The organism is Pseudomonas sp. P5_109 (assembly GCF_034009455.1).
Taxonomy (GTDB): domain Bacteria; phylum Pseudomonadota; class Gammaproteobacteria; order Pseudomonadales; family Pseudomonadaceae; genus Aquipseudomonas.
This window is the reverse complement of record NZ_CP125380.1, coordinates 5548984-5606654: the sequence shown is the minus strand read 5'-3', so window position 1 is coordinate 5606654 and position 57671 is coordinate 5548984. Positions and strand designations below refer to the sequence as shown.

51 protein-coding genes, 1 tRNA gene and 1 pseudogene (2 of these 53 only partly in view) are annotated in these 57671 nt (G+C 60.3%); 30 read left to right on the top strand and 23 right to left on the bottom strand.

All coding sequences use genetic code 11. The features are described 5' to 3' along the window. The 16 genes from aspS to nadA form a co-directional block, all read left to right on the top strand. Nucleotides 1-662, top strand: the end of a protein-coding gene (aspS, locus tag QMK54_RS24855; RefSeq protein WP_110661921.1) for an aspartate--tRNA ligase. 1114 nt of this gene lie to the left of the window's left edge; 662 of the gene's 1776 nt are visible here — the last part of the coding sequence; the start codon falls outside the window, past its left edge; the stop codon is at nucleotides 660-662. Between the two features lie 130 nt (nucleotides 663-792). Next, nucleotides 793-1539: a YebC/PmpR family DNA-binding transcriptional regulator gene (locus QMK54_RS24850; protein ID WP_046042206.1), complete on the top strand. Its 747-nt coding sequence runs from the start codon at nucleotides 793-795 to the stop codon at nucleotides 1537-1539. Between the two features lie 159 nt (nucleotides 1540-1698). Then, on the top strand, nucleotides 1699-2223 hold the full coding sequence (gene ruvC, locus QMK54_RS24845) for a crossover junction endodeoxyribonuclease RuvC (protein ID WP_008015799.1): 525 nt from the start codon (nucleotides 1699-1701) through the stop codon (nucleotides 2221-2223). 114 nt (nucleotides 2224-2337) lie between these two features. Continuing rightward, entirely contained in the window at nucleotides 2338-2946 is a 609-nt protein-coding gene (gene ruvA / locus QMK54_RS24840) for a Holliday junction branch migration protein RuvA (protein WP_110660727.1), read from the top strand. Beyond that, nucleotides 2947-4008 carry a Holliday junction branch migration DNA helicase RuvB gene (ruvB, locus tag QMK54_RS24835; RefSeq protein ID WP_110660728.1) on the top strand — a complete coding sequence of 354 codons (1062 nt, stop codon included), beginning with the start codon at nucleotides 2947-2949 and terminating at the stop codon, nucleotides 4006-4008. A gap of 127 nt (nucleotides 4009-4135) precedes the next feature. After that, nucleotides 4136-4603 carry a tol-pal system-associated acyl-CoA thioesterase gene (gene ybgC / locus QMK54_RS24830; protein WP_007990726.1) on the top strand — a complete coding sequence of 156 codons (468 nt, stop codon included), beginning with the start codon at nucleotides 4136-4138 and terminating at the stop codon, nucleotides 4601-4603. Next, the gene (tolQ, locus tag QMK54_RS24825; protein ID WP_008147369.1) at nucleotides 4593-5288 is read left to right on the top strand and encodes a protein TolQ; all 696 of its coding nucleotides are present in this window, start codon (nucleotides 4593-4595) and stop codon (nucleotides 5286-5288) included. Before ybgC ends, tolQ begins: the two co-directional genes overlap by 11 nt. 23 nt (nucleotides 5289-5311) lie before the next feature. Continuing rightward, a complete protein-coding gene (gene tolR, locus QMK54_RS24820) occupies nucleotides 5312-5764 on the top strand; it encodes a protein TolR (RefSeq protein ID WP_181432078.1) in 453 nt (150 codons plus the stop codon). After that, complete coding sequence (gene tolA, locus QMK54_RS24815) at nucleotides 5764-6843, top strand: cell envelope integrity protein TolA (protein ID WP_320401502.1); 1080 nt, start codon at nucleotides 5764-5766, stop codon at nucleotides 6841-6843. Before tolR ends, tolA begins: the two co-directional genes overlap by 1 nt. 17 nt (nucleotides 6844-6860) lie before the next feature. Continuing rightward, a complete protein-coding gene (gene tolB, locus QMK54_RS24810) occupies nucleotides 6861-8141 on the top strand; it encodes a Tol-Pal system beta propeller repeat protein TolB (protein WP_263296155.1) in 1281 nt (426 codons plus the stop codon). A gap of 52 nt (nucleotides 8142-8193) precedes the next feature. Next, nucleotides 8194-8691 carry a peptidoglycan-associated lipoprotein Pal gene (pal, locus tag QMK54_RS24805; RefSeq protein ID WP_003178634.1) on the top strand — a complete coding sequence of 166 codons (498 nt, stop codon included), beginning with the start codon at nucleotides 8194-8196 and terminating at the stop codon, nucleotides 8689-8691. A gap of 6 nt (nucleotides 8692-8697) precedes the next feature. Then, nucleotides 8698-9537: a tol-pal system protein YbgF gene (gene ybgF, locus QMK54_RS24800; protein ID WP_104449213.1), complete on the top strand. Its 840-nt coding sequence runs from the start codon at nucleotides 8698-8700 to the stop codon at nucleotides 9535-9537. Nucleotides 9538-9703: 166 nt separating this feature from the next. After that, on the top strand, nucleotides 9704-10351 hold the full coding sequence (gene queE / locus QMK54_RS24795; protein ID WP_007995628.1) for a 7-carboxy-7-deazaguanine synthase QueE: 648 nt from the start codon (nucleotides 9704-9706) through the stop codon (nucleotides 10349-10351). Between the two features lies 1 nt (nucleotide 10352). After that, the gene (gene queC / locus QMK54_RS24790; protein WP_223592651.1) at nucleotides 10353-11045 is read left to right on the top strand and encodes a 7-cyano-7-deazaguanine synthase QueC; all 693 of its coding nucleotides are present in this window, start codon (nucleotides 10353-10355) and stop codon (nucleotides 11043-11045) included. Between the two features lie 63 nt (nucleotides 11046-11108). After that, nucleotides 11109-11184: transfer RNA gene (locus QMK54_RS24785), tRNA-Lys, on the top strand. Nucleotides 11185-11454: 270 nt separating this feature from the next. Beyond that, on the top strand, nucleotides 11455-12513 hold the full coding sequence (nadA, locus tag QMK54_RS24780) for a quinolinate synthase NadA (protein ID WP_110662488.1): 1059 nt from the start codon (nucleotides 11455-11457) through the stop codon (nucleotides 12511-12513). A 135-nt stretch (nucleotides 12514-12648) separates the two neighbouring features. Here nadA and QMK54_RS24775 read toward each other — a convergent pair whose 3' ends face one another. The 12 genes from QMK54_RS24775 to arcD (QMK54_RS24720) form a co-directional block, all read right to left on the bottom strand. Next, on the bottom strand, nucleotides 12649-13137 hold the full coding sequence (locus QMK54_RS24775; protein WP_223589263.1) for an RDD family protein: 489 nt from the start codon (nucleotides 13135-13137) through the stop codon (nucleotides 12649-12651). Between the two features lie 95 nt (nucleotides 13138-13232). Further along, complete coding sequence (locus tag QMK54_RS24770; RefSeq protein ID WP_007977299.1) at nucleotides 13233-13445, bottom strand: cold-shock protein; 213 nt, start codon at nucleotides 13443-13445, stop codon at nucleotides 13233-13235. Between the two features lie 400 nt (nucleotides 13446-13845). Next, entirely contained in the window at nucleotides 13846-14970 is a 1125-nt protein-coding gene (gene gcvT / locus QMK54_RS24765; protein WP_320401501.1) for a glycine cleavage system aminomethyltransferase GcvT, read from the bottom strand. 36 nt (nucleotides 14971-15006) lie between these two features. Next, complete coding sequence (locus QMK54_RS24760; RefSeq protein WP_223589268.1) at nucleotides 15007-16383, bottom strand: L-serine ammonia-lyase; 1377 nt, start codon at nucleotides 16381-16383, stop codon at nucleotides 15007-15009. 206 nt (nucleotides 16384-16589) lie between these two features. Beyond that, nucleotides 16590-19442 (bottom strand): aminomethyl-transferring glycine dehydrogenase, encoded by a 2853-nt coding sequence (gene gcvP / locus QMK54_RS24755; protein ID WP_110661226.1) that lies wholly within the window; start codon nucleotides 19440-19442, stop codon nucleotides 16590-16592. A gap of 11 nt (nucleotides 19443-19453) precedes the next feature. Continuing rightward, the gene (gene gcvH / locus QMK54_RS24750; RefSeq protein WP_008047373.1) at nucleotides 19454-19837 is read right to left on the bottom strand and encodes a glycine cleavage system protein GcvH; all 384 of its coding nucleotides are present in this window, start codon (nucleotides 19835-19837) and stop codon (nucleotides 19454-19456) included. A gap of 416 nt (nucleotides 19838-20253) precedes the next feature. Further along, the gene (locus QMK54_RS24745) at nucleotides 20254-21762 is read right to left on the bottom strand and encodes a sigma-54-dependent transcriptional regulator (RefSeq protein WP_320401500.1); all 1509 of its coding nucleotides are present in this window, start codon (nucleotides 21760-21762) and stop codon (nucleotides 20254-20256) included. A gap of 187 nt (nucleotides 21763-21949) precedes the next feature. Further along, nucleotides 21950-22312, bottom strand: a complete 363-nt coding sequence (locus tag QMK54_RS24740; protein ID WP_320401499.1) for a DUF5064 family protein — start codon at nucleotides 22310-22312, stop codon at nucleotides 21950-21952. A gap of 12 nt (nucleotides 22313-22324) precedes the next feature. Continuing rightward, complete coding sequence (gene arcC, locus QMK54_RS24735; RefSeq protein WP_320401498.1) at nucleotides 22325-23254, bottom strand: carbamate kinase; 930 nt, start codon at nucleotides 23252-23254, stop codon at nucleotides 22325-22327. Between the two features lie 184 nt (nucleotides 23255-23438). Then, on the bottom strand, nucleotides 23439-24449 hold the full coding sequence (locus tag QMK54_RS24730; protein WP_110662651.1) for an ornithine carbamoyltransferase: 1011 nt from the start codon (nucleotides 24447-24449) through the stop codon (nucleotides 23439-23441). A 24-nt stretch (nucleotides 24450-24473) separates the two neighbouring features. After that, entirely contained in the window at nucleotides 24474-25730 is a 1257-nt protein-coding gene (gene arcA, locus QMK54_RS24725; RefSeq protein WP_110662650.1) for an arginine deiminase, read from the bottom strand. A 31-nt stretch (nucleotides 25731-25761) separates the two neighbouring features. Next, the gene (gene arcD / locus QMK54_RS24720; RefSeq protein ID WP_320401497.1) at nucleotides 25762-27189 is read right to left on the bottom strand and encodes an arginine-ornithine antiporter; all 1428 of its coding nucleotides are present in this window, start codon (nucleotides 27187-27189) and stop codon (nucleotides 25762-25764) included. Nucleotides 27190-27627: 438 nt separating this feature from the next. On the opposite strand from arcD (QMK54_RS24720), the gene arcD (QMK54_RS24715) reads away from it, so the two are divergent. Then, nucleotides 27628-29055 (top strand): arginine-ornithine antiporter, encoded by a 1428-nt coding sequence (gene arcD / locus QMK54_RS24715; protein ID WP_320402946.1) that lies wholly within the window; start codon nucleotides 27628-27630, stop codon nucleotides 29053-29055. Continuing rightward, nucleotides 29052-29915 carry a DNA-3-methyladenine glycosylase gene (locus QMK54_RS24710; protein ID WP_320401496.1) on the top strand — a complete coding sequence of 288 codons (864 nt, stop codon included), beginning with the start codon at nucleotides 29052-29054 and terminating at the stop codon, nucleotides 29913-29915. Before arcD (QMK54_RS24715) ends, QMK54_RS24710 begins: the two co-directional genes overlap by 4 nt. Before the next feature lie 112 nt (nucleotides 29916-30027). Here QMK54_RS24710 and QMK54_RS24705 read toward each other — a convergent pair whose 3' ends face one another. The 10 genes and pseudogenes from QMK54_RS24705 to gap form a co-directional block, all read right to left on the bottom strand. Next, nucleotides 30028-31377, bottom strand: a complete 1350-nt coding sequence (locus QMK54_RS24705) for a CoA transferase (protein ID WP_320401495.1) — start codon at nucleotides 31375-31377, stop codon at nucleotides 30028-30030. Nucleotides 31378-31533: 156 nt separating this feature from the next. Then, nucleotides 31534-32289: a methyl-accepting chemotaxis protein gene (locus QMK54_RS31305; RefSeq protein ID WP_411740833.1), complete on the bottom strand. Its 756-nt coding sequence runs from the start codon at nucleotides 32287-32289 to the stop codon at nucleotides 31534-31536. Between the two features lie 102 nt (nucleotides 32290-32391). After that, nucleotides 32392-33399: pseudogene (locus QMK54_RS31300) on the bottom strand (HAMP domain-containing protein); the annotation flags it as partial. Nucleotides 33400-33872: 473 nt separating this feature from the next. Then, nucleotides 33873-34262 (bottom strand): YbaN family protein, encoded by a 390-nt coding sequence (locus QMK54_RS24695; RefSeq protein ID WP_223589285.1) that lies wholly within the window; start codon nucleotides 34260-34262, stop codon nucleotides 33873-33875. A 161-nt stretch (nucleotides 34263-34423) separates the two neighbouring features. Then, nucleotides 34424-35026 carry a biliverdin-producing heme oxygenase gene (locus QMK54_RS24690; protein WP_110662007.1) on the bottom strand — a complete coding sequence of 201 codons (603 nt, stop codon included), beginning with the start codon at nucleotides 35024-35026 and terminating at the stop codon, nucleotides 34424-34426. A 114-nt stretch (nucleotides 35027-35140) separates the two neighbouring features. Continuing rightward, a complete protein-coding gene (locus QMK54_RS24685) occupies nucleotides 35141-37705 on the bottom strand; it encodes a TonB-dependent receptor (protein WP_320401493.1) in 2565 nt (854 codons plus the stop codon). A 122-nt stretch (nucleotides 37706-37827) separates the two neighbouring features. Continuing rightward, entirely contained in the window at nucleotides 37828-38793 is a 966-nt protein-coding gene (locus tag QMK54_RS24680; protein ID WP_320401492.1) for a FecR family protein, read from the bottom strand. A gap of 121 nt (nucleotides 38794-38914) precedes the next feature. Then, nucleotides 38915-39433: an RNA polymerase sigma factor gene (locus tag QMK54_RS24675; protein ID WP_223589291.1), complete on the bottom strand. Its 519-nt coding sequence runs from the start codon at nucleotides 39431-39433 to the stop codon at nucleotides 38915-38917. 77 nt (nucleotides 39434-39510) lie between these two features. Continuing rightward, complete coding sequence (locus QMK54_RS24670; RefSeq protein ID WP_223589293.1) at nucleotides 39511-39975, bottom strand: methylglyoxal synthase; 465 nt, start codon at nucleotides 39973-39975, stop codon at nucleotides 39511-39513. A 149-nt stretch (nucleotides 39976-40124) separates the two neighbouring features. After that, complete coding sequence (gap, locus tag QMK54_RS24665) at nucleotides 40125-41126, bottom strand: type I glyceraldehyde-3-phosphate dehydrogenase (protein ID WP_223589296.1); 1002 nt, start codon at nucleotides 41124-41126, stop codon at nucleotides 40125-40127. A gap of 220 nt (nucleotides 41127-41346) precedes the next feature. On the opposite strand from gap, the gene edd reads away from it, so the two are divergent. From edd to QMK54_RS24610, 11 genes are all read left to right on the top strand, one after another. Then, nucleotides 41347-43173, top strand: a complete 1827-nt coding sequence (edd, locus tag QMK54_RS24660; RefSeq protein WP_110662283.1) for a phosphogluconate dehydratase — start codon at nucleotides 41347-41349, stop codon at nucleotides 43171-43173. Further along, entirely contained in the window at nucleotides 43170-44129 is a 960-nt protein-coding gene (locus QMK54_RS24655) for a glucokinase (RefSeq protein ID WP_320401491.1), read from the top strand. The genes edd and QMK54_RS24655 overlap by 4 nt, the downstream gene beginning before the upstream one ends. Nucleotides 44130-44306: 177 nt before the next feature. After that, nucleotides 44307-45038, top strand: a complete 732-nt coding sequence (locus tag QMK54_RS24650; protein WP_110663107.1) for a response regulator — start codon at nucleotides 44307-44309, stop codon at nucleotides 45036-45038. A gap of 31 nt (nucleotides 45039-45069) precedes the next feature. Next, a complete protein-coding gene (locus QMK54_RS24645; protein ID WP_223589425.1) occupies nucleotides 45070-46497 on the top strand; it encodes an ATP-binding protein in 1428 nt (475 codons plus the stop codon). 227 nt (nucleotides 46498-46724) lie between these two features. Then, nucleotides 46725-47984, top strand: coding sequence for an AGE family epimerase/isomerase (locus QMK54_RS24640; RefSeq protein ID WP_320401490.1), 1260 nt, complete (start codon nucleotides 46725-46727; stop codon nucleotides 47982-47984). Between the two features lie 117 nt (nucleotides 47985-48101). Continuing rightward, on the top strand, nucleotides 48102-49400 hold the full coding sequence (locus QMK54_RS24635) for an ABC transporter substrate-binding protein (RefSeq protein ID WP_110661154.1): 1299 nt from the start codon (nucleotides 48102-48104) through the stop codon (nucleotides 49398-49400). A gap of 166 nt (nucleotides 49401-49566) precedes the next feature. Further along, nucleotides 49567-50475: a carbohydrate ABC transporter permease gene (locus QMK54_RS24630; RefSeq protein WP_110661155.1), complete on the top strand. Its 909-nt coding sequence runs from the start codon at nucleotides 49567-49569 to the stop codon at nucleotides 50473-50475. Then, nucleotides 50468-51313 (top strand): carbohydrate ABC transporter permease, encoded by an 846-nt coding sequence (locus tag QMK54_RS24625; RefSeq protein ID WP_320401489.1) that lies wholly within the window; start codon nucleotides 50468-50470, stop codon nucleotides 51311-51313. Before QMK54_RS24630 ends, QMK54_RS24625 begins: the two co-directional genes overlap by 8 nt. Before the next feature lie 4 nt (nucleotides 51314-51317). Further along, nucleotides 51318-52478, top strand: a complete 1161-nt coding sequence (locus tag QMK54_RS24620; protein WP_110661157.1) for an ABC transporter ATP-binding protein — start codon at nucleotides 51318-51320, stop codon at nucleotides 52476-52478. A gap of 204 nt (nucleotides 52479-52682) precedes the next feature. Continuing rightward, complete coding sequence (locus QMK54_RS24615; protein WP_223589303.1) at nucleotides 52683-54029, top strand: carbohydrate porin; 1347 nt, start codon at nucleotides 52683-52685, stop codon at nucleotides 54027-54029. 292 nt (nucleotides 54030-54321) lie between these two features. Next, the gene (locus QMK54_RS24610) at nucleotides 54322-55176 is read left to right on the top strand and encodes a D-hexose-6-phosphate mutarotase (RefSeq protein WP_110661932.1); all 855 of its coding nucleotides are present in this window, start codon (nucleotides 54322-54324) and stop codon (nucleotides 55174-55176) included. A gap of 144 nt (nucleotides 55177-55320) precedes the next feature. Here the strand turns inward: QMK54_RS24610 and QMK54_RS24605 are convergent, their stop codons facing one another. After that, the gene (locus QMK54_RS24605; RefSeq protein ID WP_172681795.1) at nucleotides 55321-56181 is read right to left on the bottom strand and encodes a MurR/RpiR family transcriptional regulator; all 861 of its coding nucleotides are present in this window, start codon (nucleotides 56179-56181) and stop codon (nucleotides 55321-55323) included. A gap of 228 nt (nucleotides 56182-56409) precedes the next feature. Between QMK54_RS24605 and zwf the strand changes: the two genes are divergently transcribed. Beyond that, nucleotides 56410-57671, top strand: the 5' portion of a protein-coding gene (zwf, locus tag QMK54_RS24600; RefSeq protein WP_320401488.1) for a glucose-6-phosphate dehydrogenase. 208 nt of this gene lie beyond the right edge of the window; the window shows 1262 of its 1470 coding nt (coding positions 1-1262); its start codon is at nucleotides 56410-56412; its stop codon lies off the right edge, out of view.

The following is a 57671-nucleotide window of genomic DNA, read 5'->3' as shown; positions in this document are numbered from 1 at the left end:
TGAAGAACATCCCTGAAGCCAACCTCAATGTGATCCTGGATCGTGTTGGTGCAGTTGACGGCGACATCGTGTTCTTCGGCGCCGACAAGGCCAAGATCGTCAGCGAAGCGTTGGGCGCATTGCGCATCAAGCTCGGTCACGACTTGAGCCTGCTGACCTGCGAATGGGCTCCGATGTGGGTCGTTGACTTCCCGATGTTCGAAGAGAACGACGACGGCAGCTTCAGCGCCTTGCACCACCCGTTCACCGCGCCGAAGTGCTCCCCGGCGGAGTTGGAAGCCAACCCGGCGGGCGCTCTGTCCCGTGCCTATGACATGGTGTTGAACGGCACCGAGCTGGGTGGCGGTTCGATCCGTATCCACCGCAAAGAGATGCAACAAGCGGTCTTCCGCCTGCTGGGCATCAACGAAGTGGAACAGGAAGAGAAATTCGGCTTCCTGCTCGACGCCCTGAAATACGGCGCACCACCGCACGGTGGCCTGGCGTTTGGCCTGGACCGTCTGGTGATGCTGATGACCGGCGCCCAGTCGATCCGTGAAGTGATCGCCTTCCCGAAAACCCAGAGTGCGGCCGATGTCATGACCCAGGCGCCGGGCCAGGTGGACGCCAAGGCATTGCGCGAGCTGCACATTCGTCTGCGTGAAACGCCGAAGGCCGAGTAAGGCTGACCAGAAGGGCGCATCCGCGGATGCGCCCTTTTCTTTACAGATAGAGCTGTTGAAGATTTTTTATTTGCCGGCCTGCGCGATTCCGCGAGGCGGGCAATGTTTCAAAGAGAATTCGGAGCGAGTTATGGCAGGTCATTCCAAGTGGGCGAACATCAAGCACCGCAAAGAACGTCAGGATGCCAAAAAAGGCAAGATTTTCACCAAGTGGATTCGTGAGCTGACTGTCGCGGCCCGTCAGGGTGGCGGTGATCCAGGCTCCAACCCACGTCTGCGCCTGGCGCTGGACAAGGCCCTCGGCGCGAACATGAGTCGCGACATCATTGATCGCGCGGTTGCCCGAGGAGCCGGCGCTGCCGATACCGACGACATGGTCGAGCTGACCTACGAGGGTTACGGTCCGGGCGGCGTGGCAGTCATGGTCGAATGCATGACCGACAACCGCAATCGCACCGCAGCCGCGGTTCGCCACGCGTTCAGCAAGTGCGGTGGCAACCTCGGCACTGATGGTTCGGTGGCCTATCTGTTCGAGCGCAAGGGGCAGATCTCCTTCGCTGCCGGCGTCGACGAAGATGCGCTGATGGAAGCGGCCATGGAAGCCGACGCTGATGACGTGGTGACCAACGAAGACGGTTCCATCGACGTGTTCACCTCGTTTGCCGGTTTCTATTCTGTGCGTAACGCACTGGAAGCGGCGGGTTTCAAGGGTGATGACGCCGAAATCGTCATGCTGCCGACCACCAGTGCCGAACTGGATCTGGAAGGCGCGGAGAAAGTCCTCAAGCTGATCGATATGCTCGAAGACCTGGACGACGTGCAGAACGTCTATTCCAACGCTGACATTCCGGAGTCTGTCGCCGCACAGCTCGGTTAAAAGGGTGGCCACGATCCATGTGGGAGCGGGCTTGCTCGCGAAAGCGGTTTAATATTCAGCAACGATGTTGTCTGATAGTCCGCATTCGCGAGCAAGCCCGCTCCCACATTTATTTTTCGCTGAGCTGAAGATCGTGTTTTTTCTTATCCCGCAGGCGTTATGACTTTAATTCTTGGTATCGACCCCGGTTCGCGCATCACCGGTTACGGTGTGGTTCGTGATACCGGCCGTGGCTGCGAGTACGTCGCCTCCGGTTGTATCCGCACCGGGGCTGGCGAGCTGCATGAGCGACTGCAGATCGTCTATCGCGGGGTGCGGGAGATCATTCAGACTTACCACCCGGTGACCATGGGGATCGAAAAGGTGTTCATGGCCCGTAACGCCGATTCCGCCCTGAAACTGGGGCAGGCCCGTGGCGCCGCGATCGTTGCAGGTGCCGAGGAAAGCCTGGAAATTGCCGAATACACCGCAACCCAGGTCAAGCAGGCGGTTGTTGGCACCGGTGCGGCCAACAAGGAGCAGGTGCAGATGATGGTCATGCACATGCTCAAGTTGACCAGCAAACCGCAGATCGATGCCTCGGACGCCCTGGCCATTGCCATTTGCCATGCTCATACCCGTTCCAGTCTGCTGCCCCATGGGTTGGGAGCGGCACGCAGTCGTGGCGGGCGCCTGCGTCTCTGATAGCATCAGCAATCAATTTTATGCAGCGGGGACGTTTCGCCCGGGTTGTCGGCGCTATCTCCTCGCTCTGTCAGTCGCTGGCCCAGAGCTGGCCAACGCTCAAGGATTTGTAATGTGATTGGACGTTTGCGCGGCACCCTGGCTGAGAAGCAGCCTCCGCATCTGATTCTGGATGTAAACGGCCTGGGCTATGAACTCGAAGTGCCCATGACGACCCTTTACCGCTTGCCGTCGGTCGGTGAGCCGCTGACCTTGCACACCCATTTGGTCGTGCGCGAAGACGCGCAACTACTCTATGGCTTTGTCGGCAAGCGTGAGCGCGACTTTTTTCGCGAGTTGATCCGCCTTAATGGTGTCGGGCCAAAACTGGCGCTGGCCTTGATGTCGAGCCTGGAAGTCGACGAACTGGTTCGCTGCGTGCAGTCCCAGGACACTTCGGCGCTGACCAAGGTGCCAGGTGTCGGCAAGAAAACCGCAGAACGTTTGCTTGTAGAACTCAAGGATCGCTTCAAGGCCTGGGAAACCGTACCGGCCATGTTCGCCCTGGTGCCGAACCAGCCAGATGGACCGGCACCGGTGAACACTGCTGAAAGCGATGCCGTCAGCGCGCTGATTTCCCTGGGCTACAAACCTCAGGAGGCGAGCAAGGCGGTGTCCGCGATCAAGGAGAAAGGTTTGAGCAGTGAAGATATGATCCGCCGCGCCTTGAAGGGAATGATCTAAGTGATTGAAGCTGATCGTCTGATCGCTGCCACGCATAGTCCGCGTGAGCGCGAAGAAGTCCAGGACCGCGCCATTCGCCCGGTCAGCCTGGCCGAATACATCGGCCAGCCGACCGTTCGCGAACAGATGGAATTGTTCATTCAAGCCGCTCGTGGTCGTAACGAGTCCCTGGATCACACGCTTATCTTCGGGCCGCCTGGCCTCGGCAAGACCACCCTCGCCAACATCATCGCCCAGGAAATGGGCGTGTCGATCAAGAGCACCTCGGGGCCGGTGCTGGAGCGCCCGGGCGACCTGGCGGCGCTGTTGACCAACCTTGAGCCTCACGATGTGCTGTTTATCGACGAAATCCATCGTCTGTCGCCCATCGTAGAAGAAGTGCTGTACCCGGCCATGGAGGATTTCCAGCTCGACATCATGATCGGCGAGGGGCCGGCCGCGCGTTCGATCAAGCTGGATCTGCCACCGTTCACCCTGGTCGGCGCAACGACGCGGGCCGGGATGCTGACCAACCCGTTGCGTGACCGTTTCGGCATCGTTCAGCGGCTTGAGTTCTATAGCACCGCCGACCTTGCGACCATCGTCGGTCGTTCGGCGAATATCCTCGGTTTGCCGCTGGACCCGGAGGGTGCCTTCGAAATCGCCCGCCGTGCCCGTGGCACGCCACGGATTGCCAACCGGCTGTTGCGCCGGGTGCGTGACTTCGCCGAAGTTCGCGCCAAAGGGCACATCACCAAGCCGATTGCCGACCTGGCGCTGAACTTGCTGGATGTCGACGAGCGCGGCTTCGATCATCAGGACCGGCGTCTGTTGCTGACCATGATCGAGAAGTTCGACGGCGGGCCGGTCGGGGTCGACAGCCTGGCCGCCGCCATCAGCGAAGAGCGTCACACCATTGAAGACGTGCTGGAGCCTTATCTGATCCAGCAGGGCTATATCATGCGCACGCCACGAGGACGGGTGGTGACGCGGCATGCCTATCTGCATTTCGGTTTAAACATTCCGTCACGATTAGGCGAAATGCCCGTGGTAGACGAGTTTCTCGATGTCGCTGACGATTAATTAACATTACGCGCTGATTTTTTCGGGCAATGTACGGTCCCAGGACCGTACTTTCACGAGAAAGCCGTAGAACTATGAAAAACAGTTGCCTGGCCGGATTGGCAACCTGAGGAGTAAGCACTAGAGTATGCGCGCGCAAAACGGGCTTGAGCCTTTCGCACATCGTTGTCGCGTTTATTACGAGGACACCGATGCGGGCGGCATCGTGTATTACGTTAATTACCTCAAGTTTATGGAACGGGCTCGAACCGAGCGGCTACGAGATCTGGGTTTTGCCCAATCGCAGCTTGCCGGGGAGGACCTGTTGTTCGTCGTGCATTCCAGCGAAGCGCGCTACCACGCGCCGGCGCGACTGGACGACGAACTGCTGGTAAGCGCCGAGGTAATCGAATTGAACCGTGCCAGCCTGCGCTTCAAGCAGCAGGTCAGGCGGGCGACGGATAATGTGCTGCTCTGCGAAGGGCAGTTCCTGGTGGCCTGTGTGCGCACCGAAAGTTTGAAACCCCGGGCCATTCCCGAAGCTCTACGAGCGGCCTTTGCCGACGTGAGCGGCGCGGGTACACACTCAAAGCAGGAGATAAAGCGTGGAAGCTAACGTCGTCGACCATTCCTCCATGTGGAGCCTGGTCAGCAATGCCAGTATCGTGGTGCAACTGGTAATGCTGATCCTGGTAGCCGCATCGGTGACCTCGTGGATCATGATCTTTCAGCGCAGCAACCTGCTGCGCGCCGGTCGACGTGCCCTGGAGAGCTTTGAAGAGCGCTTCTGGTCGGGTATCGACCTGTCCAAGCTGTACCGTCAGGCCGGCAGCAACCCGGACCCTGATTCGGGCGTCGAGCAAATCTTCCGGGCCGGTTTCAAGGAATTCTCCCGTCTGCGCCAACAGCCAGGCGTTGATCCGGAAGCGGTGATGGAAGGTGTGGCCCGCGCCATGCGCGTTGCCATTTCCCGCGAAGAAGAAAAGCTCGAGCAGAGCCTGCCTTTCCTGGCCACTGTCGGCTCCGTCAGCCCGTATATCGGCCTGTTCGGTACCGTCTGGGGGATCATGAACTCCTTCCGTGGCCTGGCGACCGCCCAGCAAGCGACCCTGGCCACTGTGGCCCCGGGTATCGCCGAAGCACTGATCGCCACGGCCATCGGTCTGTTCGCGGCCATTCCAGCCGTTATCGCTTACAACCGTTTTGCTGCTCGCAGCGAAACCCTGCTGGGCCGCTACTACACCTTCGCCGACGAGTTCCAGGCGATCCTGCACCGCAAAGTGCACACCAGCGAAGAATAAGCAGGTAATTTCCAATGGCTTTAATCGCTCGAGCTCGCAAAAAGCGCAAGCCGGTCGCCGAGATGAACGTGGTGCCCTACATCGACGTGATGTTGGTACTGCTGGTCATTTTCATGGTGACCGCGCCGATGCTCAATCAGGGCGTGAAAGTTGATCTGCCCAAGGTTTCCAGTGAAGCCTTGCCGCAGGACAACAACACCCAGGTCCTGACCATTTCCATCAAATCCGACAAGACCTACTACTGGAACCTTGGCAGCGAAGTCGACACGGACAAGCAGCAAGACCGGGCCATGACATTGCCGCAGATGACCGACGCCGTGACCAAGATCATTCGCGTCGGCAATGAAAACGGCAAGCACACCCAGGTCTTCATTCGTGGCGACAAAACCGTCGACTACGGTTCCGTCATGGGGGCCATGGGTGGGTTGCAGAAAGCCGGGGTCGGTAATGTTGGCTTGATTACCGAGGCGCCCTGATGCAGCAACAGCGAGAGCCGTCCGCCTCGGAAAGCTACTTCTGGCCTAGTGTCTGGGCGATTGGCTTGCACGTGCTGGTGTTCGGCATGCTGTTCGTCAGTTTTGCCTTTACTCCGGAACTGCCGCCGGCCAAGCCGATTGTCCAGGCGACCTTGTACCAGCTGAAATCGAAAAGTCGGGCGACCACCCAGACCAATCAGAAGATTGCCGGTGAAGCGCAGAAATCTGCTGCGCGTCAAACGGAAGTCGAGCAGATGGAACAGAAAAAGGTCGAGCAGGAAGCGGTGAAGGCTGCGGAACAAAAGAAAGAAGAGGCGGCTCAAAAGGCCGAGGAAGCCAAGAAGGCCGACGAAGCGAAGAAAGCGGACGAGGCGAAAAAGGCTGATGAAGCCAAGAAAGCCGACGACGCGAAGAAAACCGCGGAAGCCAAGAAGGCAGAAGAGAAACAATTGGCTGATATAGCCAAGAAGAAAGCTGAAGAAGAAGCCAAGAAAGCTGCTGAAGAAGAGGCCAAGAAAGCGGCCGCTGAAGAAGCCAAGAAAAAGATCGTCGAAGACGCGAAGAAGAAAGCCGCGGAAGACGCCAAGAAAAAAGCTGACGCTGAAGAGGCGAAGAAGAAAGTCGCCGAGGAAGCGAAGAAGAAAGCTGCTGCCGATGCTGCGAAGAAGAAATCGCAGGACGCGGCACGTAAATCCGCCGAAGACAAAAAGGCCCAGGCCCTGGCAGATTTGCTTTCCGACACGCCGCAGCGTCAGCAGGCCTTGGCCGATGAGCAGGGTGACGAAGTCGCCGGCAGTTTCGATGACCTGATTCGTGCGCGTGCAGCGGAAGGCTGGGCTCGTCCACCTTCGGCACGCAAAGGCATGACGGTCGTGTTGCAAATCGGCATGTTGCCGGACGGTACGGTGACTTCGGTCAGCGTGTCCAAGTCCAGTGGCGACGGTCCGTTTGACGCATCGGCTGTTGCAGCGGTGAAGAATATTGGACGTTTGACAGAAATGCAGGGAATGAAGCCGAGTGATTTCGCTCCGTATCGTTCATTCAAGATGACATTCACACCTGAGGATCTAGCCTTGTGAGAAACCTTCTTCGAGGAATGCTCGTCGCCATCTGCTGCCTGGCAGGCATGGCGATGGCAGATGAGAAAAACATTCTGGTCACCAGCGGCAGCGATCGGGCGACCCCGATCGCGGTAGTGCCGTTCGGTTTCCAGGGCGGTAGCGTGCTGCCGGACGACATGGCGGAAATCATCGGTAACGACCTGCGTAACTCGGGTTACTACTCGCCGATTCCAAAGCAGAACATGATCAGCCAGCCGAGCCAGGCCAGCGAAGTCATCTTCCGTGACTTCAAGGCACTGGGTGCCCAGTACGTCATGGTCGGTAGCATTGTTCCTGCGGGCGGTCGCCTGCAGGTGCAATACACACTGTTCAACGTCGCCACCGAACAGCAAGTGCTGACCGGCAGCGTGTCGGGCGGTGTCGACCAGTTGCGCGACATGGCGCACTACATCTCTGACCAGTCGTTCGAAAAACTCACGGGTATCAAGGGTGCCTTCTCGACTCGCCTGCTGTACGTAACGGCCGAGCGTTTCTCCGAGAACAACACTCGCTACACCCTGCAACGTTCGGACTACGACGGTGCTCGCGCCGTGACCCTGCTGCAGTCGCGCGAGCCGATCCTGTCGCCGCGTTTCGCACCGGATGGCAAGCGCATCGCTTATGTCTCCTTCGAGCAGAAGCGTCCACGCATCTTCATGCAGAACATCGACACCGGTCGCCGTGAGCAGATCACCAACTTCGAAGGCCTGAACGGTGCACCGGCCTGGTCGCCGGATGGCAATCGCCTGGCGTTCGTGCTGTCCAAAGACGGTAACCCGGACATCTACGTGATGAACCTGGGTTCGCGCCAGATCTCCCGCGTCACCAACGGTCCTGGCATCAACACCGAACCGTTCTGGGGCAAGGATGGCTCGACCATCTACTTCACCTCAGACCGTGGCGGCAAGCCGCAGATCTATAAAACCAGTGCGGGTGGTGGCGGTGCCGAGCGTGTGACTTTCGTCGGTAACTACAACGCAAACCCTAAGCTTTCGGCTGATGAAAAGACGCTTGTCATGATTCATCGTCAGGATGGCTTCACCAATTTCAAGGTGGCGGCCCAGGATTTGCAGCGCGGTAGTGTAAAAATCCTCACTGATAGCACTCTGGACGAGTCACCTACTGTTGCGCCCAACGGCACCATGGTAATCTACGCCACCCGCCAGCAGGGCCGGGGAGTCTTGATGCTCGTGTCCATCAATGGACGCGTAAGGCTCCCGCTTCCTACCGCACAAGGCGAAGTCAGAGAACCTTCCTGGTCCCCTTACCTGAACTGACGCGGCGCTATACGTTGTACTTAACACACTGGGGTTCATTAGGAGTTTCACGATGGAAATGCTGAAGTTTGGTAAATTTGCTGCGCTGGCACTGGCCATGGCTGTAGCTGTAGGTTGCTCGTCCAAAGGCGGCGACAATGCCGGTGAAGGCGCGGTAGATCCAAACGCTGGTTACGGCGCAAACACTGGTGCAGTTGACGGCTCCCTGAGCGAAGAAGCTGCTCTGCGCGCTATCACCACTTTCTACTTCGAATACGACAGTTCGGACCTGAAGCCAGAAGCCATGCGCGCTCTGGACGTTCACGCCAAAGACCTGAAAGCAAACGGCGCTCGCGTTGTTCTGGAAGGCAACACCGACGAACGTGGTACTCGTGAGTACAACATGGCACTGGGCGAGCGTCGTGCGAAAGCCGTTCAGCGCTACCTGGTACTGCAAGGTGTTTCCCCAGCTCAGCTGGAACTGGTTTCCTACGGCGAAGAGCGTCCAGTTGCTACCGGCAACGACGAGCAGTCCTGGGCTCAAAACCGTCGCGTCGAACTGCGTAAGTAATTCGTCATGCGAACGTGCCGTCGTGCTGTAACTGTTTTGGCTCTCAGCCTCGCGCCGCTTGCGGTGTGGGCTGCGGTTCCTGTGGTCGATAACGACTCCGGCTATAACAATAGCGGGAGCAGTTATCCGCCTGCAGGTTACGGTACGAACGGCGCCTATGCCGGGGGAGGGGTTTCGACCCCTGTCTCGGCACAGGGCCAGCTGTTCAACCAACTGCAACAAATGCAGGAGCAGATCTCACGCCAACAGGGTGTGATCGAAGAACTGCAAAATGATGTAGCGCGCATGAAGCAGGAAAACCTGGAGCGATACCAGGATCTTGATCGGCGCATAGGAACCGGCGTTGCACCAGCCGCGACTCCTGAAAATTCTTCCACCGGTGGTGATTTGAATGCCCCCGGTGCAGCCGCAGGCGCGGCAGCTGGCGCAGCCGCTGCTCAAGCACCTGCCGCGGGTAGCGAGCCGGCAGATCCGGCGAAGGAAAAGCTTTATTACGATGCTGCCTTCGACCTGATCAAGGCCAAGGACTTCGACAAGGCCAGCCAGGCTTTTGCCGCATTCCTGCGCAAATACCCGAACAGCCAGTACGCGGGCAACGCCCAATATTGGTTGGGCGAAGTGAACCTGGCCAAGGGTGATCTGCAGGGTGCAGGTCAGGCGTTTGCCAAGGTTTCGCAGTTGTATCCGAAGCACGCCAAAGTGCCGGACTCACTGTACAAACTCGCTGATGTAGAGCGCCGCCTGGGTCATACCGACCGGGTCAAAGGCATTCTGCAGCAGGTCGTGTCCCAGTATCCGGGCACTTCCGCCGCTCAGTTGGCCCAACGCGATTTGCAGAAGATGTAAGCCTGCTTGAGCCGTTTCAAAGAAACCCGCGCTTGTCGCGGGTTTTTTCGTTAGAATTCACCCCCTTTTTCTGAAACACGCTTTTTGGGATCTGCGCATTGCCGGGGTTCCTTGAAGTGCCTGACGGAGGCGGACAGCCTGTTTAGCTGTTACGCCCGTGGCGACTATGCAAGACACATTGAGAATTACCGAAGTTTTCTACTCGTTGCAGGGTGAAACTCGGACTGCTGGCCTGCCCACTGTTTTTGTGCGCCTGACCGGTTGCCCGTTGCGTTGCCAATACTGCGACAGCGCCTACGCGTTCACAGGCGGAACCATTCGCACGCTCGACGACATCCTCGAGCAGGTCGCCGGTTTCCGTCCGCGTTATGTCTGTGTCACGGGCGGCGAGCCTCTGGCGCAACCCAACGCCATTCCCTTGCTCAAGCGCCTCTGTGATGCCGGTTACGAAGTGTCACTGGAAACCAGTGGCTCTATCGATATTTCGGCAGTAGATTCCCGGGTCAGTCGCGTTGTCGACCTGAAAACCCCGGGTTCGAAGGAGGCGCACCGCAACCGCTACGAAAACATTGAGCTGCTCACGCCCAACGATCAGGTGAAGTTTGTCATCTGCTCGCGGGAAGATTATGACTGGTCCGTTTCCAAATTGATCCAGTACGGTCTGGACCAGCGCGCCGGCGAAGTCCTGTTCTCGCCAAGCCACCATGATCTCAATGCCCGGGATCTGGCGGATTGGGTGGTGGCGGACAACCTGCCAGTGCGTTTGCAATTGCAGCTGCATAAATATCTATGGAATGACGAGCCGGGGCGCTGAAATGACTGAACAACTCAATACTGCTGAAAAACGTGCGGTCATTCTGCTGTCCGGCGGCCTGGACTCGGCCACCGTCGTGGCGATGGCTCGTGCCGAAGGCTACAGCTGCTACACCATGAGCTTCGACTACGGGCAGCGTTCTCACGCCGAATTGCACGCCGCCGAACGTGTGGCGCGGGATCTGGGTGTAGTCGAGCACAAGGTAATCGGTCTCAATCTGAATGGCATGGGCGGTTCAGCGCTGACCGACAGCAGCATCGCTATTCCGGAAGAGTTGGGTGAGGGCATTCCGGTGACTTACGTGCCTGCGCGTAACACGGTGTTCCTGTCCCTGGCCCTGGGCTGGGCAGAAGTGCTCGGTGCACGTGACATCTTCATCGGCGTCAATGCGGTGGATTACTCCGGTTACCCGGACTGCCGTCCAGAGTTCATCGAGTCCTTCGAGCGCATGGCCAACCTGGCAACCAAAGCCGGCGTGGAAGGCAATGGCTTCCGCATTCAGGCGCCGCTGCAAAACCTCAGCAAGGCACAGATCGTCCAGGCCGGCGTGAAGCTTGGCGTGAACTACGGGCTGACCGTTTCCTGCTATCAGGCAGACGATGATGGCCGTGCATGCGGCAAGTGCGACAGCTGCCGACTGCGTGCGGAAGGCTTTGTGGCAGCCGGAATCAGCGATCCAACCCCTTATTTTTGATTTATTTCAAAATAGGTGTTGAATAGTCCTTAAAAATCAGTATTATACGCGCCACCACACAGCGGGTCGTTAGCTCAGTTGGTAGAGCAGTTGGCTTTTAACCAATTGGTCGTAGGTTCGAATCCCACACGACCCACCATTTTTGGCGGTTTAGAAAATCCGGAAGGCCCACGCAAGTGAGGATTTCCGGGTTTTTTTTTGCCCGCGATTCAAGTCCGCCTCGCTTCGGGTTGCTGCGCAAGACGCAGGTCAGATTCATCTTTTGCATCTGTCGGATATTCTGTAGCCTTGCGCAGCTTCAACGCTGTCCGTGCCTGATGAATACCCACTTTCCCGGCGGTACCCTGATGGGTCCGGAGCCGGGTGTATACTCGACTTTCGCGCGAATGCGCCTGCAGGTCTTGCGAACATGACGCAAATTTCCGAACGCCTTCTGGTTCAAGCCCACCTCGACGCCAAACAGCCCAAGCCGCTGACCGCCGATGAAGAGGCTTATTACCGTGCCGCCATCGCTGCCGAGCTCAAGGCTCAGGACGCGGTGCTGGTGGCGCACTTCTATTGTGACCCTGTCATTCAGGCGCTGGCCGAGGAGACGGGTGGCTGCGTCTCTGACTCGCTGGAGATGGCCCGTTTCGGCAACGCCCATCCAGCCAAGACCGTGGTCGTCGCCGGCGTGAAGTTCATGGGCGAGACCGCCAAGATCCTCAACCCGGAAAAGCGCGTGCTGATGCCGACGCTCGAAGCGACCTGTTCGCTCGACCTGGGTTGCCCGGTAGACGAATTTTCCGCTTTCTGCGATCAACACCCGGAGCGCACGGTGGTGGTGTACGCCAACACCTCCGCTGCGGTAAAGGCCCGAGCGGATTGGGTCGTGACCTCAAGCTGTGCGCTGGAAATCGTCGAAAGCCTGATGGACAACGGCGAGACCATCATCTGGGGCCCGGACAAGCACCTGGGTACCTATATCCAACGCCAGACCGGTGCCGACATGCTGCTGTGGGACGGTGCCTGCATCGTTCACGAAGAGTTCAAGTCCAAGCAGCTTGAGGACATGAAGGCGCTATACCCGGATGCTGCGATCCTGGTGCACCCGGAGTCGCCGACATCGGTGATTGAGCTGGCCGATGCCGTCGGTTCCACCAGTCAGTTGATCGCGGCGGCACAGAGCCTGCCGAACAAGACGCTGATCGTGGCGACCGACCGTGGCATTTTCTACAAGATGCAGCAGCTGTGCCCGGACAAGGTCTTTATCGAGGCTCCGACGGCGGGTAACGGCGCGGCGTGCCGCAGTTGTGCGCATTGCCCGTGGATGGCCATGAACACCCTTGAGCGCACGCTGAAGGCGTTGAAAGAAGGGGCGAACGAGATCTTTGTCGATCCGGCGCTGATTCCCCAGGCGATCCGCCCGCTCAAGCGCATGCTTGATTTCACTGCTGCAGCGCGGATGAAGCTGGCCGGCAACGCCTGATATTTGTCAGTTACGCCGCAAAAACTGTGGGAGCGGGCTTGCTCGCGAAGAGGGTGTATCAGTCGACATCGAGGTTGACTGGCACACCCTCTTCGCGAGCAAGCCCGCTCCCACATTGGTTTGTGTGTTCCGGGATTACTTGGTCTTTTTCGGAATCCGCACCAGCCGGGTGTTGGAATACATGTCATGCCAGCTGCGATTCTGCTTGTCGAACTGCGACCAGAAGAATCCCAGGCCAACGCAAAGCAGTGAGGCAATCGACACCACAAAGCGCAGCAGCGCCTGCCACAGGCTGATGGACGAGCCATCGGCATTCTGCACGCGGATACACCAGACCTGCATGCCCAGGGTCTGGCCGGACCAGGTCCAGAATTTGGCGAAGAAGCCGAACAGTACGAACAACAGGACTGTGGAGAGCAGGGGATCACCGTCCAGCGCACCGGCTTCAGTCAGGGTGCGCATCCGCTCTTCGCCGATGATCGCCATCTGGATCATCTTGTAGATGCCGCTGGTGACGATCAACAGGGCGGTGCACAGCAGAAAGTCATAGAACATGGCTGCCAGGCGACGACCCAGGCCAGCGGCAGGAAAGTCGCCCTGGGGAGTAAGCAGGTGTTTCGACATGGCAGGCTCTCGGCGAAAAAAGAAGCCATTTTACGGATTTACGCGCACAAAAAAGCCCCCGATGTCAGCATCAGGGGCTTTTTCGTTACAGAAGATTAGGCTTCTGCTTGTACTTCGTCAGCCTGCATGCCTTTCTGGCCTTGCACGGCGATGAAAGTCACTTTCTGGCCTTCTTTCAGGCTCTTGAAGCCGTTGCCCTGGATGGCGCGGAAATGCACGAACAGATCCGGACCGCTTTCAGGAGTGATAAAACCAAAACCTTTCTCGTCGTTAAACCACTTGACGGTACCGCTCTGACGTTGGGACATTTCTTATTTCCTTTGACGCAAAAATTAATGACAGTCTCCTTCTCATGAAAGAGTACTGGGGCTGGTTGCAGGAGAGTAAGAAGACGTCGAACGGGATGTAGCTAACTTGTAGGCTACTGCCCAGGTCACGATTCCAAGCGACCCATGCAAACACAGTGAACAAACTCTACGCCAACTATGGGAGAAAAAACAAGCCCCGCGAAGGCCCCGTATTTACTCAGGTTGATGGCAAAGTCAGTCCACTAGTGGCCTTATACGCTAACCTTGTTCAAATGTTTTCGATCGTTATAAGCAAAGTTCATAATCGAAGCTTAGAGCCAAACAATGCACTATTTTATGGCGGTTGCGTTACACATTAGTGCACAGTTAACGCAACCGCGTTACTTATAGAAACATTCAATCAGCCGCGATAGTAGCGTTGTGAAACAAATGGCATTTTGCTTACAAGCAAAGGCACCTTTTTCCCACGGACGATCGCCCAAACAGGTGTGTCCATCGCGATGTAAGCGCTGTCGACATAACCCATGGCCAGCGGCCCGCCCAGGGTCGGCCCGAAACCGCCGCTGCAGACGCTGCCGATGATGTCGCCGGCTTCGTTGACGATCTCGGCACCCTCGCGCACCGGTGTGCGTTCCTGCGGTAACAGGCCGACGCGCTTGCGGCTGACACCAGCCTGTTGGTGGGCGAATACGGTTTCGGCACCCGGGAAGCCGCCGGCACGTGCACCATCGGCGCGACGTGGCTTGGAGATGGCCCACAGCAGGCTTGCTTCGATCGGGCTGGTCTCGGTGTTCATGTCGTGGCCATACAGGCACAGACCCGCTTCCAGGCGCAGGGAGTCGCGGGCGCCAAGTCCGATGGCAGCTACTTCCGGTTCGGCCAGCAGGGCGCGAGCCAAGGCTTCGGCATTGGCGGCCGGCACGGAAATTTCGAAGCCGTCTTCACCGGTGTAGCCCGAACGGCTGACAAAACAGTCCACGCCCAGCAGTTTTACTCGAGCAAACTGCATGAAGGTCATCTTCGCAACTGTAGGTGCCAGACGCGCCAGTACAGTGACCGCCGCCGGGCCTTGCAGGGCGAGCAGGGCGCGCTCCTCGAACAGCGGCTCGATCGTGCACTGATCGCCGATGTGCTGGCGCAGGTGCGCCAGGTCCTGATCCTTGCAGGCGGCGTTGACCACCAGGAACAGTTCGTCGTTACCCAGGTTGGCGACCATCAGGTCGTCGAGGATGCCGCCCGTCGCGTTGGTGAACATCGCGTAACGCTGCATGCCCACCGGCAGGTCGATGATGTCCACCGGCACCAGGGTTTCCAGGGCCTTGGCGGCGTTGGCGCCGGTCAGGCGGATCTGGCCCATGTGCGAGACATCGAACAGACCGGCCTGGTCGCGGGTGTGCTGGTGTTCTTTCATCACGCCCAACGGGTATTGCACCGGCATGTCGTAGCCGGCAAACGGCACCATGCGCGCGCCGAGTTCGATGTGCAGTGCGTGCAGCGGGGTTTTCAACAGTTGTTCGGTGGACATATTCAGCTCCTGGAGAAGGGTGCAGATGAGCGCGCATCAGCACTCGATAATGTTGACCGCCAAACCGCCACGGGCGGTTTCCTTGTATTTGCTTTTCATGTCGGCGCCGGTCTGGCGCATGGTGCGGATGACCTTGTCGAGGGAGACGAAGTGTTGCCCGTCGCCGCGCATGGCCATGCGCACGGCATTGATGGCCTTGACCGAGCCCATGGCGTTGCGCTCGATGCATGGCACTTGCACCAGCCCGCCAATCGGGTCGCAGGTCAGCCCGAGGTTGTGTTCCATGCCGATTTCCGCGGCGTTCTCCACTTGTTGCACGGTGCCGCCAAGCACTTCGCACAGGGCGCCGGCGGCCATCGAGCAGGCGACGCCGACTTCACCCTGGCAGCCGACTTCGGCACCGGAGATCGAGGCGTTTTCCTTGTACAGAATGCCGATGGCTGCGGCAGTGAGCAGGAATCGCACCACGCCGTCGTCATTGGAACCCGGGATAAAACGCATGTAGTAGTGCAACACCGCTGGAATGATCCCCGCTGCACCATTGGTGGGGGCCGTTACGACGCGCCCGCCGTTGGCGTTCTCCTCGTTGACCGCCAGTGCGTAGAGGTTGACCCAGTCGAGCACCGACAGCGGGTCGCGCAAAGACGATTCCGGGTTCTTGCACAATTGCCGATGCAGCGCGGCAGCCCGGCGCTTGACCTTCAGCCCGCCAGGCAGGATGCCTTCGTTGCGGCAACCGGCGTCGACGCAGTCCTGCATCACTTGCCAGATGTTCAGCAGGCCGGCGCGGGTTTCCGCTTCCGGGCGCCAGGCGCTTTCGTTGGTCAGCATCACCTGGCTGATCGACAGCCCGTATTTGACGCAATGACCGAGAAGATCCTTGGCGCTTTTGAACGGAAAGGTCAGGGGCGTGGCGTCTTCGACGATGCGGTCGGCGCCGGCGGCGTCTTCATCGACTACGAAACCGCCGCCGACCGAGTAGTACTCGCGGCTGCGGATTTGCAGGCCTGCGGCATCGAAGGCGCGAAAAATCATGCCGTTGGGGTGATAGGCCAACGGTTTGCGAATCATCGCCAGGTGTTCTTTCTCGTTGAACGCAATGCTGTGTTCGCCGAGCAGGTTCAAGCGCCCGTTGCCGCGGATTTCTTGCAGGCGCGCAGCGACGGTTTCGGTGTCCACGGTGTCCGGGTGTTCGCCTTCCAGGCCCAGCAGTACGGCCTTGTCGCTGCCGTGGCCTTTGCCGGTGGCACCGAGGGAGCCATACAGCTCGACTCTGACGCTGGTGGTTGCCGACAGCAGCGCTTCACGGCGCAGGCCTTCGACGAAACGCGCAGCGGCACGCATCGGGCCAACGGTGTGGGAGCTGGAGGGGCCGATGCCAATCTTGAACAGGTCGAACACGCTTAACGACATGGTGGTTCTCCGGTTTCTTGTTATTTGATATCGACGCAGATCTTGTGGGGAGACTGGACCCTGTGGGAGCGGGCTTGCTCGCGAAGGCGGCGTAACAGGCAGCGCATCTGGTGCCAGACACACCGCCTTCGCGAGCAAGCCCGCTTCCACAAGGGGAATGCGGTGTTCTTGAGATTGGGGGCGGATGAATCCGCCCCTTCATTCGTTTAAGCGTAGCTTTCGATCGACGGGCAGGCGCAGACCAGGTTGCGGTCGCCGAACACGTTGTCGACGCGACCGACCGGTGGCCAGTACTTGCCGTCGATCAGCGAGGCAACCGGGTAAACCGCTTGCTCACGGCTGTACGGGTGCGACCACTCGCCCACCAGCTCCTTGGCGGTGTGCGGAGCGTTTTTCAGCGGGTTGTCGTCCTTGTCCAGGGTGCCGTTTTCCACTGCGCGGATTTCTTCGCGGATGCGGATCATGGCGTCGCAGAAACGGTCCAGTTCTTCTTTGGATTCGCTTTCGGTCGGCTCGATCATCAAGGTGCCGGCTACCGGGAACGACATGGTCGGCGCGTGGAAGCCGAAGTCGATCAGGCGCTTGGCCACGTCATCGACGCTGATGCCGCTGCTGTCTTTCAGTGGGCGCAGGTCGAGGATGCACTCGTGTGCCACCAGGCCGTTGCTGCCGGTGTACAGCACTGGGTAGTGCTCTTCGAGGCGACGGGAAATGTAGTTGGCATTGAGGATTGCCAGCTGCGAAGCACGCTTGAGACCCGCGCCACCCATCATACGAATGTACATCCAGGTGATCGGCAGAATGCTCGCGCTGCCGAACGGTGCCGCGCACACGGCGCCTTCCTTGCGCTCCATCTGTGCGTGGCCCGGCAGGAACGGTGCCAGGTGCGATTTCACGCCGATCGGGCCGACGCCCGGGCCGCCACCGCCGTGCGGGATGCAGAAGGTCTTGTGCAGGTTCAGGTGCGAAACGTCGCCGCCGAACTTGCCCGGTGCGCACAGGCCGACCATGGCGTTCATGTTCGCGCCGTCGATGTACACCTGGCCGCCGTTGTCATGGATGATGCCGCAGATTTCGCGGATGCCTTCTTCGAACACACCGTGGGTCGACGGGTAGGTGATCATCAGCGCAGCGAGGTGTTCGCGGTGCTCGATGGCCTTGGCGCGCAGGTCTTCGATGTCGACGTTGCCGCGGGCATCGCAAGCGGTCACGACCACGCGCATGCCAGCCATTTGGGCGGTGGCCGGGTTGGTGCCGTGGGCCGAAGACGGGATCAGGCAGATGTCGCGACGATCTTCGCCACGGCTCTGGTGGTAGGCGCGGATCGCCAGCAGACCGGCGTATTCACCCTGGGAGCCGGCGTTCGGTTGCAGCGAAACCGAGTCATAACCGGTGGCCGCGCAGAGCATGGCTTCCAGTTCGTCGGTCAATTGCTGATAGCCGGCGCTTTGCTCGGCCGGGGCGAACGGGTGCAGGGCGCCGAACTCGGCCCAGGTCACCGGGATCATTTCGCTGGCGGCGTTGAGTTTCATGGTGCACGAACCCAGCGGGATCATGGTGCGGTCCAGCGCCAGGTCCTTGTCCGCCAGTTTGCGCAGGTAGCGCATCAACTCGGTTTCAGAGTGATAGCGGTTGAACACCGGGTGGCTGAGGATCGGCGACTGGCGCACCAGCGCGGCCGGGATGGCGCTCTGCACCGAGGCAGCGAGGGCGGCGAAGTCCGGCAGGGCCTTGCCGTCGGACAGCAGGCTCCACAGGGCTTCAACGTCGGCCTGAGTAGTGGTTTCGTCCAGGGACAGGCCCAGGCGTTCGCCGTCGACCACGCGCAGGTTGATGCGCTGGGCGTGCGCCTTGTCGTGCAGCGCGGCAGTTTGCGCGCCGGTCTTCACGGTCAGGGTGTCGAAGAAGCTCGCTTGCTCGACGTTCAGGCCCAATGCGCTCAAGCCTTTGGCCAGGATTGCAGTCAGGTGGTGTACGCGATTGGCGATCTGCGTCAGGCCTTTTGGACCGTGGTACACGGCGTACATGCTGGCGATGTTGGCCAGCAGCACTTGCGCGGTGCAGATGTTCGAAGTGGCTTTCTCGCGACGGATGTGTTGTTCGCGTGTCTGCATGGCCAGGCGCAGGGCCGGGTTGCCGAAACGGTCCACGGAAACACCGACCAGGCGGCCCGGCATGTCACGCTTGAACGCATCCTTGGTGGAGAAGTAAGCCGCGTGCGGGCCACCGAAGCCCAGCGGCACGCCGAAGCGCTGTGCGCTGCCGATGGCCACGTCGGCACCGAACTCGCCCGGTGCGGCCAGCACGGTCAGGGCCAGCAGGTCGGCAGCTACGGCGACCAGGGCGTTGGTGGCGTGGAAGCGTTCGGTCAGCTCGCGGTAATCGAACACGTCACCGTTGCTCGCCGGGTACTGCAGCAGCGCGCCGAAGAACGGCGTCACGTCGGTCAGTTCGAGTTCGTCGCCAACCACTACGTCGATGCCCAGAGGCTCGGCACGGGTGCGCAGTACGTCGAGGGTCTGCGGGTGGCAATGCACGGAAGCGAAGAATTGGTGGCTGCCCTTGTTCTTGCTCAGGCGTTTGCAGAAGGTCATGGCTTCGGCGGCAGCGGTGGCTTCGTCGAGCAGGGAGGCGTTGGCAATCGGCAGGCCAGTGAGGTCGCTGATTAGGGTCTGGAAGTTCAGCAGCGCTTCGAGACGGCCCTGGGAGATTTCTGGCTGGTATGGGGTGTAGGCGGTGTACCAGGCCGGGTTTTCCAGGAGGTTGCGCAGGATCGGCGACGGCGTGTGGGTGCCGTAGTAACCCTGGCCGATGAAGGTCTTGAACAGCTGGTTTTTAGTCGCGATGGACTTGATCAAGGCCAGGGCATCGGCTTCGCTCAGGCCGTCTTCCAGGCCGAGCACGCTGGTGCCCTTGATGCTATCGGGAATCACGCTGGCGCTCAGGGCTTCCAGGGAATCGAAGCCGAGGCTGTTGAGCATGGCTTGCTCGTCACCGGCGCGCGGGCCGATGTGACGGGCGATGAATTCGTTGGCGGTGGTCAGGTTGACTTGAGTCATGTCAGTGCTCCTCAGGCTTCGGCTTGGGCTTTGATCAGGCGGTCGTAGGCGTCCTGATCCAGCAGTTGAGCGACAGCCGAGGCGTCGCTTGGCTGGAAGCGGAAGAACCAGCCTTCGCCCAGCGGATCTTCGTTGACCAGTTCAGGGCTGCTGTCGAGCGCCGGGTTCACTTCCAGCACTTCACCATCCAGCGGCATGTACACGCCGCTGGCAGCCTTTACCGATTCCACGGTGGCGGCTTCGGCGCCCTTGTCGTAGGACTGCAGCTCAGGCAGTTGAACGAAAACCACGTCGCCCAGGGCGTTCTGTGCGAAAGCGGTGATGCCGACCGTGACGCTGCCGTCAGCTTCGGTGCGCAGCCATTCGTGATCTTCAGTAAAACGCAACTCGCTCATGGAAACTCCTAAGGGGGCCAGACTCGTCTGGTGGACGCGATTGAATGCTTGGGCGATGCCCTGGTTATGCAGGTGTACATAGCAAGAACGCGGCCAACCTTGGTTTTCTCTTTGTTTATCAATGATTTAGGTGGTTTTGACAAAGCCTGAAATTCATTCGCTGTAGCGAAATCGATACGTCATATGTCAGGGATAAAAGCCGAGGTGGATCAAAGCCTTGCACAGCCGTGATCGGAGGGGTGTGTAGCGATATCGTTCCGCTGTAGCGCTTTCAGTACAGGTGGAGGTCGTTTTCAGACGTGATTTGCCGATGCATGAACATTCACGACTGTAGGAGCCGGCTTGCTGGCGATGGCGATTTTGCGGACGCCATCGCCAGCAAGCCGGCTCCTACAGATCGGTGTTCATCCGCGTTTTCAGGCCTTGCCGGGAATCCCGTACTTGCGCAACCGATGGGCAATCGCGGTGTGGGAGGTTTGCAGGCGGGTCGCGAGTTGCCGGGTCGAGGGATAGCTGATGTAGAGTTTTTCCAGCAGGGTTTTCTCGAATTCATCCATGGCCTGTTCCAGGCTGTCGACGTCATGGTCGCTCTGGCGGGCCACCGAGGTGCCGGCGATATCGAGGTCGCCAATGTCCACCAGGCTGCTTTCGCAAATCGCCGCGGCGCGGAAGATCACGTTCTGCAATTGCCGCACGTTGCCCGGCCAGCGGTTGCCCAGCAGCGCCGGGTAAGTGCCCGGCGCCAGGCGACAGATCGGGCGCTGGATCTGCGCGCAGGCCTGCTGCATGAAGTAGCGGGCCAGCAGCAGAATGTCCTGGCCGCGCTCGCGCAGCGGCGGCACTTCAATGTTGAGCACGTTGAGGCGATAGAACAGGTCTTCGCGGAACAGGCCTTCGCTGACCATTTTTTCCAGGTCGCGGTGGGTCGCGCTGAGGATCCGCACGTTGACCTTGACCTCACGATCACCGCCAACCCGACGAAAACTGCCGTCGTTGAGGAAGCGCAGCAATTTGGCCTGCAGGTACGGCGACATCTCGCCGATTTCATCGAGAAACACCGTGCCCTGGTTGGCCAGTTCCATCAGCCCCGGTTTGCCACCTCGTTGTGCGCCGGTGAAGGCGCCGGGGGCGTAGCCGAACAGTTCACTTTCGGCGAGGTTCTCCGGCAATGCCGCACAGTTCAATGCCAGGAACGGTGAACTGTGCCGGGCGCTGATGGCATGGCAGGCACGGGCCACCAGTTCCTTGCCGGTGCCGGTTTCGCCCTGGATCAGCAGCGGTGCATCGAGGGCCGCCACCCGTTGGGCGCGGGCCTTTAGGGTGCGGATCACCGGCGACTCGCCGAGCAGTGCATCGAAACCTTCGGCGTGATCGTGATGCAACGCGGAAAGACGTTCACCGATGCGGTTCGGTTGATACAGGGTCAGCAGGGCGCCGGCGTCGGTGATCGGTGTAGCGTCGAGCAGGAAGGTCTGGCCGTTGACGGAGATTTCCCGCAGCGGCAGGCGGAAGCCGTGTTCGAGCAGGGCGTCGAGCAAGGCCGGGTCGGCAAACAGGTCGGCCGCGCTTTCACCGGCCGGTTCGCGGCCATACAGGGCGATCAACGCCGGGTTGGCCAGCAGCACCTTACCGTCGCTGTCCAGTGCCAGTACCGGGTCGGTCATGGCGGCAAGTAGCGCGTCGAGCTGCAAGTGCCGGCGCTGGCCGGGCAGGATGTCGACCACCGTCACCGCTTGCACGCCCCGCACGCTGAACAGGGCATCACGCAGTTCCTCGAGGACTTGCGGGCTCAGGGTCGGGGCGTCGATGTAAACATTGGGCGGGACCATTTCCACCGCATCCAGGTTCAGATTGCGCCCGCCGAGCAGCGCCAGGACTTCCTGGGTGATACCGACGCGGTCGATGAAGCTGACGTGGATACGCATGGGGCGGTTTTGGGTTCTGCAGTGCGAAGGGTGGCAAGTATGCCTTGGTGAAGGGGTAGAGGTGAAATCCGCAGTCAGGTACAGCACCTGTAGGAGCCGGCTTGTTGGCGATTCGGACGGTGCGGTATGTCAGTAATACCGCGTTATCGTTCATCGCTGGCAAGCCAGCTCCTACAAGGGATAGGGGTTATTCGAATTTCTCGAGATCTATCGGGTCGCCGGATTTCATATTCAGTTGCTGGCGGATGTCTTCGAACATCAGGTCGTAATGCGCGTGTGACGAACCAATGGCGATCTTCTCTTTGGGAATGCCGTATTTCTCGGCGATTTTCGTCACGTTGCTGGCGAAGTTGTAGGCCTCCTCCTTGGGCAGGAAGAAGGGCTCCTTCAGTTCCTTGCCCTCAATGCTGCCGTGCATGGTGAACTGGATGCCTTTTTCGCCCTTGTCGTTTTTGCTGACTTCATAGTCGACGTGCACGTTGTAGCTGACATCATCCGCGTTCAGCGCATGACGTTCGATATGCAAGTGGCCTGGCTCAAACATTGCCATAGACGTCTCTCCTCATGAGTAAGTAATGCCAGGCGTCGCGGTGCTGATACGAGTGCCGGCCGTACCTTGAACGATAGCTTCAATGTCCGCGAGCGAACCGATCACCGCCACTTTTCCAGTATGGCGTGCGAATTCGCAGGCTGCCTGCACCTTCGGTCCCATGGAGCCGGCGGCGAAGCCGAGCTTTTCCATTTCGTCGGGGTGGGCCTGGGCGATGGCTTTCTGCGTGGGTTTGCCAAAGTCGATGAAGGCGGCTTTGACGTCGGTGGCGATCACCAGCAGATCGGCCTCAAGCTGTTCGGCCAGCAGCGCCGAGCACAGGTCCTTGTCGATGACCGCTTCGACGCCCTCGAGTTTGCCGGGCGAGGTATACATGGTCGGAATACCGCCGCCACCGGCGCAGATCACGATGCTGCTTTTTTCCAGCAGCCATTTGATCGGACGGATTTCGAAGATGCGCTTGGGTTTCGGGCTGGCAACCACGCGGCGGTATTTGTCGCCGTCCGGGGCGATTGCCCAGCCTTTTTCGGCGGCGAGCTTTTCCGCATCGGCCTTGCTGTAGACCGGGCCGATGGGTTTGGTCGGGTTCTTGAACGCCGGGTCATTGGCATCGACTTCGACTTGGGTCAGCAAGGTCGCGAAGGGCACTTCGAAGTCCAGCAGGTTGCCCAGTTCCTGTTCGATGATGTAGCCGATCATGCCTTCGGTTTCAGCGCCGAGCACGTCCAGCGGGTAAGGGGTGACGGAGGTGTAGGCCGCCGCTTGCAATGACAACAGGCCGACTTGAGGACCATTGCCGTGGGCGATGACCAGTTGGTTGCCAGGATGGATCTTGGCGATCTGTTCGGTGGCGATCCGGATGTTGGCGCGCTGGTTGTCAGCGGTCATCGGTTCGCCGCGGCGGAGCAGGGCGTTACCGCCAAGAGCTACGACGATGCGCATGGTGCAGTCCTTCTAAAAGAGAAGTCACAAACAACTCGATCTCCCGGTTGGAACCGGGCCAGTGTGGGAGCGGGCTTGCTCGAGACGGCGTGTCAGTCGACATCATTGTTTTCAGACACACCGCTTTCGCGAGCAAGCCCGCTCCCACATTGACCGCGTTGCGTCAGTGGGAGCGAGTCAGCCGTTAGAGATCCGCCAGCGTCGACACCAGAATCGCCTTGATCGTGTGCATGCGGTTTTCCGCTTGCTCGAAGGCGATACAGGCCGGCGACTCGAACACGTCATCGGTCACTTCGATGCCGTTCTTCAGGTGCGGGTACTGCTCGGCAATCTGCTTGCCGATCTTGGTGTCGCTGTTGTGGAACGCCGGCAGGCAGTGCATGAACTTGGTGCGCGGGTTGCCGGTGGCTTTCATCAGTTCGGCATTGACCTGATACGGCAGCAGTTGCTGGATGCGTTCGGCCCAGGCTTCGACCGGTTCGCCCATCGACACCCAGACGTCGGTGTGGATGAAGTCCACGCCCTTGACCGCCGCTTTCGGGTCTTCGGTGAGGGTGATGCGCGCGCCGCTTTCTTCGCCGTATTTTTTGCAGCGATCCACCAAATCGTCCGCTGGCCACAGGGCTTTTGGCGCGCAGATGCGCACGTCCATGCCGAGTTTGGCGCCGATCAGCAGCAGCGAGTTGCCCATGTTGTTACGGGCATCGCCGAGGTAGGCGTAGCTGATTTCGTGGATGGGTTTGTCGGCGTTTTCGCGCATGGTCAGCACGTCGGCGATCATTTGCGTCGGGTGGTATTCGTCGGTCAGGCCGTTGAACACCGGTACGCCGGCGAACTTGGCCAGTTCCTCGACGATTTCCTGCTTGAAGCCACGGTACTCGATGGCGTCGTACATGCGCCCGAGCACGCGGGCGGTGTCCTTCATGCTTTCCTTGTGGCCGATCTGCGAGGAGTTCGGGTCGATGTAGGTGACGTTGGCGCCCTGGTCATAGGCGGCTACTTCGAAGGCGCAGCGGGTGCGGGTCGAGGTTTTTTCGAAGATCAGCGCGATGTTGTTGCCCTTCAGATGCTGCTGTTCGGTGCCGGTGTACTTGGCACGCTTGAGGTCGCGGGACAGGTCGAGCAGGTAGCGCAATTCGCGAGGGGTGTGGTGTTCCAGGCTCAGCAGATTGCGGTTATGGATATTGAACGCCATTTTGGATCTCCTAAGGTGAACAGGTTAGTAGTCAATCGGGTCGCGGATGATCGGGCAGGTCATGCAGTGGCCGCCGCCCCGTCCCCGGCCGAGTTCGCCGGCGCTGATGGTGATGACTTCCACGCCGGCCTTGCGCAGCAGGGTGTTGGTGTAGGTATTGCGGTCGTAGCCGATCACCACGCCCGGTTCCACGGCGACCACGTTGTTGCCGTCGTCCCATTGCTCGCGTTCGGCGGCGAAGCTGTTGCCGCCGGTTTCCACCACGCGCAACGCCTTGAGGTTCAGGGCCTGGGCGACGGTGTCGAGGAAATTGGTTTCTTCGCGACGGATATCGATGCCGCCCTCTTTGCTTTCATCGGGACGCAGGGTGAAGGCGACAATCTGGTTCACCACTTCCGGGAAGATCGTGACGAGGTCGCGATCGCAGAAGCTGAACACCGTGTCCAGGTGCATCGCCGCGCGGGATTTCGGCAGGCCGGCGACGATCACTTTCTCCACGGCTTTGTTCTTGAACAGGTTCACCGCCAGTTGCGCAATGGCCTGGCGCGACGAGCGTTCGCCCATGCCGATCAACACCACGCCGTTGCCAATCGGCATCACGTCACCGCCCTCAAGGGTGGCGTTGCCGTGGTCTTTGTCCGGGTCGCCGTACCAGATCTGGAAGTCGGCGTTGGTGAACTCGGGGTGGAATTTGTAGATGGCGGTGGTCAGCAGGGTTTCCTGACGGCGTGCCGGCCAGTACATCGGGTTGAGGGTGACGCCACCGTAGATCCAGCAGGTGGTATCGCGGGTGAACTGGGTGTTGGGCAGCGGCGGCAGGATGAAGCTGGAGTTGCCGAGGAAGTCGCGGAACATCTCGATGGCCTTGCCACCGAAACTGGTCGGCAGATCGTCGCCCGAGACACCGCCGATCAGGAACTCGGCGATCTTGCGCGGCTCCAGGCTACGCAGCCACGAGCCTGTTTCGTTGATCAGGCCCAGGCCCACCGAGTTGGCGGTGATCTTGCGTTCCAGAATCCAGTCCAGGGCTTCGGGAATGGCAACGATGTCGGTCAGCAAGTTGTGCATTTCCAGCACATCGATGTTGCGCTCGCGCATCTTGGTGACGAAGTCGAAGTGGTCGCGTTTGGCCTGGGCCACCCACAGCACGTCATCGAACAGCAGTTCATCGCAGTTGTTCGGGGTCAGCCGCTGATGGGCCAGGCCTGGGGAGCAAACCATGACTTTGCGCAGTTTGCCGGCTTCGGAATGGACGCCGTACTTAACTTTTTCCTTGGTCATTACAGTGATCCTCCAGATGAAAACAGGGTTATTACAGGGTCAGGAAGCCGTCATAGAGACCGTAGGCCGCCACCACGGCGCCGACGACCACCGCAGCGAAAATCAGCTTCTCGACGTTGGTGAAAACCGGTTTGTTGATTTCCAGCTTGGCCTTGGCGAACAGGATCACGCCGGGGGCGTAGAGCAGGGCGGACAGCAGCAGGTACTTGGTGCCGCCGGCGTACAGCAGCCAGATCGCATAGATCAGGGCCACGGCGCCGATGATCAGATCCTTGCGCCGCTCGCCGGCCGCGCCTTCGTAGCTTTCGCCACGCACCGCCAACAGCAACGCATAAGCCGCCGACCACAGGTACGGCACCAGAATCATCGAGGTGGCGAGGTAGATCAGCGACAGGTAAGTGCTGGCCGAGAACAGCGTGATGATCAGGAAAACCTGGACCATGGCGTTGGTCAGCCACAGGGCATTGACCGGTACATGGTTGGCGTTTTCCTTGCGCAAAAACGCCGGCATGGTGTGGTCCTTGGCGGCGGCGAACATGATCTCCGCGCACAGCAGCACCCACGACAGCAACGCCCCCAGCAACGAGATGATCAAACCGACGCTGATCAGCACCGCGCCCCAGTGACCGACCACGTGTTCCAGCACGGCGGCCATTGACGGGTTCTGCAGTTTGGCCAGTTCCGGCTGGGTCATGATCCCCAGCGACAGGACGTTGACCAGGACTAAAAACAGCAGCACGGTGACAAAGCCGATCACGGTGGCTTTACCCACATCGCTGCGTTTTTCCGCCCGGGCCGAAAAGATGCTCGCGCCTTCGATACCAATGAACACCCACACGGTGACCAGCATCATTTTGCGTACCTGGTCCATCACGCTGCCCAGGTCCGGATTCTTCAGGCCCCAGATGTCAGCGGTGAAGATGTCCAGTTTGAAGGCGAACAACGCGATCAGCATGAACAGCAGCAACGGCACGATCTTGGCGACCGTGGTTACCAGGTTGATGAACGCTGCTTCTTTGATGCCTCGCAGTACGAGGAAATGTACGGCCCAGAGCAGCACCGAGGCACCGATCACCGCAGCAACTGTATTCCCCTCCCCAAATAGCGGGAAGAAGTAGCCGAGGGTGCTGAACAACAGTACGAAGTACCCCACGTTGCCCAGCCAGGCACTGATCCAGTACCCCCAGGCGGACGAGAAACCCATGTAGTCGCCGAAACCGGCCTTGGCGTAGGCGTAGACCCCGCCGTCCAGGTCGGGCTTGCGGTTGGCCAGGGTCTGGAACACGAATGCCAGGGTGAGCATGCCGACGGCGGTGATCGCCCAACCGATCATAATGGCGCCGACATCAGCACTGGCCGCCATGTTTTGTGGCAAGGAAAAGATCCCGCCACCAATCATCGAACCGACGACTAACGCAACCAGCGCGCCGAGTTTTAGTTTTCCGGGAGCTTCAGACATTGCATGACTCCAATGCAGGAGAAGAGAGGCAACAGATTATTCTGTTGGCTATCCGATCAGCTGACTTAGATCACTAAATGAGAGCGTTCCCGGAATCTTGGCTGAGTGCCATCACTTATAAGTCTGCTGCCTGTAATGCCTGATCTAGAGGCCTTTTCTGGTTGCTCAAGAACTTTTCAGTATTTGTTTCGAATTATGACGCTAGTTGGTTTTTCAGAATCTGCAAATTTTATTCATGCATTTTTTGGACAAAATGGACTTATTAAATGAACGTATAAAACAAATGATTATATCGACGTTGCGATAGCCGTTTTGTGCAAGTTAAAAGACGTTTGTTGGCGTTATTCAATAAACGTTATTACTCTTCAACAGTTTAGTTGACGCCCGATATGTGACGATCTCGCGGCAGTGCCGCCCCCGGAAAATGGAGTTGCAATGATGTCGCAATCGCCGAACAAGCTTCGCCTGAGCGCATTGATCGCATTGGTGGTGGGTTCGATGATCGGCGGCGGGATTTTTTCCCTGCCGCAAAACATGGCGGCCAGGGCCGATGCCGGGGCGATTCTGATCGGTTGGGCGATCACCGCCGTCGGCATGCTGACCCTGGCGTTCGTGTTCCAGACCCTGGCCAACCGCAAGCCGGAACTGAACTCCGGCGTGTACGCCTACGCCAAGGCCGGTTTCGGCGACTACATGGGGTTTTCATCCGCCTGGGGGTACTGGATCAGTGCCTGGCTGGGCAACGTCGGCTACTTCATTTTGCTGTTCAGTACCCTCGGCTATTTCTTTCCGGTCTTCGGCGAAGGCAACACGCCGATTGCCATCGCCTGCGCTTCGGTGCTGCTGTGGACCGTGCATTTTGTGGTGATGCGCGGGATCAAGGAGGCCGCGTTCATCAACCAGGTGACCACGGTCGCCAAGATCGTGCCGCTGATCATGTTCATCGTGATTGCCGCCGTGGCGTTCAAGGCAGACATCTTTACCCTCGATATCTGGGGGCGCAACAACCCGGAATTCGGCAGCGTGATGGATCAGGTCCGGCACATGATGCTGGTCACCGTGTTCGTGTTCATCGGCATCGAAGGCGCCAGTGTCTATTCGGCCCGGGCGGAGAAACGCTCCGACGTGGGCCGGGCGACGGTGATCGGGTTCGTTGGGGTATTGGCCCTGCTGGTGCTGGTGAACGTGCTGTCGCTGGGGATCATGTCTCAACCGGAACTGGCGAAATTGCAGAACCCCTCTTTGGCGGCGGTGCTGGAACACATCGTCGGTCCCTGGGGTGCGTTGCTGATCAGCGTCGGCCTGGCGATCTCGCTGTTGGGTGCGTTGTTGTCCTGGGCGCTGCTGTGCGCCGAAATCCTCTTTGCCACGGCGAAAGACAAGACCATGCCGGCCTTCTTGACCAGGGAGAACGCCAACCACGTGCCGGTCAATGCGATGTGGCTGACCAACTCGATGATCCAGTTGTTCTTGCTGATCACGCTGTTTTCCGCCGGCACCTACACCAGCCTGATTTATCTGGCCTCTTCGATGATTCTGGTGCCGTATCTGTGGTCGGCGGCCTATGCCGTGTTGTTGTGCGCGCGGGGTGACACTTATCAACAGGCGCCCGTCGAGCGCACCAAGGATCTGCTGATTGGTGGCATCGCCCTGGTCTACGCAGTGTGGTTGTTGTATGCCGGGGGCCTGAAATATCTGCTGCTGTCGGCGTTGCTGTATGCGCCCGGCGTGATCCTGTTTGCCAAGGCTCGCCATGAGCAGGGCATGCCATTGTTCACGGTTATCGAGAAGGGCATTTTCACCTGTGTCATCGGTGGCGCAGGGCTGGCGGCCTATGGCTTGTACAGCGGCTTGTTGAGCCTGTGAAGATGTTGCTGGCGTATCAACCACCCTATGATTGGCCGGCGATGTTGGGTTTTTTGTCGGCGCGGGCGATTACCGGGCTGGAAACCGTGGTCGACGGCGTGTATTCGCGCAGCATCGGTTTGAACGGCGCCTGCGGTACGTTCTCGATCCAGCCTGCCACCGCCGATGCCCTTGAGTTGAGCCTGGACTTTCCAGACCCGGGTGCCGTACCTGCAATCGTCGCAAGCGTGCGACGGATGTTTGATCTGGACGCCGAGCTGTCCACGATGCATCGGCACCTGGCGGTTGATCCGCTGTTGGCGCGGCTGATTGCCGAGCGCCCCGGGCTGCGTGTGCCGGGGGCGTGGGATGGCCTGGAACTGGCGATCCGCGCGGTGTTGGGGCAGCAGATTACGGTGGTGGCGGCGATCCGGTTGGCGGGCAAACTGGTCGCGCAGTACGGCACGCCCTTCCATTCAGGGCTGCCGGGGGTGACCCATGTGTTTCCCGAGGTCGGCGTTCTGGCGGGTGCGGATCTCGCCGCGTTGGGGATGCCGAAAAGCCGTGGCCGAACGTTGTCGGGTGTGGCTCAGGCGTTGCTTGATGATCCGCGATTGTTCGAGCCCGATCGGGACGGAGGCGTAGCGCGCTTGCTGGCCTTGCATGGGATTGGTGACTGGACGGCGCAGTACATTGCGCTGCGGCAGCTGCGGCAGATGGATGGGTTTCCCAATGGTGATGTGGGGCTGATCAATGCGTTGGTGGCGCTGGAAGGTGGGCCGGTGACAGCGAAGCAGCTTTTGGCGCGAGCCGAAACCTGGCGGCCTTATCGGGGGTATGCGGCGCAGTTGTTGTGGACTTCGTTGAGTCGGGTGGACTGAGCTGATCCGGGTTTTGTGTTGCCTGTCCTGGGGTCTTCGCGAGCAAGCCCGCTCCCACAGGTGACCGCGATCAACTGTGGGAGCGGGCTTGCTCGCGAAGGCGATCCGGCCGTCACCACCACTGCGCGCGATGGGAACCCAATTCCGTTGCCGGTAGCGCCCACTGCATCGGCGTCCCGGTTATCTTCAAAGGCGCATGCAACCGATACGCAGGCCCCCACGGCGTCTGTTCCACGATCAACCCCTGATCCTGCTCATCTTCCGCACACAAGGCCTCACTCATCCCAGACCCATGTTCGATCAACAACTTCGCCGTGCGCGCCAAGGACAATCGCGCCGAGCCCCCGGAACCGTCGCTCAACCTTTGCGCCAGCAACCGGATCGCACTGGCCGCCATCAAATATCCGGTGGCGTGATCGAGGGCCTGCACGGGCAGCGGTGTCGGTTTGTCGGCACCTTTGCAGAGCATACCGGCGTCGGCAATACCGCTACTCATCTGCACCAGGCTGTCGAAGCCCCGGCGGTTTTGCCAGGGGCCGCTCCAGCCGTAGGCATTGAGGCAAACATCAATCAGGCTCGGGTTCATGGACCGGCGCTCATTCACGCCGAAGCCAAGTCGCTCAAGGGCATCGGCACGATAGCCATGCAGCAGAATGTCGGCATCCCTGAGCAGACATTCGAATACGGCGCGGTCGGTCTTGTCGTACAGATCAAGGCGCGCGCAACGTTTTCCCAAAGTGACTTCCGGCACCACCCCGGGCTCGTTCCAGGTCGGCGGATCGATGCGCAAGACATCAGCACCCAGGCCTGCCAGAAAGCGACTGGCGATGGGGCCGGCGAGCACGCGGGTCAAATCCAGCACCTTGAGGCCGGCCAGTGGTCGAGCCACTGAACCTGTCCACACTTTGCGGCCTTGGCTTGGGTGGTTGGCGAACTGAATCAAGGATTCGGCATTCACTGCCTGGCCTTGAGGATGGACCTGCCATTGATCCCAAGTGCGCATCTCGGCGGCACAACCCCCGGCATCGACCACCGCTTGCTCCAGCTCGCTGTTCGCCCATTGCGCCACTTTGCCGGCCATCGCTGCGCGGTCGGCACAGGCGCCCAGCACGCTTTCGGCCGCGGCGCGGTGATGGGGCGCGTTGGTGTGCAGGCGAATCCAGCCATCGCGGGTGGCGTAGTCACCGGCCACCGGGTCCCACAGCGGCGGGACGCTCCAGCCTATCGGGCGAATCGAGGTCGCGAACCAGAATGATGCGAGGCGTCGGTCAACTTCAAGGTCGGGCAGGTGCCCGGTTTGCTGGTGCAGCAGTTCGCTGGCGGCCTGGCCGGCGGCAGCGATGCTGGCGCAGGCCAGATCCGTGACGGCAAACGCCGAGGGCAGGGCGCCGCTGGAGGTGAATGGAATCGGGGTGTGAGGCAAACCGAGTGCGGCTTGAATGGACGTGAGCAGATCAGTCATCGAAGGGCCCTCCGGAGCGAGAGCACGATCATAGTTCAAAAAAATCGGGGCCAGATGAAATCCCTTTGTGGGAGCGGGCTTGCTCGCGAAGAGGCCGGCACATTCAACAACGATGTTGTCAGGCACACCGCATTCGCGAGCAAGCCCGCTCACATTTTAAACGCGGAACTGATCCATCAACTTCATCTGGTGGGTGGTCAGGGCGTTGAGCTGGCTGCTGATCTGCGCCGATTCGGTGGCCTGGCCGGTCAGGGTTTCGGTGACGGTGCGGATCGCCGAGACGTTGCGGTTGACCTCTTCGGCCACTGCGCTTTGCTGTTCGGCGGCGCTGGCGATTTGCAGGTTCATGTCGCTGATCACGGTGACCGCGTCGCTGATCTTGCCCAAGGCCTGGACCGCCTGCTGGATCTGCCCGGCGTTGCTGTGGGCCTGGGTCTGGCTTGAATGCATGGTGGCGACCACGCCGCGGGTGCCGGACTGGATGCGTTCGATCACCAGGCGAATTTCTTCCACCGAGTCCTGGGTGCGCTTGGCCAGATTGCGCACTTCGTCGGCGACCACCGCAAAGCCACGACCGCTTTCACCGGCGCGGGCCGCTTCGATCGCCGCGTTGAGGGCCAGCAGGTTGGTTTGTTCGGCGATGCTGCGGATCACCTCCAGCACCGAGCCGATCTGCTCGCTGTTGACCGCCAGGGCTTCGACTTCGGTCACGGCCTTGCTGACTTCGTCGGCCAGTTGATTGATGTCGCGGGTGCTGCGCTCGATGATCTGCATGCCATCGCGGGCCGACTGGTCGGCACCCTTGGCGGCATTGGCCGCGTTCGAGGCGCTGTTGGCGACATCGTGGGCGGTGGCGCTCATTTCGTTGGACGCGGTGGCGACCTGGTCGATTTCACGGAACTGCACCTGCATGCCTTCGCTGGTCTGGCGGGCGATTTCCGACGACTGATCGGCCGTGCCACGGGCATCGGTGATGCTTTGCTTGATCTGCGCGATGGTCGGTTGCAGCTTGTCGAGGAAGCGGTTGAACCAGCTCACCAGTTCGCCCAGTTCGTCTTTCTTGCTGTAGTGCAGGCGCTGGGTCAGGTCGCCGTCGCCACTGGCAATCGCCTTGAGCATCTCGGCCACGCTGTTGATCGGCCGGGTCACGCCCGATGCGGTGAGCCACATCAGCAGCAGTCCGAGCACACCGGCGATCACCGCCACTGACAGGGCCTTGATCGTGCCGCTTTGCTGGGCATCGTCGAGCACCGCTTGCAGCTTCACCGAATCGGCCAGCAGCACTTGCTTGGGCAGGTCGATCACCACGGCCCAGGCCTTGGCATCGGCGATCGGGCTGACCGGGTACACCGCACGGATCAGGTCGCCTTGCTGGAGAATCTTCGGTGCACCGCTGCCGAGCAATTGCAGGATGTCCTTGCCATCCGCACCCAGGGTGTCGCCGATGCTCTTGCCGACTTTCGTTGCGTCGACGCTGTAGGCCGCCATCACGCCAGTGCCGGAGACGATCAGCATGTGCCCGGCGCTATTGAACAGTTCGCGCTGGGAATCGACGGCCGCCGCTTGCAGGGCGTCGAGGGCGATGTCGATACCGACCACGCCGATCGACTTGCCATCCACCAGCAGCGGTACGGAAATGGTGGTCATCAGCACTTCCTTGTTGCCGACGGTATCGGCGTACGGGTCGAGCAGGCAGATACGCTTGCTGTCCCGCGGGCAGGTGTACCAGACGTTGTACGGCGTGCCGCTGAGGTTCAGGGTGGTCTTGGTCATGTCCTCTTCGACCATGATCGTGTTCAGCGACTCACCCCCGGCGCGGCTCCAGTAGGTGGCGAAACGGCCAATCTCGTTAGACTGGCGGGCGGCGTCGTTGGCAAATTCGCTGTCCTTGCCGTCCAGGCCGTTGGGTTCGAACGCCAGCCAGATGCCCAGCACTTTGCTATTGCGCTCGAAGGCGGTTTTCAGGCTCTGGTTCAACTCCTCACGCAGGGCGCCTGGCTCAAGCGAGCGCTTGGCGGCCATGGTGCGCATGTCCTTGATCTGGTCGGCCAGGGCGGTCACCACCGTCAGGGTTTCACCGAACGTCTTCTGCACCCGCACCGCTTGTTCGGCGGCCTTGGCCTGGAGCAGGTCCTGCACACTGGCGGTGAGCATTCTGCTGCTGGAATCGTTGACCAGATCATCGTTCTGATTGGTCTGGTAGATGTTCATGCCCACTATCAAGGCGACTACGCCCAGCAGGCACAGACCGGACAGCAGGACGATTTTCAGGCGGATGGACAGTGAGTCGAACATAGGGCGAACTCGCGAATGGATGAAGTGTTGGCTGTGGGCCGCTGCGGCTCACTCGCTAAATCCATTTAGCGCCGATCAATGCACATCGGCGTGTCGCTGAGGTTACATGAGGGGCAACCCGACGAACGGTATTGGTTGAACGTTTGCGCAGTAAAATGTGCCGAAAAGCGCTTTAAAACGAAGAAAAATCGCGGAGTTGTTCAGGTGGTATCCGGCAGTGATTCCGGTCGCGACCAGATCCACAGGTTGCCCAACCCCATGCCGGCAATCGCCAGGTAGATCGGCCAGCCATGATCGAGCATCACCAGCATCAGGCCGGCGCATAACAGCATGCTGACAGTGGCGCTGACTTTGGCCCGGCGCGCGATGATCTTGCCGTTGCGCCAGTTATGGAGGATAGGGCCGAACAGCCGGTGGTTTTCCAGCCAGGCGCTCAGGCGCGGCGAACTGCGGGTCGCGGCCCAGGCGGCGAGCAGGATGAACTCGGTGGTTGGCAGGCCGGGTATCACGATCGCAATCAGGCCGATGCCCAGGCTGACGTAGGCGAGCAGGCCGAAGAGGAGGCGGGAGAGTTTTGAAGAGGCGGGCATGGGCTCAAGGCAACACGTGAGGCGAATCGAAATCCTACAGGCTAACAACATCTCCTGTGGGAGCGGGTTTGCTCGCGAAGAGGGTGTGTCAGTGGACATCAATGCCGACTGACACGCCGCTTTCGCGAGCAAGCCCGCTCCCACAAGGGGAGCGCGTTGGATCAGGCGGCTTCGGTAGCGTAAGCCTGCTCCAGCAACACGGTAAAACGGTTGAACGCGTCGATGGCGCCTTTTTCCACTTCGGCTTCTTCCTGGGCGCTGAACTCCAGGCCGTCCAGGGTTTTGACGAAGCTCTTCCAGCCTTCCGCGCGGCCACCGGCCGGTTCGCCGAGGTGGCGGGCGCCGAAGGTTTCGCTCAGGCCAAGGCCCACGGCGCGCTTGATCAGGAACGCCGCGCCGAGTTTCGAACCTTCCGAAACAAAAATCCAGCCCAGGGCTTGGGCCTTGGTCGGGTTCTTCAGGGCACCAGCGACAGGTGCCGGCACGTCGGTGTCCAGGTCCGCCAGGTCCGCCTTGGCAGCATCGGCGCGGCAGCGGGCCGGCAGGTCCGGGACGATGGCGGTCAGTTCGGCATCGTTGTACAGCGACACCAGCTCCGACTGGAACAGGTACTGCGCCACCACGAAACGGGCGAAATTGGCCTGGGTCTCAAACGGGGCATGGGCTTTGACCAGGGCATCGAGCTTGGTGTGCGGTTCGTTGGTGATCTGGTTCAAACGCTGGGAACGCAAGTTGGGGCGTTGTTCGGTGGCCTGGGTAGTCATGGCAATTCCTTGGGGGAAGAAGAGGCGCTTGGTAACGAGACGAACAAGCAGGCGCCTGACAGTAAAAAATCCTCGCCGGACGGTTTCAATTCACCGCCCGGCGGGATGGCCGGATCAGATATCCCAGGTCAGGTTGACCGCGAAGTTGCGACCCGGCTGGGTCAGGCGGTCGAGGTTGGCCGGTTGGGTCACCGAGGCTTCGCCGACACTGTCGTAGCCGCGCACGTCATCCCACAGCCAGTACTTTTTGTCGGTGAGGTTGTAGACGCCGCCACTGACGGTCACATCGTCGGTCACCTTGTAGAACGCGCTCAGGTCCAGAATGCCGAAGCCGGGAGTCTTGAACTGGGTGCTGGTGCCGTCCGGGGTCTTGAAGCTGCTGCTGTCGACGCGGTCCTTCTTCTTCACCAGGGTCCAGCTGAGCAAGCCACCGTAGGTGTCCTGGTCGTAGCCGAGGCCGAACACGCCGGTCAGCGGGTTGACGCTGTTTAGCGGTTCGCCCGAGTCGTCGTTGCGACCGTAGGCATAGGCCACCGAGCCCTGGGTGTAGAGGCCTTGCGGCGCGCCGAAGGCGTCGAGGTTCAGGCGACCCTTGACCTCGGCACCCTTGATGGTGGCGTGTTTGATGTTGTTGCTCTGGAACGTGGTCTCGGTGTAGCCCGGAGTGATGGCGTTCTCGTCGATGAAGTCGCGGTATTTGTTGTAGAACACCGCCACGTCAAACGAGCCCTGTTCGAAGTTGCCGCGCAAACCGGTCTCGTAGCTCTTGCTCTTTTCCGGTTCGAGGTCCGGGTTAGGCGCGACCTGATAGCCGCCGGCGAGGTTTTCGAAACGACCATACAACGCCTTGGCAGTCGGGGTACGGAAGCCTTCGGCGTATTTGCCGTACCAGGTGTAATAGTCGTTGAAGCTGTAGGTAGTGCCAAAATTCGGCGACAGGCGATGCCAGGTCTTGGTTTCGTCGCTTACCGTGCCGTTGCGACTCTGGTCGGCGGTGGCCAGGAACTCTTCGGTGATGTGCGGCTTGAGCTGGGTGTAGTCGTAGCGAGCACCGGGCACGAAAGTCCAGTTGCCCCAACTGATCTGATCCTGGGCGAACAGGCTGTAGGTGTTGACGGTTGGGTCCGGGAAGTCACTGGCGGGTGTCAGCGTGTCGGTGGTGCTAGGTGCGCCGATGACCCGGCAGGCACCGGCCACGGTCAGGCACGTGCCGGTACCGGTACGCAGGCCGGTAATCTTGTCCTGCTTGATGGTGGTGCCATAAGTGACGAGGTGCTCGGTGTCGGCGATGGCAAACGACTTGTCAGCCTGGGCATCGAATACCCATTGGCGATCCTTGTAGTTGGTATCGCGGTTACGCAGCACGGTCCGCGACGGCGCGTAGATTTCCTCGGTGCTCTGGTCGGTCTTGGCGATCTGGTAGTTCAGCGACCACTTGATGTTGTCAGCCAGTGCGCTGTCCAGGCCGAAGCTGTGTTCCAGGCCAAAGCGTTCGCGGGTGATCGTGTCGTTGCCGGTGCGGGCTTTGTAGAAGCCGAAACCGCGTCCGGCGTTGAACGGGCCGCCCACGGCGCTCAATTGATTGGTGTCGCGGTCGTCCTTGTAATGCTCGTAGGTCAGGCCCAGGCGTGCGTCGTCGGCGTAATCCCAGCCCAGTTTGGCTAGCACGCTAGTGGTGCGAGCGTCCTGGGGGTTGGCCTCGGTACGATTCAGGCCAGTGCCACCGGTTTCGCCATAGGACTCTGTTTCATGACCGTTGCGCTGACTGAAGTGCAACAGGCCATCGAACTCGCCGGTGCGACCGGCGACGGTGCCGGACGTCAGCCAGCTTTCGTCGGCGGAGCTGTAGCCGGTTTTCAGACGTGCACCAACATCCTTGCCCGGTTTGATGATGTCGTCAGCGTCCAGCGTGTAGTAGCTGACGGCGCCGCCAATGGCGTTGCTGCCATACAGCACTGAGGCCGGGCCGCGGAGGATTTCCACACGCTTGACGATTTCCGGGTCGACGTAGTTGCGGTTGGTCTGGGCATACGGGCCGTTGAAGAAACCGTCAGGGACCTGCACGCCATCGACCTGGGTCAGCACGCGGTCGCCATCGATGCCGCGAATGTTGTAGCCAGTGATGCCGGCGCGCTGGCCTGCGCCACCTACCGATACACCGGGTTCGTAGCGCACCAGTTCCTTGATGGTATTGACGTTGTTGCGGTCCAGATCTTCGCGCGTGTAGACAGAGACCGTGCTCGGCACGCTGCTCACGGACTGTTCGTTACGGGTGGCGCTGATGGTCACCTGATCCAGATTCAGGGCACTGCCAGCGCTGCGCTTTTCCAGCACGATGCTGTTGTTGCCCAGTTTGCGATAGCTCAGGTTGGTCCCCACCAACAGGCGATCCAGGGCTTTCTCCGGCGACAGGGAGCCGCGTACGCCCGGCGAGGCCACACCTTGTGCCAGCTCCGACGACACACCGACCTGCCAGCCCGTCACGGCGGTAAAGGCATTGAGTGCCGACACCAGTGACTGCTGGGGAATGGCGAACGAGTAGTCGCCCATTTTGCGGGTCGACTGCTCGGCGGTGGTGGCGGCCATCAGCGGTGCGGTGCCGGCCATCAAGATGGCAGCGGTCAGCAGCGACAGCACGCGGGAAGGTGAAGGGGCTTGGCGGGTAAGGCGAGAGGACATCGATAGCGCTCCGTGTCGCACGAATCTTTATAGGTGCTGATTGGCATCATGAGATGCGAATCAATTGCATTGGCTATAACGAGACGTACGGGATTTGCCTATCGAGTAAAAATAATTCTCATTCAGTTCAGTATGACCAACGCGGGGAATTCCTGCAGCCGGGCCGAGGTGATGTGGGCCAGGGAACGGACCACGTCCAGCGGTTGATCGAGGCGATAGTTACCGGTCACGGTGACATCAGCCAGTTGTTCGTTGTTGTTGATGATCCAGCCCGGGTAGTAGCGGCGCAGTTCGGCCAGCACCTGGTTCAACGGGCAGTTTTCGAACACCAGGCGCCCCTGCACCCACGCCAGGTCGGTGGCGGCATCCAGCTTGGCCGGGCGGTCGAAGCCGTTGGGGCCGATGCGGATACTTTCCCCGGCGGACAGGCGAACCCGGGCATCGTCACGGGTGGCGCGCAAGTCGACATTCCCGCGCTGCACCCGCACCTGTGCCACGCCGTCGAGGTAACGCACGGCAAATGCGGTATCGAGAACGCTGGCCGTGACCGGGCCGGCATCGATTTCCAGAGGTTGGCCGCGACTGGCCTGGACTTCGAAAAACGCTTCACCCTGATACAGGCGGGCGACACGTTGTTGATCGTTGATGGTGCTGGAAAACGCCGAATTGGTGTTGAGCAGGACCCTGGAGCCGTCGTCCAGTTGCAGGCGCTGGCGCTCGCCGACCACGGTCAGGTGATCGGCCTGCAGGCGCATCGGCAAATTGCTGAAATTGAACAGGCCGAGCAGCAGCACGGCGGCAGTGGCCAGCGGTTTCCAGTGCGGACGCAGGCGAGCGAGGACGGTGACTTTCGCGGGACGGGCAGCCAGGCTTTGCGCGCATTTCGCCACTTGCGGGCCGTCCCAGATCGCCTGGGCCTTGGCGAAGGCCTGGGCATTGAGCGGGTCGGCATCGAGCCAGGCATGAAACTGGCGGGTCTGCTCCTCGTCGGGACTGCCGAGCACGATCAGCCAGTCCAGGGCCTGGTCCATCGCGCTAGCGGAGTCCTGCGCCGAAGAAGGCTCAGGGGAGCGGTGGTTGTCCGTCACGGTGTTTCCTCGGCTGTGTCTGTGCACGGCTGTTTTTTTAGTGAAGCGTAAAAAGTGGGCCAAGGGTAGCAAAGCCCGATGACCAGCGCAGTCGGTCAGGGTCAGCGCAAGATCCAGACGCTCAATTGGCGTTCAAGCGATCGGCAACCCCGATGCAGATCGACATGATCAATTTGAGTTCTTTCTGCACGGTGCTGAGGGACACGTTCAACTCGTCGGCGATTTCCTGGTAGCTGTGCCCGTGCAGGCGGCTGAGGATGAAAATCCGCTGTTGGCGGTCGCTGAGTTCACTGAGGCTCACGTTCAGGCGCTCCAGCAATTGTTCGGCATGAGCGGCGTCTTCGGCGCTGCTGGTGGGGGCGGCGACGCTGTGCACCACCTCCTGGGGTACGTCCTCGACCATGGTGCGCGAATGGATGCGCCGCGCGCGCAGATGGTCCAGCGCCAGGTTGCGCGCCGTCTGGAAAACAAAGGGCTCGAGATGATCGATGGCCCGCTCGCTCAACGCACGGGTCACCCGCAGGTAGGTTTCCTGCAGGAGGTCTTCAGCGGTGCTGTGATTGTTGACCATTCGCTCCAGCGTACGCAGCAGGGAGGTGCGCTGGGTGAGGAAAACGTGGTTGAAGCGCGACTGACTCACGGGAGGACCTGATCCATTTCTAGCGAATGATAATGCTTATCATCCACCCGAGTGGTCAAGTATTGATTTGTGAAGGTTTAAGCGCGTCCCTGCAAATAGCTCGCGTAATCGGGAATCCGATGGCTGTGCGCCTGGTCCATCAACGGGCTGCTGATGAGGTAATCGGCGCTGCACTCGTTGCATGCCACCGGGATGTTCCAGACCGCCGCGACCCGCAGCAACGCCTTGATGTCCGGGTCGTGTGGTTGCGGTTCGAAGGGGTCCCAGAAGAACACCAGCATGTCGACCCGTTGCTCGGCGATTTGCGCACCAAGCTGTTGGTCGCCGCCCAGCGGACCACTGATCATGCTCTCCACGGGCAGGTCGAGGCGTTGTTGCAACAACAACCCGGTGGTGCCGGTGGCGACCAGATCATGCTGGGCCAGTTTGTCTTTTTGCCGTTCGGCCCAGTCCAGCAAGAACACCTTGCAGTGGTCATGGGCAACCAGGGCGATACGCTTGCGCGCCGCCAGGGTCTTTTGCGTAAAGCTGATGCCGATCATGGGTTGTTGCTCCAGAAATGACACGCACCCTGTAGGAGCGAGCTTGCTCGCGATGGTCGTTAACGATGACAAGGGTCGCCTGAATGAGCGCGGTGCCCTTACATCCATCGCGAGCAAGCTCGCTCCTACAAGACCGGGGGGCGTGCTGCTTATTCAGCGTTGCACAGCGCCAGGCAGTTATCGAGCATGCGGTTGGAGAAGCCCCACTCGTTGTCATACCAGGCCAATACCTTGAGCAGCTTGCCGCTGGATTTGGTGTGGTTGGCGTCGAAGATCGACGACAGCGGGTTGTGGTTGAAGTCGCTGGAGACCAGCGGCAGGGTGTTGTACCCAAGGATTTTCGAGTGCTGGCTGGCTTCTTTCATCAGCGCATTGACTTCATCGGCCGACGCTTCGCGCTTGAGCTGTACCGTCAGGTCCACCAGCGACACATTGATCACCGGTACACGCACCGACATGCCGGTCAATTTGCCCGCCAGTTCCGGCAGCACCAGGCCCACCGCTTCAGCAGCACCGGTCTTGCTCGGGATCATGTTCTGGGTGGCCGAACGGGCGCGGTACGGATCGACGTGATAGACGTCGGTCAGGTGCTGGTCGTTGGTATAGGCGTGAATAGTGGTCATCAGGCCGCTTTCGATCCCCAGTTCGCGATGCAGCACCTGGGCCACCGGGGCCAGGCAGTTGGTGGTGCACGATGCGTTGGAAATGATTTGGTGCGATTGGCGCAGAATGTCGTGGTTCACCCCGTAAACCACGGTGGCGTCGGCGCCTTTGGCCGGGGCCGAAATGATCACTTTGCGCGCGCCGGCCGTAATATGCGCGGCGGCCTTGGCCCGGTCGGTGAACAGACCGGTGCATTCGAACACCACATCAATCTTTTCCGCGGCCCAGGGCAGGTCGGCCGGGTTGCGAATGGCACTGACCGAAATGCGGTCGCCATTGACCGTCAGGCTCTCCTGGTCATGCTGGACATCGGCATCGAACGTGCCGTGAACGGTGTCGTACTTGAGCAAGTGAGCGTTCATAGCGCTGTCGCCCAGGTCGTTGATGGCGACGATCTGCAGATCCTGACGGTAGCCCTGGGTATAGAGTGCGCGCAGAACATTACGGCCGATGCGGCCAAAGCCATTGATTGCGATTCGAAGAGTCATATGTTTGCGCTACCGTCGTTTTGTTGTTGGAATTACAAGATTATTCGCAAAAAAATAGAAAACAAGCCTTTTTGATGGCAATATTTTGTTCAATCTACAACGAGTGACCTGAATCAACTGGTCCAACCGATCAAGAAAACCGTCTGTCATCCCATCGACACCGGCCTTTGATCAGCATAGACAATCAGGTCGCCACATCCGTTAGCCTGGAGTTCTACACATGCATCCCCGCGTCCTTGAGGTCACCGAACGGCTTATCGCCCGCAGCCGCGCCACGCGTGAGGCTTACCTTGCATTGATTCGCGGTGCGGCCAGCGACGGTCCGATGCGCGGCCAGCTGCAATGCGCCAACTTCGCCCATGGCGTGGCTGGCTGCGGCAGCGACGACAAGCACAGCCTGCGGATGATGAACTCCGCCAACATCGCGATAGTTTCGTCATATAACGACATGCTCTCGGCGCACCAGCCGTACGAAGTCTTTCCCGAACTCATCAAGAAAGCCCTGCGCGAGATCGGCTCCGTCGGCCAGTTCGCCGGCGGCACCCCGGCGATGTGCGATGGCGTGACCCAGGGCGAGCCGGGCATGGAACTGAGCCTGCCGAGCCGCGAAGTGATCGCGTTGTCCACGGCCGTGGCGCTGTCCCACAACATGTTCGACGGCGCGCTGATGCTTGGCATCTGCGACAAGATCGTGCCGGGCCTGATGATGGGTGCGCTGCGTTTCGGCCATCTGCCGATGATCTTCGTGCCAGGTGGGCCGATGGTGTCGGGCATTTCCAACAAGCAGAAAGCCGACGTGCGGCAGAAGTACGCCGAAGGCAAGGCGACCCGCGAAGAGCTGCTGGAATCGGAAATGAAGTCCTACCACAGCCCGGGCACCTGCACCTTCTACGGCACCGCCAACACCAATCAGTTGCTGATGGAAGTCATGGGCCTGCACCTGCCGGGCGCGTCCTTCGTCAACCCGAACACGCCGTTGCGCGATGCCCTGACCCGCGAAGCGGCGCACCAGGTCACGCGTTTGACCAAGCAGAACGGTGACTACATCCCGATCGGCGAAATCGTCGACGAGCGTTCGCTGGTCAACTCCATCGTGGCGCTGCACGCCACGGGCGGCTCGACCAACCACACCCTGCACATGCCGGCCATCGCCATGGCGGCGGGCATTCAGTTGACCTGGCAGGACATGGCCGACCTCTCCGAAGTCGTGCCGACCCTGAGCCACGTCTACCCCAACGGCAAAGCCGACATCAATCACTTCCAGGCCGCGGGCGGCATGTCGTTCCTGATCCGCGAGCTGCTGGAAGCCGGGCTGCTCCACGAAAACGTCAACACCGTGATGGGCCACGGCTTGAGCCGCTATACCCAGGAACCGTTCCTCGACAATGGCCAGTTGGTGTGGCGCGAGGGCGTGACCGACAGCCTCGATGAAAGCATCCTGCGTCCAGTCGCCCGAGCATTCTCGCCAGAAGGTGGCCTGCGGGTGATGGAAGGCAACCTCGGTCGTGGCGTGATGAAAGTCTCCGCCGTAGCCGTGGAAAACCAGATCGTCGAAGCACCGGCCATGGTGTTCCAGGATCAGCAGGACCTGGCCGATGCGTTCAAGGCCGGTTTGCTGGAGAAGGATTTTGTCGCGGTGATGCGCTTCCAGGGCCCGCGCTCCAACGGCATGCCGGAACTGCACAAGATGACGCCGTTCCTTGGCGTGTTGCAGGACCGCGGTTTCAAAGTGGCGCTGGTGACCGACGGGCGCATGTCCGGCGCGTCGGGGAAAATCCCGGCGGCCATTCATGTCAGCCCCGAAGCTTATGTCGGTGGCGCTTTGGCGCGGGTGCAAGAGGGCGATATCATCCGCGTCGATGGCGTCAAAGGCACCCTGGAACTTAAGGTGGACGCCGAAGAATTCGCAGCGCGCACACCAGCCAAGGGCCTGTTGGGTAACAACATCGGCACCGGTCGCGAGCTGTTCGGTTTCATGCGCATGGCCTTCAGCTCGGCGGAGCAGGGCGCCAGCGCCTTCACTTCTGCCCTGGAGACGCTTAATTGAAACTGGCTTTGGTCGGTGACATCGGTGGGACCAACGCACGTTTCGCGTTGTGGAAAAACCAGCAACTGGAAAGCGTCCAGGTGCTGGCGACGGCCGACCATGCCAGCCCGGAGGAGGCGATCAGTCTCTACCTGAGCGGGCTCGGTCTGGCGCCAGGTTCAATTGGTTCGGTGTGCCTGTCGGTGGCCGGTCCCGTGAGCGGCGACGAATTCAAGTTCACCAACAATCACTGGCGCCTGAGTCGCAAGGGCTTTTGCCAGACCTTGCAGGTCGAGCAACTGTTGCTGGTCAACGACTTCTCGGCCATGGCCCTGGGCATGACCCGTTTGCAGCCTGGCGAATTCCGCGTGGTTTGCGAAGGCACGCGGGAGCCGTTGCGCCCGGCGGTGGTGATTGGCCCGGGCACCGGCTTGGGTGTCGGCACCTTGCTCGATTTGGGCGAGGGCCGATTCGCCGCGTTGCCGGGCGAGGGTGGTCACGTCGATCTGCCATTGAGCAGCCCGCGTGAAACCCAGCTCTGGCAGCACATTTTCAATGAAATTGGCCATGTCAGTGCAGAGACAGCCCTGAGCGGCGGCGGCCTGCCTCGCGTCTACCGGGCGATCTGCGCGGTGGACGGGCACACGCCTGTGCTCGACACACCGGAAGCGATCACCGCTGCCGGGCTGGCGGGCGACCCGATTGCCGTGGAAGTGCTTGAGCAGTTCTGCTGCTGGCTCGGTCGCGTGGCCGGCAACAACGTGCTGACCACCGGCGGGCGGGGTGGCGTGTACATCGTTGGCGGGGTGATTCCACGCTTTGCCGATTTCTTCCTTGAGAGCGGTTTCGCTCGCTGCTTCGCCGACAAGGGTTGCATGAGCGATTACTTCAAGGGGATTCCGGTGTGGCTGGTGACGGCACCGTATTCGGGATTGATGGGGGCGGGTGTGGCCTTGGAACAATCTCTCCCGGCCTGAAATACAATCAAAATGTGGGAGCGGGCTTGCTCGCGAATGCGGTTTTACATTCAACACATTCGTTGACTGACACACCGCTTTCGCGAGCAAGCCCGCTCCCACAATTGTTCTTCAGTGTTTGTAAAATCGGTGCTTAAGGCATAATCCGCCCAATTCAAACAACAAGGACGCCGCCCCGTGAGCTCAGTCAACAAGTCGATTTTGTTGGTCGATGACGATCAAGAGATACGCGAGTTGCTGGACACCTACCTGACCCGCGCCGGGTTTCAGGTGCGTGCCACCGCCGATGGCGCCGGGTTTCGCCAGGCGCTGAACGACGCGCCGGCCGATCTGGTGATCCTTGATGTGATGCTGCCCGACGAAGACGGCTTCAGCCTGTGCCGCTGGATTCGCCAGCATCCGCGCCAGGCGCAGGTGCCGATCATCATGCTCACCGCCAGTTCCGACGAAGCCGACCGTGTCATCGGCCTGGAGCTGGGCGCCGACGATTACCTCGGCAAACCGTTCAGCCCACGGGAGTTGCAGGCGCGGATCAAGGCGTTGCTGCGCCGCGCACAGTTCGGCCAGGAGCGTAACGGCGGTGAGGTGCTGGCCTTCGATGACTGGCGTCTGGACATGGTCAGCCATCGGCTGTTCCACATCGACGGCGAAGAGGTGATTCTCTCGGGCGCCGACTTCGCGCTGCTGAAACTGTTCCTCGATCACCCGCAGGAAATCCTCGACCGCGACACCATTGGCAACGCCACCCGGGGGCGGGACTTGATGCCGCTCGACCGCATTGTCGATATGGCGGTCAGTCGGTTGCGCCAGCGCCTGCGCGACACGGAAAAACCGCCACGGCTGATCCGCACCGTGCGCGGCAGCGGCTACCAACTGGCAGCCAGCGTGGTTGCCGGCAATGGTCACTGAGACTTTGCGCAAACTCGCCGCCAAGGTGCCGATGCCGCGTTCGCTGCTCGGGCGGATGTTGCTGTTGACCCTGCTGGCGGTGTTGTTCGCTCAGACACTGTCGAGTGTGATCTGGGTGTCGCAGCTGCGCGCCACGCAGCTCGAAGGCCTGGTCACCAGTGCCCGCAGCCTGGCCCATTCGATGACGGCCAGTGTCAGTTATTTCCGTTCGTTGCCGGTGGCGTTTCGGCCCCTGGTGCTCGATCAGTTGCGCAGCATGGGTGGCACCCGGTTTGTTGTAACGCTCAATGACAAACCCCTGGGCATGGAAGTACTGCCCATTACCCCGCGCAAAGAGGCAGTGCTCAAAGCGGTGGATGAAGTGCTGCGCCAGTCCCTCGGCCAGGACACGGACATCTCGGTGACCTTCGTCAGCCCGCAAGACCTGCGCATCTTCAATGGCGGCCTGAAACTCGATGAGTTGCCACGCTCCTGGGCGCACTACGCGCTGACGCTGGAACCGGTGAATCCGCCGGTGCTGGTCACGCAGATCCAGATGGCGCCGGGTGAATGGCTGTACATCGCCTCGCTGTTGCCCGAGCCCTACACCAGTCTTGAAGAACAAGGCCTGCCGGCGCAGCAGGTGTGGTTCATCGTCCTGACCAGCAGCTTTTTGCTGTTGTTCATCGGCCTGCTGGTGCACTGGCAGAGTCGTCCGCTCAAGCGCCTGGCGCGGGCGGCGCGGGATCTGTCGTTGGGGGCTGATGTGGAACCGGTGGCCGAAGGCGGCGGCAGCGAAGTGGTCGAGGTCGGGCGCGCCTTCAACACCATGCGCGAGCGCATCAGTCGTTACCTGACCGAGCGCAGCCAGTTGTTCAGCGCCATTTCCCATGACCTGCGCACGCCGATCACCCGCTTGCGTTTGCGGGTCGAGTTACTCGAAGACGAAAAGCTGCAAGCCAAGTTCGGCCGCGATCTGGATGAGCTGGAACTGTTGGTCAAGGGCGCGCTGCAATGCGTGAAAGACACAGACATTCACGAGAACATCGAGCCGGTGGATCTCAATCACGTGCTCGACTGTCTGGTCGAACCGTACCTGGCCCCCAACGGCAATGGTCGCGTGACCCAGCAGGGGCGGGCGCTGGCGGCGTATCCGGGCAAACCGCTGGCGCTCAAGCGCTGCATCGGCAACCTGATCGACAATGCGTTGAAGTACGGACAGAACGCGCACCTGCACATCGATGACGATGAAAGTGCATTCATCCTGCATGTGGATGATGAAGGGCCGGGCGTACCGGAGCAGCGGCTGGAGCAGGTGTTCGAACCGCACTTCCGCCTGGCCGGGCAGCAGCAGGGGTATGGGTTGGGGTTGGGGATTGCCCGCAACATTGCCCATAGTCATGGCGGTGAAGTCAGTCTGCAGAATCTGCGTGAGGGTGGGTTGCGGGTGACCCTTCAGCTACCCCGCAGCGTTGACTAGTCAGACCGCGTTATCGTTCTTCGCGAGCAAGCCCGCTCCCACATTGGATTTGTGTACGACGCAGACCCCTGTGGGAGCGGGCTTGCTCGCGAAGGCGTCAGATCATTCAACACATACCTCAAGATGAATGTCACGGCCTGGTGACATAACCCACCCCTTTCGTTACAAGCCCGCCATCGTCCGTTGTTTATGCTGCCCCACAGTCATAACAACAAAAAAGGCACCCCATGGACACCTTCCAACCCGTCTTCAGCAGTTGGCTGAACGCACCTGCCCATCAGCAATGGCTGGCCGCCGAAGGCGTGCGCCTGCTGGCGTTTGCCAAGGCTTCGAAGCTCCCTGAAGGCTTCGGCAACCTCGATGAAAAGGGCCGCCTTGCGGCTGATGCGCAAGCCCAGACCATGAACACCGCACGCATGACCCACAGCTTCGCCATGGCTCACATCCAGGGCTTGCCGGGGTTTGCCGGGCTGGTCGATCACGGGGTTGCCGCCCTGCGCGGGCCGTTGCGTGATGCGCTGCATGGCGGCTGGTTCGCGACCGCCGAACACCGCGACGGCAATACTGGCAAGAACGCCTACCTGCATGCTTTCGTCGCGCTGGCCGCCAGTTCCGCAGTAGTCGCACAGCGTCCCGGTGCACAAGCCTTGCTCGATGATGCCATCGACATCATCGACACCTACTTCTGGAGCGAAGAAGAGGGCGCCCTGCGCGAATCCTTCAACCGCGACTGGAGTGAAGAGGAAGCCTATCGCGGGGCCAACAGCAACATGCACGGCACCGAAGCCTTCCTCGCCCTGGCCGACGTCACCGATGACAACCGCTGGCTGAGTCGCGCCCAACGGATTGTCGAACGAGTGATCCATGGCCACGCCGCTGCCAACGATTACCTGGTGATCGAGCATTTCGACCGCGCCTGGCAACCGCTGCGGGACTACAACCGCGACAATCCGGCCGACGGCTTCCGCCCCTACGGCACCACCCCGGGTCATGGTTTCGAGTGGGCGCGGCTGTTGCTGCACCTCGAAGCTTCGCGGGTGAGAGCGGGGATGCTTACGCCGGGCTGGCTGGTCACCGACGCGCAAAAACTCTTTGAGCACAATTGCCGTCACGGCTGGAACATCGATGGCGCGCCGGGGATTGTCTACACCCTGGACTGGGACAACAAAGCGGTGGTCCGCCATCGCCTGCACTGGACCCATTGCGAGGCCAGTGCCGCCGCCAGTGCCTTGCTCAAGCGAACCGGTGAAGAGCAATACGAACACTGGTACCGACTGTTCTGGGAATTCTGCGACAGTCATTTCATCGACCGCTGTGATGGCAGCTGGTATCACGAACTCGACCCGCAAAACCGCCCGAGTGCCGATATCTGGCCCGGCAAACCTGACCTTTACCACGCCTGGCAAGCCGTGCTGATTCCGCGCCTGGCGCTGGCGCCGAGCATGGCCACGGCGCTGGCGCAGTTGTCCCAGAGCGGTTCTATGTAACCATGCGGTGACATTCGCGCATCCCTTCGTTACCTGCGAGGGGATGACCCCTGTTTAGAATCCTATGCAGCGCAAGCAACAGACTTGCATGCATAACAACAAGAAAGGTGCTCCTAGATGAATGCGATTTCTCGCCTCGCTACTGTCATTTCTCTCGCTTCCCTGTCTGCACTCCCTCTCAGTGTCCTGGCCGCCGAATCCAAAGGTTCCGTTGAAGTCGTTCACTGGTGGACTTCCGGTGGTGAAAAGGCAGCGGTCGATGTCCTGAAGGCCCAAGTCGAAAAAGACGGCTTCACCTGGAAGGACGGCGCAGTCGCCGGTGGCGGCGGTTCCACGGCCATGACCGTACTCAAAAGCCGCGCCGTAGCCGGCAACCCGCCAGGCGTTGCCCAGATCAAGGGCCCGGACATCCAGGAGTGGGGCAGCACCGGCCTGCTCAGCACCGACGCGCTTAAAGAAGTCTCCAAGGCGGAAAACTGGGATGGCCTGCTGTCGAAGAAGGTCTCCGACACCGTCAAGTACGAAGGCGATTATGTGGCCGTGCCGGTGAACATCCACCGCGTCAACTGGCTGTGGATCAACCCGGAAGTGTTCAAGAAAGCCGGGATCGAAAAAGCCCCGACCACCCTCGAAGAATTCTACGCCGCCGGCGACAAACTCAAGGCCGCAGGCTTCATCGCGCTCGCCCATGGTGGCCAGCCTTGGCAGGACAGCACCGTGTTCGAAGACGTGGTGCTCTCGGTCATGGGCGCTGACGGCTACAAGAAAGCCCTGGTCGACCTGGACCAGAAAACCCTCTCCGGCCCGGAGATGACCAAGTCGTTCACCGAGCTGAAAAAGATCACCACCTACATGGACCCAAACCGCGCCGGTCGTGACTGGAACATCGCGGCCGCTGACGTCATCAACGGCAAGGCCGGCATGCAGATGATGGGCGACTGGGCGAAGAGCGAGTGGACCGCCGCGAAGAAAGTCGCCGGCAAGGACTACCAGTGCGTGCCGTTCCCGGGCACCGAAAAGGCCTTCACCTACAACATCGACTCCCTGGCGGTGTTCAAGCTCAAGGCTGATCGCAAAGGTGACATCGCTGCCCAGCAAGACCTGGCCAAAGTGGCGTTGGGTACCGACTTCCAGAAAGTCTTCAGCATGAACAAGGGTTCGATCCCGGTGCGTAACGACATGCTCAACGAAATGGACAAGCTCGGCTTCGACGAGTGCGCGCAGAAGGCGGCGAAGGACTTCATCGCGGACGACAAGACCGGCGGCCTGCAACCGAGCATGGCGCACAACATGGCCACTTCCCTGGCCGTGCAGGGTGCGATCTTCGACGTGGTCACCAACTTCATGAACGACAAGGACGCAGACCCGGCCAAGGCCAGCGCCCAACTGGCATCGGCTGTCAAAGCTGCCCAGTAATCTCAAGGTCGCCGCGGGCCCGGCCTGCGGCAATTATCGATGATCTGCCATTTGTAGGAGCCGGCTTGCTGGCGATAGCGGTGTACCTGACACACCGTGTCGCCCGTTTCGCCAGCAAGCCGGCTCCTACAGATTTGATCTTCATTTCTAACACTGGATTATCCCGATGAGCTCTGTGGCGGTTTTCAGCAAAGCCTCACCGTTCGATGCGCTGCAACGCTGGCTACCCAAGTTGGTACTCGCGCCGAGCATGCTGATCGTGTTGGTTGGCTTCTACGGTTACATCATCTGGACGTTCATTCTGTCCTTCACCAATTCCAGCTTCATGCCGAGCTACAAGTGGGTCGGCCTGCAGCAATACATGCGCCTGATGGACAACGACCGCTGGTGGGTCGCGAGCAAGAACCTGGCAGTGTTCGGTGGCATGTTCATCGGCATCAGCCTGGTGCTGGGGGTGTTCCTCGCCGTGCTGCTGGACCAGCGCATTCGCAAGGAAGGCTTCATCCGCACCATCTACCTGTACCCGATGGCGCTGTCGATGATCGTCACCGGTACCGCGTGGAAATGGCTGCTCAACCCAGGGCTCGGCCTGGACAAGATGCTGCGTGACTGGGGCTGGGAAGGCTTCCGCCTCGACTGGCTGGTGGATCAGGATCGCGTCGTCTACTGCCTGGTGATCGCTGCCGTGTGGCAAGCCTCCGGGTTTGTCATGGCGATGTTCCTCGCCGGCCTGCGCGGTGTCGATCAATCGATCATCCGTGCCGCGCAAGTCGACGGTGCGAGCCTGCCGACCATCTACCTGAAGATCGTTTTGCCGAGCCTGCGCCCGGTGTTCTTCAGCGCCTTCATGATCCTCGCGCACATCGCGATCAAGAGCTTCGACCTGGTCGCGGCGATGACCGCGGGCGGTCCGGGCTACTCGTCCGACCTGCCGGCCATGTTCATGTATTCCTTCACCTTCAGCCGAGGCCAGATGGGCATCGGTTCGGCCAGCGCCATGCTGATGCTCGGCGCCGTGCTGACCATCCTCGTGCCGTACCTGTACTCCGAGCTGCGAGGCAAACGCCATGACTAATCAACTCGGAAAACCTGGGATCAGTTTCAGCCGCATCGCGATCTACGCCACCCTGCTGCTGGCAGCGGCGGTGTACCTGATCCCGTTGATCGTGATGCTGCTGACCAGCTTCAAATCCCCGGAAGACATCCGCACCGGCAACCTGTTGAGCTGGCCGACCGTGATCGACGGCATCGGCTGGATCAAGGCCTGGGACAGTGTTGGCAGCTACTTCTGGAACTCGGTGAAAATCACCGTGCCGGCGGTACTGATTTCCACGTTCATCGGTGCCATGAACGGCTATGTGCTGTCGATGTGGCGCTTCCGGGGTTCGCAGCTGTTCTTCGGTCTGCTGCTGTTCGGCTGCTTCCTGCCGTTCCAGACCGTGCTGCTGCCAGCCTCGTTCACTCTCGGCAAGATCGGTTTGGCCAACACCACCACGGGCTTGGTGCTGGTACACGTGGTCTACGGCCTGGCGTTCACCACGCTGTTCTTCCGCAACTACTACGTGAGCATTCCGGATGCGCTGGTCAAGGCCGCAAGGCTCGATGGCGCGGGCTTCTTCACGATCTTCCTGAAGATCCTGCTGCCGATGTCGATCCCGATCGTGATGGTCTGCCTGATCTGGCAGTTCACCCAGATCTGGAATGACTTCCTGTTCGGCGTGGTGTTCGCCAGTGGCGACGCCCAGCCAATTACCGTGGCCCTGAACAACCTGGTCAACACCAGCACCGGGGCCAAGGAATACAACGTTGATATGGCCGCCGCGATGATCGCCGGGCTGCCGACACTGCTGGTCTACATATTCGCTGGCAAGTATTTCCTGCGTGGGCTGACGTCCGGCGCGGTCAAGGGGTAGAAACATGGCAACTCTCGAATTACGCAACGTCAACAAGACCTACGGCCCCGGCCTGCCGGATACCCTGAAAAACATCGAACTGAAAATCGATGACGGTGAGTTCCTGATCCTGGTCGGCCCGTCGGGCTGTGGTAAATCCACGCTGATGAACTGCATTGCCGGCCTGGAAACCATCAGCGGCGGCGCGATCCTGGTGGACGACGCCGACATCAGCGGCATGAGCCCCAAGGATCGCGACATCGCCATGGTGTTCCAGTCCTACGCGCTGTATCCGACCATGAGCGTGCGCGACAACATTGCCTTCGGCCTGAAGATCCGCAAAATGCCGACCGCGGAAATCGACGAAGAAGTCGCTCGGGTTTCCAAACTGTTGCAGATCGAACACCTGCTCAGCCGCAAGCCCGGCCAACTCTCCGGTGGCCAGCAGCAGCGTGTGGCGATGGGCCGTGCACTGGCGCGGCGGCCGAAGATTTATCTGTTCGACGAACCGCTGTCCAACCTCGACGCCAAGCTGCGGGTCGAGATGCGCACCGAAATGAAACTGATGCACCAGCGCCTGAAAACCACCACGGTCTACGTGACCCACGACCAGATCGAAGCCATGACCCTGGGCGACAAGGTGGCGGTGATGAAGGACGGAATCATCCAGCAGTTCGGTACGCCGAAGGACATCTACAACAACCCGGCCAACCTGTTCGTGGCGAGCTTCATCGGTTCGCCACCGATGAACTTCATCCCGCTGCGCCTGCAGCGCAAGGACGGTCGTCTGCTGGCGTTGCTCGACAGCGGCCAGGCCCGTTGCGAATTGCCGCTGGGCATGCAGGACGCCGGTCTTGAAGACCGCGAAGTGATCCTCGGCATGCGCCCTGAGCAGATCATCCTGGCCAACGGCGAAGCGAACGGTTTGCCGGCCATTCGTGCCGAAGTCCAGGTCACCGAACCGACCGGTCCCGACACTCTGGTCTTCGTCAACCTCAACGACACCAAGGTCTGCTGCCGCCTGGCACCGGACGTGGCGCCGGCAGTGGGCGAGACCCTGACCCTGCAATTCGACCCGGCGAAAGTGCTGCTGTTCGATGCCAAGACCGGGGAGCGGTTGGGGGTGGCCGGCGTGCCGAAAGCCGAGGCGCATGCTGCCAACGTCGCACAGTTCAAAGGCCGCTGAAGAACAAAACTGTAGGAGCGAGCCTGCTCGCGATGGACGTCAACGATGACACTGGAAACCTGAAACCCCACGGTGTTCTCGGGTTTCTCGCGAGCAGGCTCGCTCCTACAGGGGGGACATGTGGCGGATGGATTGTTATCCGTCGCAACTGATGTAACCGCGTTAAAGAAGAAAAGTTAATAACAATAAAACGAGGAAGTAGGGATGAAGATGAAGAACAAGGCCCGGTTGATCTGCCAAGTTTCAGCAGCGGCAGCACTGGTTCTGGCCGGCAATGCGATGGCCGATGAAGCGTTCAGCTCCGACTCCAAATGGATGACGGGCGATTGGGGTGGCGAGCGTACCAAGCTGATCGAGCAAGGCATCGACATCAAGATGGATTACGTCGGTGAAGTCGGCGGCAACCTCAATGGCGGGTTCAACGATGACAAGACCGCGCGCTACGCCGACCAGTTTGGCCTGGGCGCGGCGCTGGACCTGGAGAAACTGTTCGGCTGGGATAACACCCAGGCCAAGATCCAGCTCACCAACCGTAACGGTGAGAACATCTCCAACGACCGTGTCGGCGACCCGCGTGCCGGCACCCTGAGTTCCTCTCAGGAAGTCTACGGTCGTGGCCACATGGTGCGCCTGACCCAGTTGTGGATTCAGCATCAGTTCTTCGACAACAAACTGGACGTCAAGGCCGGTTACTTCGGTGAAGGCGAAGACTTCAACACCTTCCCGTGCGAATTCCAGAACCTGGCGTTCTGCGGCTCCCAGGTGGGTAACTGGGCCACCAACATCTGGTACAACTGGCCGGTGATGCAGGCGGCGATCCGCGTGAAGTACAACATCAATGACGAGCTCTACGCCCAGATCGGCGCGTACAACCAGAACACGTCGCAACTGGAACACGGCAACGGCTTCAAGCTCAGCGGCAGTGGTACCAATGGCACCGTGTTGCCGGTCGAGTTGGTGTGGTCGCCGAAGGTCAACAGCCTGCCGGGCGAATACCGTGTCGGTTACTACAAGAGCACAGCCCCTGCCGACGACGTTCTCGAGGACGACAACGGCCAGAACGCTGCAACCAGCGGCAACCCTTACCGCGTCCACGATAGCAAGCACGGCTACTGGTTCGTCGCGCAGCAGCAACTCACCAGCCACAACGGTGACGCTTCCCGTGGTCTGAACATCGCGGCCAACGCCACGTTCCACGACAAGGACACCAACTTCATCGACAACTACCAGTCGTTGATGTTCGTGTACAAGGGCCCGTTCGACGCACGTCCGAAGGATGACGTGGGCATCGGTTTCGCCCGTATCCATGTCAACGATGACGTGAAGAAAAACGCCGAGTTGGTCAACGCTTCCAACGGTGTTTCGGATTACGACAATCCGTTGTTCTCGCCTATTCGTGAAACCGAATACAACTACGAGATCAACTACGGCTTCCACGTGACCAACTGGCTGACCGTACGTCCCAACCTGCAATACATCACGCACCCGGGTGGTGTGGATCAAGTCGATAACGCGCTGGTGGCCGGCCTGAAAATTCAGTCGGTGTTCTAACGCGTCTGCGATAAGCTTCTCTCCATGTGCGCATATTTGCGGACAGCCATGGCTGTCCGCTTTTTTTTGCGAGGGCTAACAAGACATGTTGTGTCGAGCGCAACTGTGGCGAGGGGGCTTGCCCCCGTTCGGCTGCGAAGCAGTCGTAAAACCTGCTACCCGATTCCTTCAGGCGATCGGCAGCGACAGTATTGGGAGCGCTTCGCACTCCAACGGGGGCAAGCCCCCTCGCCACAGTGGTTCACTGTGCACAACCGTATGAGTTCACCCATGTTTTTCAGGACCGTGGCACATGCTTGAGCATCCGCTACAACGCTTCTTCAAATCCTTGCGCGAGCGCTCCGTGTTTGCGTGGGAGCGCTATCAGATGCGCGATGTGCTGGTGATCGATCATCCGCTATGTCAGGCGGTGTTCAGTCGCCAGGGCGCGCAGTTGCTGCACTTCCAGCCAAGGGGTCAGAAACCCTGGCTGTGGTGCGCGGCGAAGTGGCCGCAGGTCGGCGCCATTCGCGGTGGCGTGCCGGTGTGTTGGCCATGGTATGGCCGGCATCCGAGCGAAAATGCCTGGCCGTCCCATGGCTGGGCGCGATTGCTCGACTGGAAGCTGCTCGACAGTAGCAATGACGACGATGGCGTGCGTTTGCACTGGCAATTGAAGTTGTGCGACTGGCAGGTGGACCTGCACGCGCACCTGGGTGAGCGCATGGAGCTGCGCCTGAGTACCGAGCATCAGGACGACATGCCATGCCAGTTGAGCCAGGCTTTGCATGCTTACTGGCGTATTGGCGATGTCAGTGAGATAGCGCTGTCTGGACTCGAGGGAGCGCAGGGTTACGACCAGTTGAGCCGACAGGTTTGTCAGCAGGAAGGCGAATTGCGTGTGGACGGCGGTTGTCAGCGGGTGTTCCAGCATGACGGCGAACTGCAGCTCAACGACCACGTCTGGCAGCGCGCGCTGTGCATTGATACCGGGGATACGGCCGATACGGTGGTGTGGCATCCCGGTTCACGTCCGTTGCTCGGTGTGACCTGGAACGAGATATCCGAATTCGTTTGCGTGGAGGCCGCAAGTGGCGGCACCGACAGCCTGTGCCTTGCACCTGGGGAGCGGGCGCATTTGAGTTTGCAGGCGCGTGTGGGGGTCTAGTTCTGGATCTTGCGGTGTTTGGGCTGACCCCTTCGCGAGCAAGCCCGCTCCCACATGTGACCGCGTTCGTTCTGACGGAACCGGGTCACCTGTAGGAGTTGGCTTGCCAGCGATGAGGCCGGACCGGTCAGCTGAGATTTCGGATCAGTTGAACTCATCCCCAACCGGATACCGGCTGGCATTCAAACTCTCCTTGATCTTGCGCAGATGCGGTTGGAAATCCACCCCGCGACGCAAGGTCATGCCAGTGGCGAGCACGTCCAGCACGGTCAGCTGGATGATCCGCGACGTCATCGGCATGTAGATGTCGGTGTCTTCCGGCAGCGGAATGTTCAGGCTCAGGGTGCTGGCCTTGGCCAGTGGCGAGTTCTCGGCGGTCAGGCCAAGTACCGAGGCGCCGTTTTCCCGGGCAATGCGCGCCACTTCCACCAGTTCACGGGTGCGGCCGGTGTAGGAAATGATCACGAACAACTCGCCGGTGTGGGCTACCGAGGCAATCATGCGCTGCATCAGCACATCCGCGTGGGCCGTGACGGCGAGGTTGAAACGGAAGAACTTGTGCTGCGCATCCAGTGCCACCGGGGCCGAGGCGCCGAGGCCGAAGAAGTGGATCTGTCGGGCCTGGATCAACAGGTCGACGGCGCGGCTGATCAGGTTCGGGTCCAGGGCCTGCAGGGCACTGTCCAATGATGCGATGGCGCTGCCGAAAATCTTCTTGGTATAGGCTTCCGGATTGTCGTCGGCTTCCACCGCGCGGCTGACATACGCGGCTCCACTGGCCAGGCTCTGGGCCAGTTGCAGTTTGAGCTCGGGGTAGCCGCTGACGCCGAACGAACGGCAGAAACGGTTGACCGTCGGCTCGCTGACCGAGGCGGCCTGGGCGAGGGCGGCGATGCTGAAGCGGGTGGCCTGCTGCGGGTTGAGCAGGATCACCTCGGCGACTTTGCGTTCGGCCTTGTTCAGCTCTTCAAGGCGATTCTGGATTTGCTCCAGTAAATTTCGCACGCGGTCCATATAAGTATCCTTGATTCACCGGCACCGATAAGCGCGCGGCTAATGCAAAAAGGGCCTTTGGTGAGGCCCGTAACGGTGGCCTATCCTACTGATGGCTCCGACCGACCACCACTCGGAATCTGTATTTTGCGAAAATGTTGTGGTTATTACTACATTTTCCCTTGAGTGATGCCTTGAAAAAAGGTATTTGTAGCTTAACTTGATAAAAGAACAAACATCATGCTCTCGATTACGGTTGAACCGTGCACCTTTGCCTTGTTCGGCGCCCTGGGCGATCTGGCCTTGCGCAAGCTGTTTCCTGCCCTTTACCAACTCGACGGCGCGGGCCTGTTGCACGAGGACACGCGCATCATCGCGCTGGCCCGTGAGGCTGGCAGCGAGCAGGAACACCTGACGTTCATCGCCTCCGAGCTGCGCCGCTATGTCGGTGCCAAAGAGCTGGACGAAGCCGTGGTCGAGCGTTTTCTGGCACGCCTGAGCTACCTGCACGTCGACTTCCTCAAATCCGAAGATTATGTGGCCCTGGCCGAATCCGCTGGCAGTGCGCAGCGGGTCATTGCCTACTTCGCCACGCCGGCTGCCGTCTACGGTGCGATCTGTGAAAACCTGGCCAAGGTCGGCCTGGCGGAAAATACCCGTGTAGTGCTGGAAAAACCCATCGGTTCGGACCTGGAATCCTCGCGCAAGGTCAATGACGCCGTGGCGCAGTTCTTCCCGGAGAACCGCACCTACCGCATCGACCACTACCTGGGCAAAGAGACGGTCCAGAACCTGATCGCCCTGCGTTTCGCCAACAGCCTGTTCGAAACCCAGTGGAACCAGAATTACATTTCCCACGTGGAAATCACCGTGGCCGAGAAGGTCGGTATCGAAGGCCGCTGGGGTTACTTCGACAAGGCCGGCCAGTTGCGCGACATGATCCAGAATCACCTGCTGCAACTGCTCTGCCTGATCGCCATGGACCCGCCGGCCGACCTGTCCGCCGACAGCATCCGTGACGAGAAGGTCAAGGTGCTCAAGGCCCTGGCGCCGATCAGCCCGGAAGGCCTGACCACCCAAGTGGTGCGCGGCCAGTACATCGCCGGCTACAGCGAAGGCAAAGCGGTGCCGGGCTACCTGGAAGAACCCAATTCCAATACCCAGAGCGACACTGAAACCTTCGTCGCCCTGCGTGCCGACATCCGCAACTGGCGCTGGGCCGGCGTGCCGTTTTACCTGCGTACCGGCAAGCGCATGCCGCAGAAGCTGTCGCAGATCGTCATCCACTTCAAGGAACCGTCGCACTACATCTTCGCTCCCGAGCAGCGCCTGCAAATCAGCAACAAACTGATTATCCGCCTGCAACCGGACGAAGGCATTTCCTTGCGCGTGATGACCAAGGATCAAGGCCTGGACAAAGGCATGCAGCTGCGCAGCGGTCCGTTGCAGCTGAATTTTTCCGACACCTGGAGCAGCGCACGGATTCCCGATGCCTACGAGCG

Bases quoted from the DNA above. Each gene is read 5' to 3' on its own strand.
- QMK54_RS24850 (WP_046042206.1), top strand. From the start codon at position 793: ATGGCAGGTCATTCCAAGTGGGCGAACATCAAGCACCGCAAAGAACGT.
- ruvC (WP_008015799.1), top strand. From the start codon at position 1,699: ATGACTTTAATTCTTGGTATCGACCCCGGTTCGCGCATCACCGGTTAC.
- ybgC (WP_007990726.1), top strand. From the start codon at position 4,136: ATGCGCGCGCAAAACGGGCTTGAGCCTTTCGCACATCGTTGTCGCGTT.
- tolA (WP_320401502.1), top strand. From the start codon at position 5,764: ATGCAGCAACAGCGAGAGCCGTCCGCCTCGGAAAGCTACTTCTGGCCT.
- tolB (WP_263296155.1), top strand. From the start codon at position 6,861: ATGCTCGTCGCCATCTGCTGCCTGGCAGGCATGGCGATGGCAGATGAG.
- pal (WP_003178634.1), top strand. From the start codon at position 8,194: ATGGAAATGCTGAAGTTTGGTAAATTTGCTGCGCTGGCACTGGCCATG.
- ybgF (WP_104449213.1), top strand. From the start codon at position 8,698: ATGCGAACGTGCCGTCGTGCTGTAACTGTTTTGGCTCTCAGCCTCGCG.
- queE (WP_007995628.1), top strand. From the start codon at position 9,704: ATGCAAGACACATTGAGAATTACCGAAGTTTTCTACTCGTTGCAGGGT.
- queC (WP_223592651.1), top strand. From the start codon at position 10,353: ATGACTGAACAACTCAATACTGCTGAAAAACGTGCGGTCATTCTGCTG.
- nadA (WP_110662488.1), top strand. From the start codon at position 11,455: ATGACGCAAATTTCCGAACGCCTTCTGGTTCAAGCCCACCTCGACGCC.
- QMK54_RS24775 (WP_223589263.1), bottom strand. From the start codon at position 13,137: ATGTCGAAACACCTGCTTACTCCCCAGGGCGACTTTCCTGCCGCTGGC.
- QMK54_RS24770 (WP_007977299.1), bottom strand. From the start codon at position 13,445: ATGTCCCAACGTCAGAGCGGTACCGTCAAGTGGTTTAACGACGAGAAA.
- gcvT (WP_320401501.1), bottom strand. From the start codon at position 14,970: ATGTCCACCGAACAACTGTTGAAAACCCCGCTGCACGCACTGCACATC.
- QMK54_RS24760 (WP_223589268.1), bottom strand. From the start codon at position 16,383: ATGTCGTTAAGCGTGTTCGACCTGTTCAAGATTGGCATCGGCCCCTCC.
- gcvP (WP_110661226.1), bottom strand. From the start codon at position 19,442: ATGACTCAAGTCAACCTGACCACCGCCAACGAATTCATCGCCCGTCAC.
- gcvH (WP_008047373.1), bottom strand. From the start codon at position 19,837: ATGAGCGAGTTGCGTTTTACTGAAGATCACGAATGGCTGCGCACCGAA.
- QMK54_RS24745 (WP_320401500.1), bottom strand. From the start codon at position 21,762: ATGCGTATCCACGTCAGCTTCATCGACCGCGTCGGTATCACCCAGGAA.
- QMK54_RS24740 (WP_320401499.1), bottom strand. From the start codon at position 22,312: ATGGCAATGTTTGAGCCAGGCCACTTGCATATCGAACGTCATGCGCTG.
- arcC (WP_320401498.1), bottom strand. From the start codon at position 23,254: ATGCGCATCGTCGTAGCTCTTGGCGGTAACGCCCTGCTCCGCCGCGGC.
- QMK54_RS24730 (WP_110662651.1), bottom strand. From the start codon at position 24,449: ATGGCGTTCAATATCCATAACCGCAATCTGCTGAGCCTGGAACACCAC.
- arcA (WP_110662650.1), bottom strand. From the start codon at position 25,730: ATGACCAAGGAAAAAGTTAAGTACGGCGTCCATTCCGAAGCCGGCAAA.
- arcD (WP_320401497.1), bottom strand. From the start codon at position 27,189: ATGTCTGAAGCTCCCGGAAAACTAAAACTCGGCGCGCTGGTTGCGTTA.
- arcD (WP_320402946.1), top strand. From the start codon at position 27,628: ATGTCGCAATCGCCGAACAAGCTTCGCCTGAGCGCATTGATCGCATTG.
- QMK54_RS24705 (WP_320401495.1), bottom strand. From the start codon at position 31,377: ATGACTGATCTGCTCACGTCCATTCAAGCCGCACTCGGTTTGCCTCAC.
- QMK54_RS31305 (WP_411740833.1), bottom strand. From the start codon at position 32,289: ATGCAGGTGCAGTTCCGTGAAATCGACCAGGTCGCCACCGCGTCCAAC.
- QMK54_RS24695 (WP_223589285.1), bottom strand. From the start codon at position 34,262: ATGCCCGCCTCTTCAAAACTCTCCCGCCTCCTCTTCGGCCTGCTCGCC.
- QMK54_RS24690 (WP_110662007.1), bottom strand. From the start codon at position 35,026: ATGACTACCCAGGCCACCGAACAACGCCCCAACTTGCGTTCCCAGCGT.
- QMK54_RS24685 (WP_320401493.1), bottom strand. From the start codon at position 37,705: ATGTCCTCTCGCCTTACCCGCCAAGCCCCTTCACCTTCCCGCGTGCTG.
- QMK54_RS24670 (WP_223589293.1), bottom strand. From the start codon at position 39,975: ATGATCGGCATCAGCTTTACGCAAAAGACCCTGGCGGCGCGCAAGCGT.
- gap (WP_223589296.1), bottom strand. From the start codon at position 41,126: ATGACTCTTCGAATCGCAATCAATGGCTTTGGCCGCATCGGCCGTAAT.
- edd (WP_110662283.1), top strand. From the start codon at position 41,347: ATGCATCCCCGCGTCCTTGAGGTCACCGAACGGCTTATCGCCCGCAGC.
- QMK54_RS24645 (WP_223589425.1), top strand. From the start codon at position 45,070: ATGCCGCGTTCGCTGCTCGGGCGGATGTTGCTGTTGACCCTGCTGGCG.
- QMK54_RS24640 (WP_320401490.1), top strand. From the start codon at position 46,725: ATGGACACCTTCCAACCCGTCTTCAGCAGTTGGCTGAACGCACCTGCC.
- QMK54_RS24635 (WP_110661154.1), top strand. From the start codon at position 48,102: ATGAATGCGATTTCTCGCCTCGCTACTGTCATTTCTCTCGCTTCCCTG.
- QMK54_RS24630 (WP_110661155.1), top strand. From the start codon at position 49,567: ATGAGCTCTGTGGCGGTTTTCAGCAAAGCCTCACCGTTCGATGCGCTG.
- QMK54_RS24625 (WP_320401489.1), top strand. From the start codon at position 50,468: ATGACTAATCAACTCGGAAAACCTGGGATCAGTTTCAGCCGCATCGCG.
- QMK54_RS24620 (WP_110661157.1), top strand. From the start codon at position 51,318: ATGGCAACTCTCGAATTACGCAACGTCAACAAGACCTACGGCCCCGGC.
- QMK54_RS24615 (WP_223589303.1), top strand. From the start codon at position 52,683: ATGAAGATGAAGAACAAGGCCCGGTTGATCTGCCAAGTTTCAGCAGCG.
- QMK54_RS24610 (WP_110661932.1), top strand. From the start codon at position 54,322: ATGCTTGAGCATCCGCTACAACGCTTCTTCAAATCCTTGCGCGAGCGC.